At 71.3% G+C, this 57,087-nt stretch carries 51 protein-coding genes and 1 riboswitch (1 of these 52 only partly in view); of the genes, 30 read left to right on the top strand and 21 right to left on the bottom strand.

Features of this window, described 5'->3' with window-relative positions; translation table 11 throughout:
* Positions 1-68 precede the first annotated feature (68 nt).
* Positions 69-1,265 (bottom strand): bifunctional adenosylcobinamide kinase/adenosylcobinamide-phosphate guanylyltransferase, encoded by a 1,197-nt coding sequence (locus QIT00_RS30085; RefSeq protein ID WP_282538597.1) that lies wholly within the window; start codon positions 1,263-1,265, stop codon positions 69-71.
* 92 nt (positions 1,266-1,357) lie between these two features.
* Between QIT00_RS30085 and QIT00_RS30090 the strand changes: the two genes are divergently transcribed.
* Positions 1,358-1,579, top strand: coding sequence for a hypothetical protein (locus QIT00_RS30090; protein ID WP_282538598.1), 222 nt, complete (start codon positions 1,358-1,360; stop codon positions 1,577-1,579).
* 40 nt (positions 1,580-1,619) lie between these two features.
* On the opposite strand, the gene QIT00_RS30095 is transcribed toward QIT00_RS30090, so the two are convergent.
* The 3 genes from QIT00_RS30095 to QIT00_RS30105 form a co-directional block, all read right to left on the bottom strand.
* Positions 1,620-2,207, bottom strand: coding sequence for an RDD family protein (locus QIT00_RS30095; RefSeq protein ID WP_282538599.1), 588 nt, complete (start codon positions 2,205-2,207; stop codon positions 1,620-1,622).
* A gap of 97 nt (positions 2,208-2,304) precedes the next feature.
* Positions 2,305-3,039 carry a class I SAM-dependent methyltransferase gene (locus QIT00_RS30100; RefSeq protein WP_282538650.1) on the bottom strand — a complete coding sequence of 245 codons (735 nt, stop codon included), beginning with the start codon at positions 3,037-3,039 and terminating at the stop codon, positions 2,305-2,307.
* A gap of 53 nt (positions 3,040-3,092) precedes the next feature.
* Positions 3,093-3,689: a DUF3043 domain-containing protein gene (locus QIT00_RS30105; RefSeq protein WP_282538600.1), complete on the bottom strand. Its 597-nt coding sequence runs from the start codon at positions 3,687-3,689 to the stop codon at positions 3,093-3,095.
* Positions 3,690-4,001: 312 nt separating this feature from the next.
* Here QIT00_RS30105 and QIT00_RS30110 point away from each other — a divergent pair, with 312 nt between their 5' ends.
* The 5 genes from QIT00_RS30110 to QIT00_RS30130 all read left to right on the top strand — a co-directional run bounded on the left by QIT00_RS30110 (position 4,002) and on the right by QIT00_RS30130 (position 10,832).
* Positions 4,002-4,799 (top strand): PspA/IM30 family protein, encoded by a 798-nt coding sequence (locus QIT00_RS30110; RefSeq protein WP_282538601.1) that lies wholly within the window; start codon positions 4,002-4,004, stop codon positions 4,797-4,799.
* Between the two features lie 45 nt (positions 4,800-4,844).
* Positions 4,845-5,123: a PspA-associated protein PspAA gene (pspAA, locus tag QIT00_RS30115; protein ID WP_282538602.1), complete on the top strand. Its 279-nt coding sequence runs from the start codon at positions 4,845-4,847 to the stop codon at positions 5,121-5,123.
* Positions 5,124-5,559: 436 nt separating this feature from the next.
* A complete protein-coding gene (locus QIT00_RS30120) occupies positions 5,560-6,807 on the top strand; it encodes a sensor histidine kinase (RefSeq protein ID WP_282538603.1) in 1,248 nt (415 codons plus the stop codon).
* Entirely contained in the window at positions 6,804-7,496 is a 693-nt protein-coding gene (locus QIT00_RS30125) for a response regulator (protein WP_282538604.1), read from the top strand. The genes QIT00_RS30120 and QIT00_RS30125 overlap by 4 nt, the downstream gene beginning before the upstream one ends.
* A gap of 156 nt (positions 7,497-7,652) precedes the next feature.
* Positions 7,653-10,832: an efflux RND transporter permease subunit gene (locus tag QIT00_RS30130; RefSeq protein ID WP_282538605.1), complete on the top strand. Its 3,180-nt coding sequence runs from the start codon at positions 7,653-7,655 to the stop codon at positions 10,830-10,832.
* Between the two features lie 174 nt (positions 10,833-11,006).
* On the opposite strand, the gene QIT00_RS30135 is transcribed toward QIT00_RS30130, so the two are convergent.
* The gene (locus QIT00_RS30135) at positions 11,007-11,879 is read right to left on the bottom strand and encodes a GNAT family N-acetyltransferase (protein ID WP_282538606.1); all 873 of its coding nucleotides are present in this window, start codon (positions 11,877-11,879) and stop codon (positions 11,007-11,009) included.
* Positions 11,880-11,952: 73 nt separating this feature from the next.
* Positions 11,953-13,161, bottom strand: coding sequence for a quinolinate synthase NadA (nadA, locus tag QIT00_RS30140; protein WP_282538607.1), 1,209 nt, complete (start codon positions 13,159-13,161; stop codon positions 11,953-11,955).
* Between the two features lie 275 nt (positions 13,162-13,436).
* Between nadA and QIT00_RS30145 the strand changes: the two genes are divergently transcribed.
* The gene (locus tag QIT00_RS30145) at positions 13,437-13,793 is read left to right on the top strand and encodes a HesB/IscA family protein (protein WP_282538608.1); all 357 of its coding nucleotides are present in this window, start codon (positions 13,437-13,439) and stop codon (positions 13,791-13,793) included.
* Between the two features lie 133 nt (positions 13,794-13,926).
* Here QIT00_RS30145 and QIT00_RS30150 read toward each other — a convergent pair whose 3' ends face one another.
* The gene (locus QIT00_RS30150; protein ID WP_282538609.1) at positions 13,927-15,417 is read right to left on the bottom strand and encodes a hypothetical protein; all 1,491 of its coding nucleotides are present in this window, start codon (positions 15,415-15,417) and stop codon (positions 13,927-13,929) included.
* A 105-nt stretch (positions 15,418-15,522) separates the two neighbouring features.
* On the bottom strand, positions 15,523-15,732 hold the full coding sequence (locus QIT00_RS30155; protein ID WP_282538610.1) for a hypothetical protein: 210 nt from the start codon (positions 15,730-15,732) through the stop codon (positions 15,523-15,525).
* Positions 15,733-15,870: 138 nt separating this feature from the next.
* On the opposite strand from QIT00_RS30155, the gene QIT00_RS30160 reads away from it, so the two are divergent.
* Positions 15,871-16,845 (top strand): carbohydrate kinase family protein, encoded by a 975-nt coding sequence (locus QIT00_RS30160; protein WP_282538611.1) that lies wholly within the window; start codon positions 15,871-15,873, stop codon positions 16,843-16,845.
* A gap of 32 nt (positions 16,846-16,877) precedes the next feature.
* Here QIT00_RS30160 and QIT00_RS30165 read toward each other — a convergent pair whose 3' ends face one another.
* Positions 16,878-18,257 (bottom strand): cysteine desulfurase/sulfurtransferase TusA family protein, encoded by a 1,380-nt coding sequence (locus QIT00_RS30165; RefSeq protein ID WP_282538612.1) that lies wholly within the window; start codon positions 18,255-18,257, stop codon positions 16,878-16,880.
* 353 nt (positions 18,258-18,610) lie between these two features.
* On the opposite strand from QIT00_RS30165, the gene ctaC reads away from it, so the two are divergent.
* The 4 genes from ctaC (at position 18,611) to QIT00_RS30185 (ending at position 23,087) form a co-directional block, all read left to right on the top strand.
* Positions 18,611-19,570 carry an aa3-type cytochrome oxidase subunit II gene (gene ctaC / locus QIT00_RS30170; protein WP_282538613.1) on the top strand — a complete coding sequence of 320 codons (960 nt, stop codon included), beginning with the start codon at positions 18,611-18,613 and terminating at the stop codon, positions 19,568-19,570.
* Positions 19,567-21,306 carry an aa3-type cytochrome oxidase subunit I gene (gene ctaD / locus QIT00_RS30175; protein ID WP_282538614.1) on the top strand — a complete coding sequence of 580 codons (1,740 nt, stop codon included), beginning with the start codon at positions 19,567-19,569 and terminating at the stop codon, positions 21,304-21,306. Before ctaC ends, ctaD begins: the two co-directional genes overlap by 4 nt.
* A complete protein-coding gene (locus QIT00_RS30180; RefSeq protein ID WP_282538615.1) occupies positions 21,303-21,701 on the top strand; it encodes a cytochrome c oxidase subunit 4 in 399 nt (132 codons plus the stop codon). Before ctaD ends, QIT00_RS30180 begins: the two co-directional genes overlap by 4 nt.
* Positions 21,702-21,839: 138 nt before the next feature.
* Positions 21,840-23,087, top strand: a complete 1,248-nt coding sequence (locus tag QIT00_RS30185; protein WP_282538616.1) for a L,D-transpeptidase — start codon at positions 21,840-21,842, stop codon at positions 23,085-23,087.
* An 85-nt stretch (positions 23,088-23,172) separates the two neighbouring features.
* Here QIT00_RS30185 and QIT00_RS30190 read toward each other — a convergent pair whose 3' ends face one another.
* A complete protein-coding gene (locus QIT00_RS30190) occupies positions 23,173-23,574 on the bottom strand; it encodes a DNA-binding transcriptional response regulator (protein WP_282538617.1) in 402 nt (133 codons plus the stop codon).
* A gap of 210 nt (positions 23,575-23,784) precedes the next feature.
* Here QIT00_RS30190 and ctaE point away from each other — a divergent pair, with 210 nt between their 5' ends.
* From ctaE to QIT00_RS30220, 6 genes are all read left to right on the top strand, one after another.
* On the top strand, positions 23,785-24,384 hold the full coding sequence (ctaE, locus tag QIT00_RS30195; RefSeq protein ID WP_282538618.1) for an aa3-type cytochrome oxidase subunit III: 600 nt from the start codon (positions 23,785-23,787) through the stop codon (positions 24,382-24,384).
* An 84-nt stretch (positions 24,385-24,468) separates the two neighbouring features.
* Complete coding sequence (qcrC, locus tag QIT00_RS30200) at positions 24,469-25,278, top strand: cytochrome bc1 complex diheme cytochrome c subunit (RefSeq protein WP_282538619.1); 810 nt, start codon at positions 24,469-24,471, stop codon at positions 25,276-25,278.
* The gene (gene qcrA / locus QIT00_RS30205; protein WP_282538620.1) at positions 25,275-26,333 is read left to right on the top strand and encodes a cytochrome bc1 complex Rieske iron-sulfur subunit; all 1,059 of its coding nucleotides are present in this window, start codon (positions 25,275-25,277) and stop codon (positions 26,331-26,333) included. The genes qcrC and qcrA overlap by 4 nt, the downstream gene beginning before the upstream one ends.
* Positions 26,330-27,955, top strand: coding sequence for a cytochrome bc1 complex cytochrome b subunit (gene qcrB, locus QIT00_RS30210; RefSeq protein WP_282538621.1), 1,626 nt, complete (start codon positions 26,330-26,332; stop codon positions 27,953-27,955). The genes qcrA and qcrB overlap by 4 nt, the downstream gene beginning before the upstream one ends.
* 129 nt (positions 27,956-28,084) lie before the next feature.
* Positions 28,085-29,152: an anthranilate phosphoribosyltransferase gene (gene trpD, locus QIT00_RS30215; RefSeq protein ID WP_282538622.1), complete on the top strand. Its 1,068-nt coding sequence runs from the start codon at positions 28,085-28,087 to the stop codon at positions 29,150-29,152.
* Positions 29,153-29,237: 85 nt separating this feature from the next.
* Positions 29,238-29,355: riboswitch (SAM riboswitch) on the top strand.
* Positions 29,356-29,551: 196 nt separating this feature from the next.
* Complete coding sequence (locus tag QIT00_RS30220; protein WP_282538623.1) at positions 29,552-30,928, top strand: aminotransferase class V-fold PLP-dependent enzyme; 1,377 nt, start codon at positions 29,552-29,554, stop codon at positions 30,926-30,928.
* A gap of 169 nt (positions 30,929-31,097) precedes the next feature.
* Here QIT00_RS30220 and QIT00_RS30225 read toward each other — a convergent pair whose 3' ends face one another.
* The 7 genes from QIT00_RS30225 to QIT00_RS30255 form a co-directional block, all read right to left on the bottom strand.
* Entirely contained in the window at positions 31,098-32,246 is a 1,149-nt protein-coding gene (locus QIT00_RS30225) for a glycerate kinase family protein (RefSeq protein ID WP_282538651.1), read from the bottom strand.
* 32 nt (positions 32,247-32,278) lie between these two features.
* Positions 32,279-33,697 carry an SLC13 family permease gene (locus QIT00_RS30230; RefSeq protein WP_282538624.1) on the bottom strand — a complete coding sequence of 473 codons (1,419 nt, stop codon included), beginning with the start codon at positions 33,695-33,697 and terminating at the stop codon, positions 32,279-32,281.
* An 89-nt stretch (positions 33,698-33,786) separates the two neighbouring features.
* Positions 33,787-34,452: a response regulator transcription factor gene (locus QIT00_RS30235; protein WP_282538625.1), complete on the bottom strand. Its 666-nt coding sequence runs from the start codon at positions 34,450-34,452 to the stop codon at positions 33,787-33,789.
* Positions 34,449-35,906, bottom strand: coding sequence for a sensor histidine kinase (locus tag QIT00_RS30240; protein ID WP_282538626.1), 1,458 nt, complete (start codon positions 35,904-35,906; stop codon positions 34,449-34,451). Before QIT00_RS30240 ends, QIT00_RS30235 begins: the two co-directional genes overlap by 4 nt.
* Positions 35,893-36,240 carry a small secreted hydrophilic protein gene (locus QIT00_RS30245; protein WP_282538627.1) on the bottom strand — a complete coding sequence of 116 codons (348 nt, stop codon included), beginning with the start codon at positions 36,238-36,240 and terminating at the stop codon, positions 35,893-35,895. The genes QIT00_RS30240 and QIT00_RS30245 overlap by 14 nt, the downstream gene beginning before the upstream one ends.
* Positions 36,241-36,340: 100 nt before the next feature.
* Positions 36,341-36,622 (bottom strand): Lrp/AsnC family transcriptional regulator, encoded by a 282-nt coding sequence (locus QIT00_RS30250; protein ID WP_161699606.1) that lies wholly within the window; start codon positions 36,620-36,622, stop codon positions 36,341-36,343.
* Positions 36,619-37,416 carry a rhomboid family intramembrane serine protease gene (locus QIT00_RS30255; protein ID WP_282538628.1) on the bottom strand — a complete coding sequence of 266 codons (798 nt, stop codon included), beginning with the start codon at positions 37,414-37,416 and terminating at the stop codon, positions 36,619-36,621. Before QIT00_RS30255 ends, QIT00_RS30250 begins: the two co-directional genes overlap by 4 nt.
* Before the next feature lie 166 nt (positions 37,417-37,582).
* Here QIT00_RS30255 and QIT00_RS30260 point away from each other — a divergent pair, with 166 nt between their 5' ends.
* From QIT00_RS30260 to QIT00_RS30280, 5 genes are all read left to right on the top strand, one after another.
* Positions 37,583-37,822, top strand: coding sequence for a hypothetical protein (locus QIT00_RS30260; RefSeq protein WP_161699610.1), 240 nt, complete (start codon positions 37,583-37,585; stop codon positions 37,820-37,822).
* A gap of 31 nt (positions 37,823-37,853) precedes the next feature.
* Positions 37,854-39,227 (top strand): NYN domain-containing protein, encoded by a 1,374-nt coding sequence (locus QIT00_RS30265; protein WP_282538629.1) that lies wholly within the window; start codon positions 37,854-37,856, stop codon positions 39,225-39,227.
* Between the two features lie 650 nt (positions 39,228-39,877).
* Positions 39,878-40,903 carry a C40 family peptidase gene (locus tag QIT00_RS30270; RefSeq protein WP_282538630.1) on the top strand — a complete coding sequence of 342 codons (1,026 nt, stop codon included), beginning with the start codon at positions 39,878-39,880 and terminating at the stop codon, positions 40,901-40,903.
* A gap of 449 nt (positions 40,904-41,352) precedes the next feature.
* The gene (locus tag QIT00_RS30275) at positions 41,353-42,378 is read left to right on the top strand and encodes a C40 family peptidase (RefSeq protein ID WP_282538631.1); all 1,026 of its coding nucleotides are present in this window, start codon (positions 41,353-41,355) and stop codon (positions 42,376-42,378) included.
* A gap of 317 nt (positions 42,379-42,695) precedes the next feature.
* The gene (locus tag QIT00_RS30280; protein ID WP_282538632.1) at positions 42,696-43,883 is read left to right on the top strand and encodes a hypothetical protein; all 1,188 of its coding nucleotides are present in this window, start codon (positions 42,696-42,698) and stop codon (positions 43,881-43,883) included.
* Here the strand turns inward: QIT00_RS30280 and QIT00_RS30285 are convergent.
* Positions 43,859-45,127, bottom strand: coding sequence for a glycosyltransferase family 87 protein (locus QIT00_RS30285; RefSeq protein ID WP_282538633.1), 1,269 nt, complete (start codon positions 45,125-45,127; stop codon positions 43,859-43,861). The genes QIT00_RS30280 and QIT00_RS30285 overlap by 25 nt on opposite strands.
* 67 nt (positions 45,128-45,194) lie before the next feature.
* Between QIT00_RS30285 and QIT00_RS30290 the strand changes: the two genes are divergently transcribed.
* On the top strand, positions 45,195-46,346 hold the full coding sequence (locus QIT00_RS30290; RefSeq protein ID WP_282538634.1) for a glycosyltransferase family 4 protein: 1,152 nt from the start codon (positions 45,195-45,197) through the stop codon (positions 46,344-46,346).
* Positions 46,347-46,513: 167 nt separating this feature from the next.
* On the opposite strand, the gene QIT00_RS30295 is transcribed toward QIT00_RS30290, so the two are convergent.
* Positions 46,514-48,322: an AMP-dependent synthetase/ligase gene (locus QIT00_RS30295; RefSeq protein WP_282538635.1), complete on the bottom strand. Its 1,809-nt coding sequence runs from the start codon at positions 48,320-48,322 to the stop codon at positions 46,514-46,516.
* Positions 48,323-48,635: 313 nt separating this feature from the next.
* Between QIT00_RS30295 and QIT00_RS30300 the strand changes: the two genes are divergently transcribed.
* From QIT00_RS30300 to QIT00_RS30325, 6 genes are all read left to right on the top strand, one after another.
* Entirely contained in the window at positions 48,636-49,412 is a 777-nt protein-coding gene (locus QIT00_RS30300) for a metallophosphoesterase family protein (RefSeq protein ID WP_408909888.1), read from the top strand.
* Between the two features lie 94 nt (positions 49,413-49,506).
* Positions 49,507-49,944 (top strand): SRPBCC family protein, encoded by a 438-nt coding sequence (locus tag QIT00_RS30305; protein ID WP_282538636.1) that lies wholly within the window; start codon positions 49,507-49,509, stop codon positions 49,942-49,944.
* A 23-nt stretch (positions 49,945-49,967) separates the two neighbouring features.
* A complete protein-coding gene (locus QIT00_RS30310; RefSeq protein ID WP_282538637.1) occupies positions 49,968-51,113 on the top strand; it encodes an ArsA family ATPase in 1,146 nt (381 codons plus the stop codon).
* Between the two features lie 99 nt (positions 51,114-51,212).
* Positions 51,213-51,647 (top strand): DUF5304 domain-containing protein, encoded by a 435-nt coding sequence (locus QIT00_RS30315; protein ID WP_282538638.1) that lies wholly within the window; start codon positions 51,213-51,215, stop codon positions 51,645-51,647.
* A gap of 77 nt (positions 51,648-51,724) precedes the next feature.
* The gene (locus QIT00_RS30320) at positions 51,725-52,678 is read left to right on the top strand and encodes an ROK family glucokinase (RefSeq protein ID WP_282538639.1); all 954 of its coding nucleotides are present in this window, start codon (positions 51,725-51,727) and stop codon (positions 52,676-52,678) included.
* A gap of 106 nt (positions 52,679-52,784) precedes the next feature.
* Positions 52,785-53,546, top strand: a complete 762-nt coding sequence (locus QIT00_RS30325; protein WP_282538640.1) for an endonuclease/exonuclease/phosphatase family protein — start codon at positions 52,785-52,787, stop codon at positions 53,544-53,546.
* Positions 53,547-53,643: 97 nt separating this feature from the next.
* Here QIT00_RS30325 and QIT00_RS30330 read toward each other — a convergent pair whose 3' ends face one another.
* On the bottom strand, positions 53,644-55,845 hold the full coding sequence (locus QIT00_RS30330; RefSeq protein WP_282538641.1) for a terpene synthase family protein: 2,202 nt from the start codon (positions 55,843-55,845) through the stop codon (positions 53,644-53,646).
* A 136-nt stretch (positions 55,846-55,981) separates the two neighbouring features.
* Positions 55,982-57,087, bottom strand: partial view of a serine/threonine-protein kinase gene (locus tag QIT00_RS30335; protein ID WP_282538642.1) — the 3' portion only. It continues 823 nt past the right edge of the window; the window shows 1,106 of its 1,929 coding nt (coding positions 824-1,929); the start codon falls outside the window, past its right edge; it ends in the stop codon at positions 55,982-55,984.

Here is a 57,087-nt window from a genome sequence, read left to right on the forward strand (position 1 = left end):
GGGGGGGCGGCGGCGCGCGGCCCCCCCCCCCCCCCCCCCCGCCCGCCGCCGCCAGCCGCCGCGCGCCCTCAGCCGCGCAGCGTCACCGCCTGGCCCGCCACCACCAGGAGTACGCACTCGCACTCCGCCGCGAACGCCGCGTTCAGACGGCCGAGTTCGTCGCGGAAGCGGCGGCCCGCCGCGGTCGCGGGCACCACGCCGGAGCCGACCTCGTTGGAGACCGCGACCACCGTCCTGCGCGTCGCCCGCACCGCCTCCGCCAGCTGCGCCACCCGCTCCCGCAGGGCCCGCTCGCCGCCCGCCGCCCACTTGTCGTCGTCCCACGCGCCGACCCGGTCCATCGCGTCGGTCAGCCACAGCGACAGGCAGTCGACGAGCAGCGGCGGCCCGTCCGCGTCGAGCAGCGGCACCAGCTCGCAGGTCTCCTCCGTACGCCAGCTGCCCGGCCGGCGCTCCCGGTGCAGGCCGACCCGCGCCGCCCACTCCGCATCGCCCTCGCGGCTCCCGCCGGTCGCGACGTACACCACCTCGGGGAAGGACTCCAGGCGCCGCTCCGCCTCGACGGACTTGCCGGAACGCGCCCCGCCGAGCACGAGCGTGCGCCGCGGCAGGTCCGGTACGGCGTGGAACTCGCCGACCACCACCGTCGTGCCGTCCGGCACGGCCCGCGCCCCGGCCGCGGCGAGCCGGCGGCGCAGCTCGGCGCCGGGCGGCACGTCGTGGTCGAGGTGCACCGCGAGCACATCCGTCGTGGCGGTCACCGCACCGGCCGCGCGCAGCCGCGCCAGCGCGTCGGGCCGCCCGACGACATCGCCCAGGACCATGTCGTACGGCGCCGGATGGTTCAGGCCCGCGGGCGCGCAGCCCGGCGGCAGGTAGAGCAGCCGCTCCCCACCGGGCCCCGTCACCTCGTACCCGGTGCCCGGAGCGTCCATCGCGAGCGCCCGCACCCGGTGCCCGTCGAGCAGCGCCAGCTCGCGTCCCTCCGGCACCCGCCCCGCGGTGGGCAGTCCCGCCGGGTGTTCGAGCGCCGGGCCCTCCTGGGGGTGCGAGAGCAGCACCTGGCGTACGCCGCTGAGCGAGCGGCCCGCGCGGGCGGCCGCGAACGCCGCTCCCGGCGTGAGGTCGAGCAGCAGCACGCCGTCCACGAGGAGCGCGGTCGCGGCGCGCACATCGTCGCCGAGGGCGCTCGCGCAGGCGGCGCAGGGGCAGTCGGGGCGGGGCAGCCCGTCGGGGGCGCCGGTGCCGAGCAGTGTCAGTTCCACGGGGACGATCCTGCCGCGTTCGAGACGGTCTTGCGCGCCCGGATAGGCTGCAGCCAGCAGTCGGATCTTGGACCAGCACCTGGGAGGCTGACATGGCGGCGTGGACGTGGCGGTTCGAGACGTCCGACGGTACCGAGGTGGAACCGTCGGTCCAGCCCGAGGAGTTCACGACGCAGGGCGACGCGGAGTCCTGGATCGGCGAGGTCTGGAAGGACCTCGCGGACGGCGGCACCGACCAGGTGCGGCTCTTCGAGGACAGCACGGAGATCTACGGGCCGATGAGCCTGCACGCGGAGGAAGCGGCGCAGGAGTAGGCCCGGACCGGGCGCTGACCGTCTGCCCGCGCGGGGGCGGTCAGCGCAGATCCTTGCTGCGCACGTAGCGCAGCCCGCAGTGGTCGTCGTCGTACGGCTCGCCCTCGCCCGATATCAGGCTGAGGGGCAGCTGCATCGGGAGCCAGGTCAGGCCAAGCAGCCAGCGCCGGACGGTCTGCCAGAAGCGCGGCCGTCCGCAGTCCTCGGAGCGCACCACGCGCGTGGTGAAGAGAAACTTGCCCACGCTCGCTCGGAAGATCAGCGCCCCGAACACGTGGTGCACGAAGGAGATCCCGAGGACGAGCCCCACCAGGTACCCCCAGAAGGTCCCGACGCTCTCGCCCTCGGTCAGCAGCTCCGCGAGCTTGAGACCGCCGAAGAGCGCGATCAAGCCGTCGACCAGGGCAGCGAACAACCGCCGGAAGTCCCCGACCTCCTCCGGCACGGACGGCACGGACGGCACGGACCGCGCGGGCGGCTGCTGATACGGCGGCGGGTGTTGCGCGTACGGGGAGGGCTGCTGCGGGTACGCGTACGGCTGCTGCTGCTGCTGCTGCTGTTGCTGCGGTGGTGGCTGGTACGGCTGCTGGTTCGGTTGCTGATACGGATTCGGCTGCTGGTTGATCACGCACGCCATCCTGCCCCACCCCACTGACACACGAACTCCCCTACTGCTCACGGCAGAAGGGGAGTTGGGCGTTCCGGAAAGACGGGTTCGCGGGCGTTCAGCCCCGAACCCCGCACAGATGCGTCAGGGCCGCCACCGACCGGTACGGATCCGTACGTCCAGCGCGTTCCTCCGCCGCGAGCAGCGCCGCGAGTTCCGCTTCCGGCGGCAGCTCGGCGTCGTCGGGGGCCGTGTCCGTGAAGACCCGTACGCCGTACCAGGCGTGCAGCGGAGCGCCGATGCCCGCGAGCGTCGACGTCAGGGCGGCACGGCGGTCCGCGCGCACTTCGAGGCCGATCCGGTTGGTGTACACGGTGGTGTCGAACGCGGTGAGCGCCGCCGGCCAGTCGCCGGACAGGCCGGGCCGCATCGCGAGCGCGTCCGCGTTCCGCACGAGCAGCGAGAGCAGCCCGCCCGGGGCCAGCATCCGGGCCAGACCGGCGAGCATCCCGTCCGGCTCGTCCACGTACATCAGGACGCCGTGGCAGAGCACCACGTCGAAGGAGCCGGGCAGGAAGTGCACCCCGGTGTCACGGCCGTCGCCCTCGATCAGGCGGACCCGCGCGCGGATGCCCTCCGGCTCACCGGCGAGCGCCGCGCGGGCGGCGGCCAGCATCCGGGCGTCCGACTCGATGCCGGTGACCCGGTGCCCGGTACGGGCGAGCCGCAGCGCCTGCGTGCCCTGGCCCAGGCCGACGTCGAGGACGCGCAGCCGCTGCCCGACGGGAAAGCGGGCAGCGATCTGCTCGTCGAGCTGGCGCGCGACCAGCTCCTGTCGTACGACGTTCCGCAGCCCGCCGAGGCCCTTCAGCCAGCCGGCCGCGCCCCCCTCGAAACCGAGTCCGCTCAGGGCCGCTCTCCGCGCTTGACCTGCGGCTTAGGCAGACGCAGTCGGCGCATCTGGAGCGTGCGCATCAGGGCGTACGCGACGGCGCCGCGCTTCGGCTCGTCCGGGAAGCGCTCGCGGATCTGCTTCTTCAGGCGGATCGCTGTGAAGATCGAGTCGACGACGATCAGCAGGATCACGACCAGCCAGAGCAGCAGCGCGATGTTCTGCAGCTGCGGATTCCGCAGCATGCTCAGGACGAGGATGATCACCGCCATCGGCAGGAAGTACTCGGCGATGCAGAACCGCGAGTCGACGAAGTCGCGCGCGAACTTGCGCACCTTGCCCTTGTCGCGCGCCGGCAGATAGCGCTCGTCGCCACTGGCGAGCGCCTCGCGCTGGCGCGCCATGTCCGCACGGCGGGCCTCGCGCTGCCGCTTCGCCGCCTCCTTGCGGTTCGTCGGCGTACTCGCCACGCTGCGGCGCTGCGACTGGGCCTGGCTGCGCTTGGGGGTGGGGCGACCCTTGGGTGCCTGCGGGTCGCGGGGCTGCGTGGAGTCGGCTACCGGCGCCTTGGCGCTCGGGGCCTTCTCATCCTTGGAACGGCTACGGAACACAAAACCCAAGGGTACGGGGTAGCCGGTGCGGACCACAGCCCGGTCGGGAACGATCCGGCAACGGCGGACGTCCTGAAAGACAACGGCAACGGGATGGAACGGGACCTTCCAGAACTTTGCCGCACTGATCATCTCGTCCGGGATCGTCTACTCCCTACGCCGGAGCGGCGGCCTCGTCACTCGTCCTTGGGGAGGAGTCGATCGGCGCTCGAACAGTGCGGTAATGGAGGAAGGGCCCGTAGGCTGGGTTCTGTCGCAGTGCTGGAGCTGGAACGGCCGGTCGGATCTGTCAGAAGGGGGCGCGCGAAGCCCATGAGCGGTGTCATGAAGCGTATGGGGATGATCTTCCGCGCGAAGGCGAACAAGGCCCTTGACCGGGCCGAGGACCCGCGCGAGACCCTCGATTACTCGTACCAGAAGCAGCTGGAGCTGCTGCAGAAGGTGCGCCGCGGCGTCGCGGACGTGGCGACGTCCCGCAAGCGCCTCGAGCTGCAGCTGAACCAGCTCCAGTCGCAGTCGTCCAAGCTGGAGGACCAGGGCCGCAAGGCGCTCGCGCTCGGCCGTGAGGATCTGGCGCGCGAGGCGCTGTCCCGCCGCGCCGCCCTCCAGCAGCAGGTCACGGACCTGGAGACACAGCACCAGACCCTGCAGGGCGAGGAGGAGAAGCTCACGCTCGCCGCCCAGCGCCTGCAGGCCAAGGTCGACGCCTTCCGTACGAAGAAGGAGACGATCAAGGCGACGTACACGGCGGCCCAGGCCCAGACCCGGATCGGGGAGGCCTTCTCCGGCATCTCCGAGGAGATGGGCGACGTCGGCATGGCGATCCAGCGGGCCGAGGACAAGACGGCCCAGCTGCAGGCCCGCGCCGGCGCCATCGACGAGCTGCTCGCCTCCGGCGCCCTCGACGACCAGTCCGGCTCGACGAAGGACGACATCCAGGCCGAGCTCGACCGCCTCTCCGGCGGCACCGACGTGGAGCTGGAGCTGCAGCGCATGAAGGCCGAGCTGGCCGGGGGCACCGGCCCCTCCCAGCAGGCCATCGAGGGCGGCGGCGACGACCAGGCGCAGGCCCGGCCGCAGCAGGACACGCCCCGCTTCGACAAGCAGTAGGCAGCACCAGGCCGCGTACGGAACCCTGACTCTGAGGAGAGCGTCATGATCGTACGGATCATGGGGGAGGGGCAGGTGGAGCTGGCGGACAGCCACTTCGCCGAACTGAACAAGCTGGACGACGAGTTGCTCGCGGAGATGGAGCGCGGCGACAGTCCCGGCTTCCGCACCACCCTGCACGCGCTCCTGGACAAGGTCCGCGAGCTCGGGACCCCACTGCCCGACGACGCCCTGGAACCCTCCGAACTGATCCTTCCGGCGCCGGACGCGACGCTGGAAGAGGTCAGGGAGATGCTCAGCGACGACGGCCTGATCCCGGGCTGAGGCCCGGTCTCCTGCGGTCTGGTCTCGGGCTGGCGCCCGGCCCCTTGCGGTCTGGTCTCGGGCTGGCGCCCGGCCCCTTGCGGTCTGGTCTCGGGCTGGCGCCCGGCCCCTTGCGGTCTGGTTCCGGGCTGGCGCCCGGTTCCCCTGTGGTGTGGTCTCGGGCTGGCGCCCGGTTCCCCTGTGGTGTGGTCTCGGGCTGGCGCCCGGTTCCCCTGTGGTCTGGTCTCGGGCTGGCGCCCGGTTCCCCTGTGGTGTGGTCCCGGGCTGGCGCCCGGCCCCCCGCGGTCTGGTCTCGGGCTGGCGCCCGGTCCCCCTGCGCGGTCTCGGGCTGGCGCCCGGCCCCCCTGCGGTCTGATTCCAGCCCGCCCGCCGTCGTGGCTGGTCGCGCAGTTCCCCGCGCCCCTGTCGGGGCGCGACACCGGTACCGTTGCCCGACGTGAGCACCCTCGTACGCGCCAGGGACTGGCAGAAGGCCCACCCGCTGGCCTTCGACGCCGGCCTCGCCCTGGCCGTACTCGCCTGCATGCTGCTCGGATCGTTCGTGGAACCGCACGGTCCGCGCGGGCCGTACTTCGGGCGGAGCCCCGACGGGCCGAGCATCACCCTGATGCTCGCCGGCTCCGTCGCGCTGATCTTCCGGCGCCGCAGCCCGTGGCTTGTGCTCGCCGCCACGGTCGCCGTGTCCCTCGTCGAGGTGATCACCGGGGAGCCGCGGGCGCCCGTCGCGATGTGTGCCGTGATCGCCCTGTTCACCGTCGCCGCACGCACCGACCGGCCCACCACCTGGCGGGTCGGCCTGCTCACCATGACCCTGCTCACCGGCACCGCGATGCTCACCGGTCCGTTGCCCTGGTACGCGCAGGAAAACCTCGGCGTCTTCGCCTGGACCGGCATGGCCGCGGCCGCCGGGGACGCCGTGCGCAGCCGCCGGGCCTTCGTCGACGCCATCCGCGAGCGGGCCGAACGCGCCGAGCGGACCCGCGAGGAGGAGGCTCGCCGCCGGGTCGCCGAGGAGCGGCTGCGGATCGCCCGCGACCTGCACGACGTGGTCGCCCACCACATCGCCCTCGTCAACGTCCAGGCGGGCGTCGCCGCGCACGTCATGGACAAGCGGCCCGACCAGGCCAAGGAAGCGCTCGGGCACGTACGCGAGGCCAGCCGCTCCGCGCTCGACGAACTCCGCGCCACCGTGGGCCTGTTGCGGCAGACCGGCGACCCCGAGGCGCCCACCGAACCGGCGCCGGGCCTCGCCCGGCTCGGCGACCTCGTCGACGGCTTCCGGAACGCCGGGATCCCCGTCGAAGTGGCCTGCGCCGACGAGCACACCCCGCTGCCCGCCGCCGTGGACCTGGCCGCGTACCGCGTCATCCAGGAAGCCCTGACCAACGTGCACAAGCACGCGGGCGCCGACGCCAAGGCCGAGCTGAGCGTCATCCGGGTCGGCGGCAACGTGGAGATCACCGTCATCGACGACGGGCCCGGCGCGGACGAGCCCGCCGAGAGGAGCGGCGGCCACGGGCTGCTCGGCATGCGCGAACGCGTCTCCGCACTCGGCGGCGCCCTCACGGCAGGACCCCGCTACGGCGGCGGCTTCCGCGTCCATGCGATCCTGCCCGTTGCCGACCGCGCGGCCACCGACCGCCCGGCCACCGACCGCCCGGCCACCACGGGGGAGACCGCATGACCACCATCAGGGTGCTGCTCGCCGACGACCAGGCCCTGTTGCGCAGCGCCTTCAAGGTCCTCGTCGACTCCGAGCCGGACATGCGGGTCGTCGGCGAGGCCTCCGACGGCGCCGAGGCCGTCGCACTCGCCCGCTCCGAACGGGCCGACGTCGTCCTCATGGACATCCGCATGCCCGGTACGGACGGCCTCGCCGCGACCCGCAGGATCAGCGCCGACCCGGATCTCGCCGGGGTCCGCGTCGTCATGCTGACCACCTTCGAGGTCGACGAGTACGTGGTGCAGTCGCTGCGCGCCGGTGCCTCAGGCTTCCTCGGCAAGGGCTCCGAGCCCGACGAGCTGCTCAACGCCATCCGCGTCGCCGCCGCCGGTGAGGCGCTGCTCTCGCCCGCCGCGACCAAGGGCCTGATCGCCAAGTTCCTCGCCCAGGGCGGCGGTTCGGACGACGGCGACGGGACGGGCGGGGCCCACGCGGAACGCCTGCGGGCCCTCACCGGGCGCGAGCGCGAGGTCCTCGTGCAGGTCGCGGGCGGCCTCTCCAACGACGAGATCGCCGAGCGCCTGACCGTCAGCCCGCTCACCGTGAAGACCCATGTGAACCGCGCCATGGCCAAGCTGGGCGCCCGCGACCGGGCGCAACTCGTCGTCATCGCGTACGAATCGGGGCTGGTACGTCCGAGGGTGGACTGAGCCCCGAAGGGTCGTACTGCGCTCGCAGTATGCGCCGGATAAGGAAGGGGACCTGGGAGCGAGGAATACCGCTCCCGGCATGACCGAGGGTTGAAGGGTCGGGCGCAGGCTGCGCCCTCTCCTGCCGCGCAAGCCACAGAAGAGAGACCCTCACCCATGTCCTGGCTGTCAAGATTCAGCCTCGCCCAACGGGCCCTGATCGGGCTGATCTCGATCGTCGCGATCGCCTTCGGCGCGATCGCCGTCCCGCAGCTCAAGCAGCAGCTGCTCCCGTCCATCGAACTCCCGATGGTCTCCGTCATCGCCCCGTACCAGGGCGCGTCCCCCGACGTGGTCGAGAAGCAGGTCGTCGAGCCGCTCGAGTCGTCCATCGAGGCGGTCGACGGCATCACCGGCATCACCGCCACCGCCAGCGAGGGCAACGCCCTGGTCATGGCCCAGTTCGACTACGGCGACAGCGACTCCAAGCAGCTCGTCGCCGACGTCCAGCAGGCCGTGAACCGGGCCCGCGCCCAGCTGCCGCAGGACGTCGACCCGCAGGTCGTCGCGGGCTCCACGGACGACATACCCACCGTCGTCCTGGCCGCGTCCGCCGACGGCACCGACCAGCAGGCGCTCGCCGACCAGTTGGAGCGCAGCGTCGTACCCGTGCTCAAGGACATCGACGGCGTCGGCCAGGTCTCGGTGGACGGCGTGCGCGACCTGCAGGTGGCGGTCACCCCGGACGAGGCGAAGCTGGCGCGGGCGGGCCTCACGCCGGGCGCGCTGGTGCAGGCGCTGCAGCAGGGCGGGGCGTCGGTCCCGGCCGGTTCCTTCGACGAGGCGGGCAAGAACCGCACCGTCCAGGTCGGCGGCGGCTTCACCTCCCTGAAGCAGGTCGAGGACCTGATGGTCGCGCCGGAGGCGGCACCCGGCGCCTCCCAGGGGCAGCCGAAGAAGCCCGTACGCCTCGGCTCCGTCGCCGAGGTCGAGCAGCAGGAGGCCGCGGCCACCTCGCTGACCCGTACGAACGGGGAGCCCAGCCTCGCCGTCGTCGTCACCATGGACCAGGACGGCTCCGCCGTCGACATCTCGGACGAGGTCAAGGCCGAACTCCCGGACCTGCGCGAGGACCTGGGCGCCGACGCCGACCTGACCGTGGTCTCCGACCAGGGCCCGGCGGTCTCGAAGTCGATCTCCAGCCTGACCACCGAGGGTGCGCTCGGCCTGGCCTTCGCGGTCGTCATCATCCTGGTCTTCCTCACGTCGATCCGCTCGACGCTTGTCACCGCGGTCTCCATCCCGCTCTCGGTCGTCCTCGCGCTGATCGTCCTGTGGACGCGCGACCTGTCCCTGAACATGCTCACGCTCGGCGCCCTGACCATCGCGATCGGCCGGGTCGTGGACGACTCGATCGTGGTCCTGGAGAACATCAAGCGGCACCTCGGCTACGGCGAGGAGCGCAAGGAGGCGATCCTCAGCGCGGTCAAGGAGGTCTCCGGCGCGGTCACCTCGTCGACGCTCACCACGGTCGCGGTGTTCCTGCCGATCGGCCTGGTCGGCGGCATGGTGGGCGAGCTGTTCGGCTCGTTCTCGCTGACCGTCACGGCCGCCCTGCTCGCCTCCCTGATCGTCTCCCTGACGGTCGTGCCGGTGCTCTCGTACTGGTTCCTGCGCGCCCCCAAGGGCACCGCGGAGCTCGACCCGGACGAGGCGCGCCGCAAGGCCGAGGAGAAGGAGGCCCGCAGTTGGCTGCAGCGGCTGTACGTGCCCGTGCTCCGCTTCGCCACCCGGCGCCGCTTCACCAGCCTGCTGATCGCGGTCGTGGTCCTGGTCGGCACGTTCGGCATGGCGCCGATGCTGAAGACCAACTTCTTCGACCAGGGAGAGCAGGAAGTCCTCTCCATCAAGCAGGAGTTGAAGCCCGGCACCAGCCTCGCCGCGACCGACGAGGCGGCCGGGAAGGTCGAGAAGGCCCTCGCCGGGATCGACGGCGTCAAGGACTACCAGGTCACCATCGGCTCGTCCGGCTTCATGGCGGCCTTCGGTGGCGGCACCGACAGCAACCAGGCCTCGTACCAGGTGACCCTCACCGAGGACGCCGACTACAAGAAGACCGGCGACGCCATCGAGCGGGAGCTCGGCGCCCTCGACGGCATCGGCGAGACCCGCATCGCGGGCGGCGACCCCATGGCGGGGCAGGACCTCAGCGTGGTCGTCAAGGCCGCCGACGCCGACGTACTGAAGAAGGCGTCCGAGCAGGTCAGGGACGGGGTCGCGGAGCTTGACGACGTCACCGACGTGCAGAGTGACCTGTCGCAGTCGGTGCCGCGGATCTCGGTCAAGGCCAACGAGAAGGCCGCCGCGGCCGGGTTCAACGACACCACGCTCGGCCAGGCCGTCGCCCAGGCCGTGCGCGGCACCCCCAGCGGCAAGGCCGTGCTCGACGACACCGAGCGGGACGTCGTCGTGAAGTCCGAGAGGCCCGCGGAGACCCTCGACGAGCTGCGGAACCTGCGGCTCGGCCGGGTCGAGCTCGGCGACATCGCCACGGTGAAGCTGGTCGACGGCCCGGTCTCGATGACCCGGATCGACGGCGCCCGCGCCGCGACGATAACGGCGCGGCCCACCGGCGACAACACGGGTGCGGTCAGCACCGCGCTCCAGACCAAGCTGAACGACCTTGAGAAGGAGCTGCCGGACGGTGCCACGGTGTCCATCGGCGGAGTCTCCGAGGACCAGGACGAGGCCTTCGCCTCGCTCGGCCTGGCGATGCTCGCGGCGATCGCGATCGTCTTCATGCTGCTCGTGGCGACCTTCAAGTCCCTGGTGCAGCCGCTGATCCTGCTGGTCTCCATCCCGTTCGCGGCCACCGGCGCGATCGGGCTGCTCGTCGCCACCGGCACCCCGATGGGCGTCCCGGCGATGATCGGCATGCTGATGCTGATCGGCATCGTGGTCACCAACGCGATCGTGCTGATCGACCTGATCAACCAGTACCGCGAGAAGGGCTACGGCACCGTCGAAGCGGTCATCGAGGGCGGTCGCCACCGCCTCCGCCCGATCCTGATGACGGCCCTGGCGACGATCTGCGCGCTCGCCCCGATGGCGGCGGGCGTCACCGGACACGGCGGCTTCATCGCCAAGCCGCTCGCGATCGTGGTGATCGGCGGCCTGGTCACGTCGACGCTGCTCACGCTGCTCCTGGTGCCGACGCTCTACGCGATGATCGAACTCCGCAAGGAGCGCCGCGCGAAGAAGAAGGCGGCCAGGCGCGCCAAGAAGGCGGGCGTCCCGGAGCAGCCCGAGGCCGCGCCGGAGTCGAACACGGACGAGCCGGAGCCCGCGAAGGTCTGACGGACGGCCGTACGCACGAGGCGCACGGGTCGTACGCACGGGTCGTACGCACGGGTCGTACGCACGGGTCGTCCGCACGAGGCGCACGGTCGCACGCACGAGGCGGACGGTCCTACGCACGAGGGGGCGCCCCTCTCCGGTCAACTGCCGGAGAGGGGCGCCCCCTTCGCGTACCTACAGGTACTTCCCCGTCGGCACGAACCCCACCGGCGGGCGCATGCCGCGCAGGCACAGGTAGCCGCCCGGTTCTGGCTGCAGCCCGGCCGTCAGGGCGATGTCGACGGCCCAGCGCTGTTCCGCGGTGACGTTGGAGATCTTGACGTTCCGGCCGGCGGGCACGTCCCGCAGCGCCGCCGTGAGCAGCCGCGCGGCGACCGCATCGGTGGTCGCGCAGAGCCCCATGAGCTCGACCTTGTCCGGCAGCGACATGTCGATGAAGCAGTACCCCCGGCCGTCCGCGGCGTCCACCGTCAACAACCGGCAGTCCCGCAGGAGTTCGGCGTGGTCGGGCCCGTGCGCGCCCCCGCGCACCTGTCGGTCGACGGCGTCCAGGAAGTCCGGGTCACCGCCCTCGGACAGGGGCCCGCCCGGCGTGGGCAGACGTGCCGGATCGAGCGCACCCTCAAGGCGTATCGCCGGGTGCAGGGCGAAGCCCGCCGCCCAGTAGGCACGCGCCGCCCGAGGGTCGAGGGAGCCGGAGATGATCCCCCGCGCACATCCCTCGCCGTACGCCAGCGCCCGGTCCAGAAGCGCCCGCCCGACACCCTTGCCCTGCGCCTCGGGCGCCACGACGAGCAGCGAGAGGCCCCACACGGACTCCCGCCGGGACGCGACGACGGCGCCGAGCGCGCCCGACGCGTCGTACGCGATCAGGGACCCGTCCGGATCGTGGCGCACGAAGTGCCGGTGCAGCGCGTCGAGCCGCGCCTGCCGGGCCGGTGCGGGCGGGGGTTCGGGCGGGACGCCCGGGGCGGCGAAGGCGGCGGTGGTGATGCGTTGGACGTCAGCGAGGTCGTCGGCGGTGTCCCGCAGCGGGCGAAGGATCATCCTCCGCACGCTACGGACACCGCCGAGCCGTGGAAACGGGATTTACGGCAGCGCCGAGCCGTGGAAACGGGATTTACGGCAGCGCCAGCATCCGCTCGAGCGCGAGCTTCGCGAAGCTCTCCGTCTCCTTGTCGACCTCGATGCGGTTGACCAGGTTGCCCTCGGCGAGCGACTCAAGAGCCCAGACCAGGTGCGGCAGGTCGATCCGGTTCATGGTCGAGCAGAAGCAGACCGTCTTGTCGAGGAAGACGATCTCCTTGCCCTCGGGCGCGAAGCGGTTGGCGAGCCGGCGGACCAGGTTCAGCTCGGTGCCGATCGCCCACTTCGAACCGGCCGGGGCCGCCTCCAGGGCCTTGATGATGTACTCCGTCGACCCGACGTAGTCCGCCGCGGCCACGACCTCGTTCTTGCACTCGGGGTGCACCAGCACGTTCACACCGGGGATGCGCGCGCGCACGTCCTCGACCGAGTCCAGGCTGAACCGGCCGTGCACCGAGCAGTGGCCGCGCCACAGGATCATCCTGGCGGCCCGCAGCTGCTCGGCGGTCAGGCCGCCGTTCGGCTTGTGCGGGTTGTAGACCACGCAGTCGTCGAGGGACATGCCCATGTCCCGGACGGCCGTGTTCCGGCCCAGGTGCTGGTCGGGCAGGAACAGCACCTTTGTCTGTTCGGGTCCCCCTTGCTCGAACGCCCAGTCCAGGGCGCGCTTCGCGTTGGACGAGGTGCAGATCGTGCCGCCGTGCTTGCCGGTGAAGGCCTTGATGTCGGCGGAGGAGTTCATGTACGAGACCGGCACGACCTGCTCGGCTATGCCCGCCTCGGTCAGCACGTCCCAGCACTCGGCGACCTGCTCGGCGGTCGCCATGTCGGCCATCGAGCAGCCGGCGGCGAGGTCGGGCAGGACCACCTTCTGGTCGTCGGAGGTCAGGATGTCCGCCGACTCGGCCATGAAGTGCACACCGCAGAAGACGATGTACTCGGCCTCCGGCTTGGCGGCGGCGTCCTTGGCCAGCTTGAAGGAGTCACCGGTCACGTCGGCGAACTGGATGACCTCGTCGCGCTGGTAGTGGTGACCGAGCACGAAGACCTTGTCACCGAGCTTCTCCTTGGCGGCGCGGGCCCGCTCCACCAGGTCCGGGTCGGACGGCGAGGGCAGGTCGCCCGGGCACTCGACGCCCCGCTCGCTCTTGGGGTCGGCCTCGCGGCCGAGCAGCAGCAGGGCGAGCGGTGTGGGCTCGACAGCCAGGTCTACGGGGGAGTGGGCGGTGGTCACGACACGCACCCTTTCTTCGTCCGGCGGGCAGAACCCGCCGTCCGGGCCTGCTTCTCGTCAAGATGACGCTATCTATCATAACCGCTTCACGTCAGTTTGACGATGGCCATCGTGTCGATGTGACGCATTCCCGGACCACGCACCGGCGCCTTGCCCGGCGAGGGTGTGCGAGCATGAGGAGACAGGCGGAAACGCGGAAACAGCGTGCCGGGCCCGGAATGAATCCGCGGCCCCGACGGTTGCACCCGTCGGCAAGCAGTCCGAACAACCCGGGAGAGATGTAGATGTCCGTATCGGACGAGACCACCACCGTCAGCGACGGCATCATCCTGTCCGACGCCGCCGCGGCCAAGGTCAAGGCCCTCCTCGACCAGGAAGGCCGTGACGACCTCGCTCTGCGTGTCGCCGTTCAGCCCGGTGGCTGCTCGGGTCTGCGGTACCAGCTGTTCTTCGACGAGCGCTCGCTCGACGGCGACGTCGTGAAGGACTTCGATGGAGTCAAGGTCGTCACCGACCGCATGAGCGCCCCGTACCTCGGCGGTGCCTCCATCGACTTCGTCGACACGATCGAGAAGCAGGGCTTCACCATCGACAACCCCAACGCCACGGGCTCCTGCGCCTGCGGCGACTCCTTCAGCTGAGCCTGCCGGCTCCCCGGAGTCACTGACGTACGTCGGAGTCACTGACGTACGTACGACGAAGGCGGCGCTCCCCGCACCGGGGGCGCCGCCTTCGCACGCTCGTGCCTTGGTCTACTGCCGCTCGTGCCCCGGTCTACTTCCGCTGCACCGCGACCCCGTTCGTGCCGACCACGGTCCGCTCGCCGAGCGGCTTCTCCAACGTCACCTCGGCCGTCCGCTCCTCGGCGATCATCACGCAGACCTCGCCCTTCTTCTGCGGCTTCTCGGCCACGGCGACGCGCACCTCGCTCGCGCTCTCGGTCGCCCGCGCCGTGTACTCACTGCACGCCCCGCCCCAGAACCGCAACGTCAGCTTCCGCCCGTCCACGCTGTACGAGGTCACCGGCACGTTCCTGGACTCCGGGCCGGCGTCCTCGGTCGGCTCGGGCTTCGGCGCGCCAGGCTTCGCCAGGTACTCCGGGTCCACCGCGGGATGCGTCACCGTGAACGCCCGCTCGGCACCCTCCGGCCGCACCTCGAACAGCCAGGACGGTACGAGCACCTGCCGCCCCCGCTCGAAGTGCAGCGCGAGCCCGAACGTCGCCTCCGCCACCTCGACCGGCTCGGGCTTGGCACCCCCCGACTCCGGCAGGCAGGGCTGCTGGGGGCCGTCGGGCGCGGGCTCGCCCGGGGCGATACCGCCGGGGCCGGGCGCGCTCGACGCGGCCCCGCCCTCGGAGTGCGGCACCGGCCGAGCGCAGCCACCGCTTCCGCTTCCCGGCCCGGTGCTCGCGGCGGCCTCGTTCAGCTCCGCGATCGTCTTCTCGGCGCTCAGTACGGGATACGCGGCGCCCTTCACCGGCTTCGCCAACTTCCCGCTGCCGCCGACCACTTGACCGTCGGAGCCGATCTGCACCCCGGTCGACCAGCCGTACGTGGGCAGCCCGTCCACCTTCGGGTCGGCGTTGACGACCCGCACCGCGCCCATCGTCTGCGAGGCGTCGAGCGCGGCACCGCTCTGCCCGACCGCCTTCAGCACGGGAGCCGCGGCACTCCTGGCGGCCTCCTCGCTCACCGGCCCGGGATCCGTCTCCCCGGAGCCCGAACTGCTCTGGGAACCCGAACTGCTCTGGGAGCCCGAACTGCCCTTCGGTGCACAGGTCTTGCCCTTGACGCAGTTGTCCGTACCGCCCGCATGAGCCTGGAAGGTCCAGCTGCCCGGCGCTTCCTTGCCCACCGTCAGCGTCGGCCCGTCCCCGGCCCGGCCCACCTTCCACGTGGTGCCCTCGGCGCGCGGAGTGCCGGACACGTCGAGCGCCTCGGCGAGCCTCGCCACCTGGTCAGCGCCGACCGTGCCGCGCAGCCGGTGCACGGACGCGGACCCCGGGCCCTTCGGCAGCTCACCGTCCGCCCGGTACGTCACGCCGCTAGGCGCGGGCTCCCCGGGTGCGACATCCCGCGCGGCGTCGTCCAGGGTCAGCGGGGGAGGAGTGTCATCGGCCGCGGGCGTGCCGGAACCCCCCGAGGCGTTCGCCGCGACATACGCGCCGCCGCCACCGGCGAGCAGCACCGCCGCCGCCACCGAGGCGGCCACGATCCCGGGCCGCCGCCGACGGGTGCCCTCGTGCGTCTCCTCGCTGCCCACCGCATCGCTCCTTCGTCCACGCCGACTCCCCGAACGGGGGCGACTGTCGGTGGGACGGGCCTCGGGGGCGCACGGTTCCCGCTCGCGCCGGTCAGCTCGCGCCGGTCAGGCCGGCCGGTCGCCGTAGTCGGACATCGCGTCCAGGAGCCGGGCCGACGTCCCCGGCACGACCACGCCGTGGATGCTGGCCGGGGAGACGGGCTGCGGCCTGGCCTCGTGCGCCGCCGTCCAGTGCGGAGCCATCCGGGCGCAGTCACCCCGCAGTTGCTTCAGCGTGAGCTCGGACTGATCCGGCATGGCGGTGTGCTTCGACATATACGCACCGTACGCACGCGGAACCCCGCAGAAAAAGGTCTACTATCGGGTAGTTTTGGCGGTTCAGGGAAGGGGTGTCGACCCGATAGCGTGAACTGTCAATCTCCACCGCAGCCTCTCCCGCAGGAGACATACGCCGTGCGTATCGCAGTCACCGGCTCCATCGCCACCGACCACCTCATGACCTTCCCCGGCCGATTCGCCGACCAACTGGTCGCGGATCAGCTGCACACGGTCTCCCTCTCCTTCCTGGTCGACAACCTCGACGTACGCAGGGGAGGCGTGGGCGCCAACATCTGCTTCGGCATGGGGCAGCTCGGCACCCGCCCGATCCTGGTCGGGGCCGCGGGTTCCGACTTCGAGGAGTACCGCGCCTGGCTCGACCGGCACGGCGTCGACACCGACTCCGTACGCATCTCCGAAGTCCTGCACACCGCCCGCTTCGTGTGCACCACGGACGCCGACCACAACCAGATCGGCTCCTTCTACACCGGAGCCATGAGCGAGGCCCGCCTCATCGAGCTGCACTCCGTCGCCGAGCGCGTCGGGGGCCTCGACCTCGTCCTGATCGGCGCCGACGACCCCGAGGCGATGCTCCGCCACACCGAGGAGTGCCGCACCCGCTCCATCCCGTTCGCCGCGGACTTCTCGCAGCAGATCGCCCGCATGGGCGGCGACGAGATCCGCAACCTCATGGACGGCGCGACGTACCTCTTCTCCAACGAGTACGAGAAGGGCCTCATCGAGTCCAAGACCGGCTGGACCGACGAGGAGATCCTCGCCCGCGTCGGCCACCGCGTGACCACCCTCGGCGCCCGCGGCGTGCGCATCGAGCGCGCCGGCGCGGACCCCGTCGAGGTCGGCGTCCCCGAGGAGGACTCGAAGGTCGACCCGACCGGCGTCGGCGACGCCTTCCGGGCCGGCTTCCTCTCCGGCCTGTCCTGGGGCGTCGGCCTGGAGCGCGCCGCCCAGGTCGGCTGCATGCTCGCCACCCTGGTCATCGAGACCCTCGGCACCCAGGAGTACACCCTGCGCCGCGCCCACTTCATGGACCGCTTCACCAAGGCGTACGGCCACGAGGCCGCCGCCGAGGTCCAGGAGCACCTGGTCTGACCCGGACCCGGTGAGTCGGCCCCGAACGTGACTCAGGAGACCCGGCGGACCGTATAAGCCGTACCGCGGTCCGCCGGCTCCTCGCTCACGAACTCCTGCTCCTGCATATGGCACCAGGCCCGGATGTCGAGCCCGGCCGCGCCGTCGTCCGAGAGCACCGTGACCGTGCCGCCCACCGGCACGTCACCGATGACCTTGCCCAGCTCGATCACCGGGATCGGACACAGCTTTCCGAGCACATCGAGGACGAGCGACTCGCCCGGGACCACGGCAGGTCTCGCCACCGGAGCCCCCAGCTTCTCCCGCACCGCCGCCACCGCCTCCGGCAGCGCCGCCAGGAACCGCTCCACGTCCTCCGCCCCTGTGCCGACCGGCAGCGACACCCGTACGTTGCCCTCGCTCAGCACTCCCATCGCCCGGAGCACATGGCTCGGCGTCAGCGTGGAGCTCGTGCACGAGGAGCCCGACGACACCGAGAAGCCCGCCAGGTCCAGCTCGTGCAGAAGCGCCTCACCGTCGACATACAGACAGGAGAAGGTGACCAGATGCGGCAGCCGCCGCTCCGGATCGCCCACCACCTCCACATCCGGCACAAGCTCCGGCACCCGCGCCCTGATCCGCTCCGTCAACTCCCGCAGCCGCGCGGCCTCCTGAGCCGCCTCGGCGTGCACGGCCCGCAGCGAGGCCGCCGCCGCGACGATCCCCGGCAGATTCTCGAAGCCCGGCGCCCGCCCGGACTCCCGCTCGTCCGAGGGCCCTTGAGCGGCGAACCGCACCCCCTTCCGTACGACAAGGAGCCCGACTCCGGGCGGCCCGCCCCATTTGTGCGCACTCGCCGCAAGGGCCGACCAGTCGCCCCCGACCGGCCCCCACGGCAGCGACTGCGCGGCGTCCACCAGAAGCGGCACCCCGGTCGCCCGGCACGCCTGCGCCACCTCCTCCACCGGCTGCACGGTCCCCACCTCGTGGTTGGCGGACTGCAGACAGGCGAGCGCCGACTCCGGACCGAGGGCCCCGGCGAACTCCGCCGCGTCCACCCGCCCGGCACGCCCCACCGGGACCCGCACCGTCGTACCGCCCTGCTCCTCGTGTGCCGTCGCCGCGTGCAGTACGGAGGAGTGCTCCACGGTCGAGACCACCAGCTGCCGGCCCGCCCGGCGGCGGCCCGCGAGCGCGCCCGCGACGCCCGAGTGCACCGCCCGCGTCCCCGAAGGAGTGAAGACCAGCTCGTCCGGCCGGCACCCGACGGCCTCGGCCACGGCCTCGCGCGCGGCGTCGAGCAGCAGCCGGGCCCGCCGGCCCTCGCGGTAGAGCCGGGCCGGGTCGGCCCAGCCCTCGTCGAGAGCGGCGAGCAACGCCTGTCGGGCGACGGGGTGCAGGGGGGCGGACGATGCTGCGTCGAAGTAGGGCACGTCGTCACGCTACCCGGCTTACGGGGGACTCCAGGAGCCCTGTGGATAACTCCCTCACGTACCGTCGGAAGGGTTCGTTCCGGGGCCTTCGCCGACTGGCTGTCGGTATCTCTGGAGGGGGCGTCAGTTGCCCTTTCACGTGCGGTGTTGGGCCTCGGCAGAGGGGTTCCGGCCACCCCTTCGGGTCGTGCGGCGGCGCGTTGGGCACCCTCCCCGCGCGACCCCAAATAGCGTCCAGTAGGGTTTGGTCCGCATAAACATCCAAACCCCTGCCCGTACAGGGACCGGAGCCCGACCGACAGCATCACCGGCCGAGCCCGGCCGAGCGGGCGAGACTCTCGGGAAGGCGCTACGTGAGTCCCAACGGCTCCGACCGCTCGTCGCGGCGCCCGATGCGGCGGAAGCTGCCGCAGGTGCTGACTGCGGGCCTGGTCCTGGCGACCGCGACCGGTTGCACATACAAGGACTTCCCTCGGCTTGGAATGCCCACGCCCGTCACGGAAGAGGCTCCTCGGATCCTCTCCCTGTGGCAGGGCTCGTGGGCCGCGGCGCTCGCCACCGGCGTGCTCGTGTGGGGCCTGATCCTGTGGAGCGTTGTCTTCCACCGGCGCAGCCGCACCAAGGTCGAGGTTCCTCCGCAGACCCGGTACAACATGCCCATCGAGGCGCTGTACACCGTGGTTCCGCTCATCATCGTTTCGGTGCTCTTCTACTTCACCGCACGCGATGAATCGAAGCTCCTCGCACTCTCCGACAAGCCGAAGCACACCGTGAACGTGGTGGGCTTCCAGTGGAGCTGGGGCTTCAACTACATCGAGAACGTCCCCGGTTCCGACGGCGACGCCAAGGGCGACGAGAACCTCGCGGCGATTCCGGACAAGTTCCAGAAGGACTTCCCGGAGAACGCCGGCGGTGTCTACAACGTCGGTACGCCCGGCACCCGGAACCCGCAGAACGGCAACCCGGGCCCGACCCTGTGGCTGCCGAAGGGCGAGAAGGTCCGCTTCATTCTGACTTCGCGTGACGTCATCCACTCCTTCTGGGTGGTGCCGTTCCTGATGAAGCAGGACGTCATTCCGGGCCACACCAACACCTTCGAGGTGACCCCCAACAAGGAGGGCACCTTCATGGGCAAGTGCGCCGAGCTCTGCGGCGTCGACCACTCCCGGATGCTGTTCAACGTCAAGGTCGTCTCCCCGGAGCGCTACCAGCAGCACCTGAAGGAGCTGGCCGAGAAGGGGCAGACCGGCTACATCCCGTCCGGCATCGAGCAGACGGACCCGGCCAGGAATGCGGAGAAGAACCAACTGTGAGCATCCTCAATGAACCCCAGGGTGCTGCCGCAGCTGATGAAGACTCGTACGAAAACGAGCTCCCGGTTCGGCGCAGGCAGCCCGGCAACGTGGTCGTGAAGTGGCTGACCACCACCGACCACAAGACGATCGGCACGCTTTACCTGGTCACGTCGTTCGCGTTCTTCTGCATCGGCGGTCTGATGGCGCTCTTCATGCGCGCCGAACTGGCCCGTCCCGGCACGCAGATCATGTCGAACGAGCAGTTCAACCAGGCGTTCACGATGCACGGCACGATCATGCTGCTGATGTTCGCGACGCCGCTGTTCGCCGGATTCGCCAACTGGATCATGCCGCTGCAGATCGGCGCGCCCGACGTGGCGTTCCCGCGGCTGAACATGTTCGCGTACTGGCTGTACCTCTTCGGCTCGCTGATCGCGGTGGGCGGATTCCTCACGCCGCAGGGCGCGGCCGACTTCGGCTGGTTCGCCTACTCCCCGCTGTCGGACGCGGTCCGTTCGCCGGGCATCGGTGCCGACATGTGGATCATGGGTCTGGCCTTCTCCGGCTTCGGCACGATCCTCGGTTCGGTCAACTTCATCACCACGATCATCTGCATGCGTGCCCCCGGCATGACGATGTTCCGGATGCCGATCTTCACCTGGAACGTGCTGCTGACCGCCGTCCTGGTCCTGCTGGCCTTCCCGGTCCTGGCGGCCGCGCTGTTCGCCCTGGAGGCGGACCGCAAATTCGGTGCGCATATCTTCGACGCGGCCAATGGCGGCGCCTTGTTGTGGCAACACCTCTTCTGGTTCTTCGGACACCCAGAGGTGTACATCATCGCCCTGCCATTCTTCGGAATCATTTCCGAGGTCATCCCGGTCTTCTCCCGTAAGCCGATGTTCGGTTACATGGGCCTGATCGGTGCGACCATCGCGATCGCCGGTCTTTCCGTGACGGTGTGGGCGCACCACATGTACGTCACCGGTGGCGTGCTCCTACCGTTCTTCTCCTTCATGACGTTCCTCATCGCCGTGCCAACCGGCGTGAAGTTCTTCAACTGGATCGGAACGATGTGGAAGGGGTCCTTGAGTTTCGAGACCCCGATGCTCTGGGCCGTCGGCTTCCTGATCACCTTCACCTTCGGTGGTCTGACCGGCGTCATCCTGGCCTCGCCGCCGATGGACTTCCACGTCTCGGACTCGTACTTCGTGGTCGCGCACTTCCACTACGTCGTCTTCGGAACCGTGGTCTTCGCGATGTTCTCCGGATTCCACTTCTGGTGGCCGAAGATGACCGGCAAGATGCTCGACGAGCGGCTCGGCAAGATCACTTTCTGGACGCTGTTCGTGGGCTTCCACGGCACGTTCCTGGTGCAGCACTGGCTCGGTGCCGAGGGCATGCCGCGGCGTTACGCGGACTACCTCGCGGCCGACGGCTTCACCGCTCTGAACACGCTCTCGACCATTTCCTCGTTCGTGCTCGGCCTGTCGATCCTGCCGTTCTTCTACAACATCTGGAAGACGGCCAAGTACGGCAAGAAGATCGAGGTCGACGACCCCTGGGGCTACGGCCGTTCGCTCGAGTGGGCCACGTCCTGCCCGCCGCCGCGGCACAACTTCCTCACCCTGCCGCGGATCCGCTCCGAATCCCCGGCGTTCGACCTGCACCACCCTGAGATCGCGGCGCTCGAGCAGCTCGGTCACGGCGGCGACGCGGACAAGGCGCTCGCGGGCGGCAAGGAGGCCGGCAAGTGAAGATCCAGGGCAAGATGTTCATCTGGCTGAGCGTCTTCGTCCTCGCCATGGCGATCGTCTATGGCGTGTGGTCGAAGGAGCCGGCCGGTACCACGGCGCTCTTCCTGGCCTTCGGGCTCTGCGTGATGATCGGCTACTACCTGGCCTTCACGGCCCGGCGGGTCGACGCCATGGCGCAGGACAACAAGGAGGCCGATGTCGCGGACGAGGCCGGCGAGGTGGGCTTCTTCAGCCCGCACAGCTGGCAGCCGCTCTCCCTGGCCGTCGGTGGCGCGCTCGCCTTCATGGGCGTCGTGTTCGGCTGGTGGCTGCTGTACTTCTCCGCTCCGCTGATCCTGGTCGGTCTGTGGGGCTGGGTGTACGAGTACTACCGCGGCGAGAACCAGAACCAGTGAGCCGTTAGCACGGAGCACCGCAAGAGGGGCCCGGACACTCCGCAAGGAGCGTCCGGGCCCCTCTTGTGCAGCAACCCACGGCCCCCCGTATGGACCACTCGGCGCGCCGCCGCTGACGAATCTTCATAGCGTGTGGTCATGAGCAACTCACCGCGCATCACCACGGTTATGAGCTGCACAGTGCTGGTCGTCGCGCTCGGCGCGGGAGCGACCGCGTGCGGCAGCTCCGACAGTCATCCGCTCTCGGCGAAGCCCTACGACGCGGCCGGCCAGATCGCCTTCAACGGGCCCGACGGCGGTACGAAGAAGGCGGATCCGGAGAAGCCCCTGGAGGTGACCGCCCAGGGCGAGGAGGGGCGTATCACGGACGTCACGGCCACCGACTCGCTCGGCCGTTACGTCGCGGGCGAACTCTCCGCCGACGGCACCCGCTGGCACAGCACGAGCCCGCTCGCGGCCGGCGTGCACTACACGGTGAAGGTCAGCACGGAGGACAAGGAAGGGGCGCCCGGAAGCAAGCTCCTCAGCTTCGACACGGACACCCCCAAGAAGAAGCTCCTGAAGGTCGAGTTCGGCCCGGAGAAGGGCACGTACGGCGTCGGACAGCCCGTCACCGCGAAGCTCAGCAAGGCCGTCAAGGGCAAGCAGGCCAGGTCGATCGTCGAACGCGCCCTGACCGTCCGCTCGGTGCCCGCGGCCGAGGGCTCCTGGCACTGGGTCGACAGCAAGACGCTGCACTACCGCCCGAAGGAGTACTGGCCCACCAAGGCCACCGTCGAGGTCCGCTCCAACCTGGAGGGCATCAAGGTCAGCGACAGCCTGTGGGGCACCGACACCAAGCCCGTGAAGTTCCAGACGGGCGACCGAGTCGAGGCCGTAGTGGACGCCGGCTCGCACTACATGACGGTCTACCGCAACGGCGAGGAGATCAACTCCGTGCCGGTCACCGCCGGCAGGCCCGGCTACTCCACGCGCAACGGCGTCAAGGTCGTCCTCGGCCAGGAGTACGTGGTCCGCATGACCAGCGCCAGCATCGGCGCCTCGGACTTCTACGACAAGATGGTGTACTACGCGACCCGCGTGACCGACACCGGCGAGTATCTGCACGCCGCGCCCTGGTCCGCCGGCTCGCACGGCTACGCCAACACCAGCCACGGCTGCGTGGGCATGAGCACCGGCAACGCCGCCTGGCTGTTCGAGACTCTGCGCCAGGGCGACATCGTCAAGACGATCAACAGCTACGGCGAGGACATGCCCACCTTCGGCAACGGCCTCGGCGACTGGAACATGGACTGGAAGGACTGGCGCAAGGGCAGCGTGCTCCTCGCCGACACCCGCGAGGGCCAGACCCCGGTCGACGCGGCCCGCCTGCGCCCGCAGGTCTGAACCGCCCGGAATGCCCGACACCCCTGCGCCGTACGGCCGTCGGCGCGTACGAGGCAGGGGTGGCGGTCGGAGCGGGGGAGCGGCCTCAGGCGGTCGCGGTCGGGCGGCGGCGCAGCAGGGCGGCCAGGGAGTCCGCGAACTCGACCGGGTCCACGGGCAGCGTCACCGCCGCCTCCGCACGGCTCCACGTGGCCAGCCAGGCGTCCTGAGGGCGGCCGATGAGCAGCAGCACCGGCGGGGCCTGGAAGACCTCGTCCTTGATCTGCCGGCACACGCCCATGCCGCCCGCGGGCACCGCCTCGCCGTCCAGGACGCAGACGTCCACACCGCCGCCCTGCAGTTCCTTGAGGACCGCGGCCTGTGTCGCGCACTCGATGAACTCGACCCGGGGAACGTCCGCGGCCGGCCTGCGTCCCGTCGCCAACCGCACTTGCTCGCGGGTGTTCGCGTTGTCGCTGTAGACCAGGACCGTGGCGGTCGACTTCATGGTTGCTCCGCTTCGTCGAGGTGCAGGGCCCGGCCGGTCGACTCGGGGCCGATGCGCGGATGCTACTCCGTCCGACACCCTGTCAACACCGGTACGAACAGGCCGCTGATGGGCCATCCGGGCTGGACATGGGCGGGGAACACTCCGAACGGCACCCCCCGGAGTGAGGGCTGGATAAGCGACCGACATAATGTCGGCGTGGCGACAGCAATGACAGTAGACAAGGGGCACGCGCACCCGCCGGTCAATCGACCGAACCTCACCAGCGTCGGAACCATCATCTGGTTGAGTTCCGAGCTGATGTTCTTCGCGGCCCTCTTCGCGATGTACTTCACCCTTCGTTCGGTCACGGGTGCCGAACACTGGAAGGAAATGGCCTCGGCCCTGAACTTCCCCTTCTCGGCGACGAACACCACGATCCTGGTGCTCTCCTCGCTCACCTGCCAGCTCGGCGTCTTCGCCGCCGAGCGCGGTGATGTGAAGAAGCTCCGGTCCTGGTTCATCGTGACCTTCATCATGGGCGCGATCTTCATCGGCGGTCAGGTCTTCGAGTACACCGAGCTGGTCAAGCACGAGGGCCTCTCGCTCTCGTCCGACCCGTACGGCTCGGTGTTCTACCTGACCACCGGCTTCCACGGTCTGCACGTGACGGGCGGTCTGATCGCCTTCCTGCTGGTTCTCGGCAGGACGTACGCGGCCAAGAGGTTCACTCACGAGCAGGCAACCTCCGCCATCGTCGTGTCCTACTACTGGCACTTCGTCGATGTCGTCTGGATCGGCCTCTTCGCCACGATCTACATGATCAAGTAACCGGGCCCGGGTCCGAACGACGGACCCGCCGTCCATCACATTCCAGAAGCATCGACGCAGAAGATCCTGACACCGGGGTAATCCGTGAAAAAGCTCTCCGCACGACGACGCCATCCACTGGCGGCGGTCGTCGTCCTACTCCTCGCGCTGGCGGCCACCGGGGGGCTGTACGCCGCGTTCGCACCCGCGGACAAGGCGCAGGCCGATGAAACCGCCCAGTCCCTCGCCATCGACGAGGGCAAGAAGCTCTACGCCGTCGGCTGCGCCAGCTGCCACGGCACCGGCGGTCAGGGCACTTCCGACGGCCCGAGCCTCGTGGGCGTCGGCGCCGCGGCGGTGGACTTCCAGGTGGGCACCGGCCGTATGCCGGCCCAGCAGCCCGGCGCCCAGGTGCCGAAGAAGAAGAACATCTACAACCAGGCCGAGATCGACCAGCTCGCCGCGTACGTGGCTTCGCTCGGTGCCGGTCCCGCGGTGCCGACCGACAAGCAGTACAACCCCGAGGGTGCCGACATCGGCAAGGGTGGCGAACTGTTCCGCAGCAACTGCGCGCAGTGCCACAACTTCACCGGTGAGGGTGGCGCCCTGACACACGGCAAGTTCGCGCCGAGCCTTGAGGGCGTGTCTCCGAAGCACATCTACGAGGCCATGCAGACCGGCCCGCAGAACATGCCGTCCTTCCCCGACACGACGATGCCGGAGAAGGAGAAGAAGGACATCATCGCGTACATCGACGCGGTCAACGGTGACGAGACCCCCAGCCCGGGCGGACTCAGTCTGGGCGGCCTCGGCCCCGTCAGCGAGGGTCTGTTCGCCTGGATCTTCGGTCTCGGCGTGATGATCGCGGTCGCCGTGTGGGTAGCCGCCCGGACCGCAAAGGCCAAGAAGTCATGAGTAGCCAAGACATTCCAGAAGAGAACCTGCCGAGCGAGCAGGACGCTGCCGGGCACACCCTGCAGAAGACCGCGGACGAGCACCCGTTCGCGGACCCGGGTCTGCCCCCGCACGAGCACCGGGTCCAGGACGTCGACGAGCGGGCCGCCAAGAGCTCCGAGCGTACGGTCGCCCTGCTGTTCACGATCTCGATGCTCGCCACGATCGGCTTCATCGCCTCGTACGTGGCCTTCCCGGTCGAGAAGATCGTCTACATCTGGCCGATCGGGCACATCAGCGCGCTGAACTTCGCGCTGGGTGTCACTCTCGGCATCGCGCTCTTCTGTATCGGCGCGGGCGCGGTCCACTGGGCCCGCACCCTGATGTCCGACGTGGAGATCGTCGACGAGCGGCACGCGATCGAGGCCGAGCCCGAGGTCCGCGCCAAGGTCATGTCCGACTTCGCGGCAGGCGCCGAGGAGTCCGGCTTCGGTCGGCGCAAGCTGATCCGCAACACGATGTTCGGCGCCATGGCCCTCGTACCGCTCTCCGGCGTCATCCTGCTGCGTGACCTGGGGCCGCTGCCCGAGGACAAGCTGCGGCACACGCGCTGGGCACGGGGCAAGATGCTCGTGAACATGAACACGCACGAGCCGCTTCGTCCCGAGGACGTCGCCGTGGGTTCGCTGACCTTCGCCATGCCCGAGGGCATGTCGGAGCACGACCACGACTTCCAGACCGAGATCGCCAAGGCCGCCCTGATGATCGTCCGCATCCAGCCGGAGGACATCAAGGACAAGCGCGAGCTCGAGTGGTCGCACGAGGGCATCGTGGCCTACTCGAAGATCTGCACCCACGTGGGCTGCCCGATCTCCCTGTACGAGCAGCAGACGCACCACGCCCTCTGCCCGTGCCACCAGTCCACCTTCGACCTCTCCGACGGTGCCCGAGTGATCTTCGGCCCGGCCGGTCACGCCCTGCCGCAGCTGCGCATCGGTGTGAACGAGGAGGGCTACCTCGAGGCGCTCGGCGACTTCGAAGAGCCCGTCGGTCCTTCCTTCTGGGAGCGCGGATGAGCACCAACACAGACAGCAAGAGGAAGGCACCGGCCGGCGAGCGCGTAGCCGACTGGGCCGACGGCCGCCTTGGGATCTACTCCCTGGCCAAGGCCAACATGCGGAAGATCTTCCCGGACCACTGGTCCTTCATGCTGGGCGAGATCTGCCTCTACAGCTTCATCATCATCATCCTCACGGGTGTGTACCTGACGCTGTTCTTCCACCCGTCGATGAACGAGGTGGAGTACGCGGGCAGTTACGTCCCGCTGCAGGGTCAGCTGATGTCCGAGGCCTTCAACTCGACGATGCACATCAGCTTCGAGGTCCGCGGCGGTCTGCTGATCCGGCAGATCCACCACTGGGCCGCGCTGATCTTCGTCGCGGCGATGCTCGTGCACATGATGCGCGTCTTCTTCACCGGCGCGTTCCGCAAGCCGCGCGAGGTCAACTGGCTGTTCGGCTTCCTGCTGCTCGTACTCGGCATGTTCACCGGCTTCACCGGCTACTCGCTCCCGGACGACCTGCTGTCCGGTACGGGTGTCCGCTTCATGCAGGGCGCGATCCTGTCCGTCCCGATCGTCGGCACGTACCTGTCGATGTTCCTGTTCGGCGGTGAGTTCCCCGGCGGCGACTTCGTGGCCCGGTTCTACTCGGTGCACATCCTGCTGCTGCCCGGCATCATGATGGGCCTGCTCGTGGCCCACCTGATCCTGGTCTTCTACCACAAGCACACTCAGTTCGCGGGTCCCGGCCGGTCCAACAAGAACGTGGTCGGCATGCCGCTGCTCCCGGTCTACATGGCCAAGGCCGGTGGCTTCTTCTTCCTGGTCTTCGGTGTCATCGCCGTCGTCTCGGCGATCGCCACGATCAACCCGATCTGGGCGATCGGCCCGTACCGGCCGGATCAGGTGTCCACCGGTGCGCAGCCCGACTGGTACATGGGCTTCTCCGAAGGCCTGATCCGTGTGATGCCGGGCTGGGAGATCAACCTCTGGGGTCACACGCTCGTCCTGGGTGTGTTCATCCCGCTGGTGATCTTCCCGCTGGTCCTCGCGGCGATCGCGGTCTACCCGTTCATCGAGTCCTGGGTCACCGGCGACAAGCGCGAGCACCACATCCTGGACCGCCCGCGCAACGCGCCGACCCGTACGGCCTTCGGTGTCGCGTGGCTGACCTGGTACTTCGTCCTGCTCGTCGGTGGTGGAAACGACCTCTGGGCGACCCACTTCCACCTGTCGATCAACTCGATCACCTGGTTCGTCCGGATCGCGTTCTTCGTCGCTCCCGTCCTCGCGTTCGTCATCACCAAGCGGATCTGCCTGGGTCTGCAGCGGCGCGACAAGGAGAAGGTGCTGCACGGGCGCGAGTCCGGCATCATCAAGCGCCTGCCGCACGGCGAGTTCATCGAGGTGCACGAGCCGCTCAACCAGGAGCAGCTGCACACCCTCACCGCGCACGAGCAGTACAAGCCGTTCGAGCTCGGCCCCGAGGTCGACGAGCACGGCGTCAGGCGCAAGCTGTCGCGCGGCGAGAAGCTCCGGGCCAAGCTCTCCAAGGGCTACTACGGGGAGGACAACCAGATCCCCAAGCCCACGGCGGACGAGTACAAGGAGATCACCAGCGGCCACGGCCACCACTGATCCCCGCCAGCTGTAGCTGAACGCCACGGCGAGAGCCCCGTCCATTCAACGGACGGGGCTCTTTGCCGTCCCCGGGCTTGGCTAGGCTGGGCCCACACCCATCACGTACGTACGAGACCAGGAGTAGCCATGAGTAGCGCTACGACCCCCGCTGGAGGCGACCACGCGGCGGGCCGTACCTGGCCCGACGTACTGAACGGACTGCTCGAAGGGCGTGACCAGAGCGCCGACGACACCGCGTGGGCGATGGACCGCATCATGCGCGGTGAGGCGACCGACGCGCAGATCGCCGGGTTCGCGGTGGCGCTGCGGGCCAAGGGCGAGACCGTGGAGGAGATCTCCGGTCTCGTACGCACCATGTACGAGCACGCCAACACCATCGAGGTGCCGGGCCCCAGCGTCGACATCGTCGGTACGGGTGGGGACGGAGCCAAGACCGTCAACATCTCCACGATGTCCGCGATCGTGGTGGCCGGCACCGGCACCAAGGTCGTCAAGCACGGCAACCGGGCGGCCTCCAGCGCGAGCGGTGCCTCGGATGTCCTGGAGAAGCTCGGGGTCAACCTGGAGCTGACGCCGCAGCGCGTCGCCGAGGTGGCAGGCGAGGCGGGCATCACCTTCTGCTTCGCCGTGAAGTTCCACCCCGCGCTGCGCCATGTGGCCGCCGCGCGCAAGGAGTTGGGGATCCGGACGACCTTCAACTTCCTGGGTCCGCTGACCAACCCGGCGCACGTCAAGGCACAGGCCACCGGGGTCGCCGACGCGCGGATGGCGCCCATCGTCGCCGGAGTGCTCGCCCAGCGCGGCTCCAGCGCCCTGGTGTTCCGCGGGGACGACGGCCTGGACGAGCTCACCACCACCGCCACCTCGCGGGTGTGGATCGTGCGGGACGGGAGCGTGCGCGAGGAGGCCTTCGACCCTCGGGACGTCGGGATCGACCTGGTGCCCGTGGAGGCGCTGCGGGGCGCGGACGCGTCGTACAACGCCGATGTGGCGCGGCGGCTGCTGAGCGGCGAGACCGGGCCCGTACGGGACGCCGTGCTGCTCAACGCCGCGGCGGCGCTCGTGGCGCTTGAGCCGGACGAGGCGCCGCTGGTCGAGCAGATCAGGGCCGCGATGGCCAAGGCGGCCGAGTCCGTCGACTCCGGGGGCGCGAAGCAGGCACTCGACCGCTGGGTGGCCGCCAGCAACTCCTGAACCACCGAGCGGTGTGACGCGAGGCGCAGTCCGGATTCTGGACTGCGCCTTGCGCGTGCTCGATCTTCTGGCAAGATGCTCGTCAGGTCATGAGTGACAGCGATCGAGGCCCCGGCCCGCTGTCCGGCAACCCTCCGTCCGTGGCGGGGTGCCCCGGGTGAAGACCAGGCCGCAGGCAGCGAGGTCTGCGGCAAGCGCGGACCCCTGCACACCCTGGGGTCCTGGTCCTCAAGGGAGCAGTCTCGTGAGCAAGCGAATGCGATAGGGCGCCAAGCCCCTTCCCGCGTAATCACTTTTTCTTTCCTCACTCCCGCGTCGTCGACGCGTCCTCGTACACCTGTGTGTGCTCGGACCTGCGTCCGGCGCGGTGAATTCGCCTGCCTCTTACGGGAGTTCGCCATGTCTGTCGCCACCTCTGCCGCCGCCGACCAGTCCCTCTGTTCCCCGCTGCCCGTCCTCGGCCGGGACGTCACCGTCCCGCTGGTGACCGGCGGCGAAGTGACCTACGCGGCCCTCGACTACGCCGCCAGCGCGCCCGCCCTGCAGCGCGTCTGGGACGACGTGGCCGCGTACGCCCCGTACTACGGCAGCGTGCACCGCGGCGCCGGGTACCTCTCGCAGCTCTCCACCGACCTGTTCGAGAACGCGCGCCGCACCGTCGAGGAGTTCCTCGACTGCCGCGAGGACGACCAGTTGGTCTTCACCCGGTCCACCACCGACTCCCTGAACCTGCTCGCCGCCGCGCTGCCCGCCGACTGCCAGGTCTTCGTCTTCGAGACCGAGCACCACGCGTCGTTGCTTCCGTGGCGCGACGCGCGGGTCACGTACCTCAACGCGCCCCGTACGCCCGGTGAGGCCGTCAGCACCCTGGAGCGGGCGCTCGCCGACCGCGACCCGTACGGTCCGGCACTGGTGTGCGTCACCGGCGCCTCCAACGTGACTGGTGAGCTGTGGCCGGTGAAGGAGCTCGCCGCCGCCGCGCACGCGCACGGTGCCCGGATCGTGCTCGACGCCGCCCAGCTCGCGCCGCACCACCCGCTCTCCGTACGGGAGTTGGACGTCGACTGGGTCGCGTTCTCCGGGCACAAGCTGTACGCGCCGTTCGGCTCCGGTGTGCTCGCCGGGCGGGCCGACTGGCTGCAGGAGGCCGAGCCGTACCTCGCGGGCGGCGGCGCGTCGAAGGCCGTGGCCCGGCGTACGGACGGTGGCGTGGACGTGGAGTGGCACACCACCGCCGCGCGGCACGAGGCCGGTTCGCCGAACGTGATCGGCGCGTACTCCATCGCCTCCGCCTGCAAGGCGCTCACCGAGGCCGGGTTCGACTCGCTGGTGGCGCGCGAGCAGCAGCTGATCGGGCTGGTACGGGACGGGTTCGCCGAGGTGCCCGAGGTGAAGGTCCTCTCGCTGTTCGGCGACGACGCGCCGCGGGTGGGTGTGCTCTCGTTCGTCGTGGAGGGGTGGAACAGCTCGCACTTCGCGGCCGCGCTCTCCGCCGAGTACGGGATCGGCGTACGGGACGGCCTGTTCTGCGCCCACCCGCTGGTGCGGACCCTGCTCGGCAGCGACCCGCAGGAGCAGGGCGAGTGCGGTGCGCCGGAGGGCGCGCCCGGCGAGAAGTCGCTGAACGCGATCCGCGTGAGCTTCGGCGCGGGCACGCCGGACGAGCACGTGGAGCGGTTCGTGCGGGCCGTGCGGGAGCTGGTGCGGGTGGGGGCGCGGTGGGCGTACCGGACCGAGGGTGGGCGGTGCGTGCCGGACACGGGTTCGGCGTCCTAGGTTCCGTTGTCCGGCTCGTACCGTCGGCTCGGTTGCCGTGCCGGGGCTGCGCCCCAGGGCCCCCGTTTCGGGGGCTGCGCCCCCGGGCCCCGCATCGGGTTGTTCGTTCGGCGTTCCCGCCGTTGGGGCTGGGCGCGCAGTTCCCCGCGCCCCTTTCGGGGCACGCCCCTCACGCCACGAGCCGGGCTCCCAACAGCACCATCCTGAGCGCCCGTTCCGTCGCGTCCGTGAGGAACTCCGCGCCCCTGCCCAGCGCCTCCGGCAGGGACACCGGGGCCGGGAGGATCGAGCTGTACGCGTCCACGCCCGCCGCCCGGACCTGGTGGGCGCCCTCGCCGATCGTGCCCGCGAGGGCCAGGACCGGGCGGCCGGACTGCTTGGCGCGGCGGGCCACCTCGGCCGGGACCTTGCCGCGCGGGGTCTGGTGGTCGAGGGCGCCCTCGGCGGTGACGACCAGGTCGGCGCGGGCCAGCCGGGCGTCCAGGTCCAGGTGGTCGAGGAGGACGTCGAAGCGGGGGAGCAGGTGGGCGCCGAGTGCGGCCAGGCCCGCGCCGAGGCCGCCGGACGCGCCGGTGCCGGGCCCCTCGCGCAGGTCGGTCGCGGCGAGGTCGCGTTCCAGTACGTAGGCCCAGCGCTCCAGGGCCGCCGACAGCTCCTCCACCTGTGCGGGGCTCGCGCCCTTCTGCGGGCCGAAGACGCGGGCGACGCCGCGCTCCCCGCACAGCACGTTGAACGGGTTGCAGGCGACCTGGAGTTCGACGTCCTTCAGACGCGGGTCGAGTCCGGTCGGGTCGATGCGGTCGAGGCGGCTCAACTCGTTGCCCCCGCGCGGTAGTTCGTACCCCCGGGCGGTGAGCAGTCGGGCGCCGAGGGCTTGCAGGGCGCCGGCGCCGCCGTCCGACGTGCCGGAGTCGCCGCAGCCGACCAGGATGCGTCGTACGCCCGTGTCCAGGGCGGCGCGGATCAGCTCGCCGACGCCGTACGTGGTCGTGGCGCCCGGGTCGCGGAGGCTGCGCGGGACGAGGGAGAGACCCGCGACCGCGGCCATCTCGACCACCGCCGTGTCCCCGCCGAGCAGCGCGAAGTGCGTGCCGATCCGCTCGCCGACGGGGCCGGTGGCCGGTAGGGCGACGAGACGGCCGCCGGTGGCCGAGGCGAGCGCGGCCGCGGTGCCCTCACCGCCGTCGACCAGCGGGATCAGGTCGACCTCGGCGTGCGGGACGACGCGGCGCACCCCCGCGGCGATGGCCTCGGCGGCGGCCTGGGCGGACAGGGACTCCTTGAAGCCGCTGGGGGCTACGGCGATTCGGGTCAGCATCATCGTCCAACTCCTCGAAGAGTTCGGCAGGTTCAGGGGTCCAGGACCGGCACGCCGAGCAGCGGCCAGACGGAGAGCGCGAAGAGCAGGACGAGCGCTGCGGTCGCCGGGGCCAGGACGGCGGAGAGGCGCAGCAGGTCGCGCGGGGTGTACGTGGGTGTGTCCGGCAGCTCGGAGAAGAGCGTCACGGGCTTCGCCGAGGCGGGCAGCGTGTGGCAGAAGCCCGCGGCTGCCGTGGAGGCGAGCGCGGCGGCCACCGGGTTGACGCCCGCCCCGATCGCCGCCGCCACGACCAGCGGGACCAGGACCGACGAGCGGGCCGAGCGGGACTGCAGGATCAGGTGGGCGGCCGTGCTGAGCAGGATGACCACGGCGAGGAACAGCCACGGCGGCACCGCCACCGGCAGGCCCGAGACCAGCCACTTCGCCGCGCCCGAGTCGGCCAGGGCCACGCCCATCGCCATCGTCGCGGCCATGAAGAGCAGCAGCGCCCAGGGCACGGTCTTCAGGGCGTCCTTGAGGCGTACGGTGCCGAGCGCGGGGGAGGCCGCGACGACCGCGCCGATCAACGCGACCACTGCGGGCGGGACTTGGTGCAGCGGCTCGCTGCACCACAGCGTCACGACCGTGCCGAGCAGCAGCGCGCAGCGCGCCTCGGCGGAGGAGAGCGGGCCGGTGACCGGCTGCTCGCTGTGCTCCTGTATCTGGTCGGCGGTGATCCGGACCGGCCCGCGCCGGTCCGCCCGCCGGGTGGTCGTCAACAGGACGATCTCCGCCGCCAGATGGGACGAGGCGACGGCGAGCGGCAGGCCGAGCAGCAGCCACTGGGTGAAGCCGATCCGGTCACCGGTCGCCTCCCACAGGACCGACACGGTGATCAGGTGGGCGCCCGCGCCGATCAGTGTCGCGACCGCCGAGAGCAGGATCACGGTCGGGAAGAGCAGCGCCAGCATCACGACGAGCCGCTTGCGGTCGGAGAGGACCTTGGCGAGCGCCAGGAACACCGGCAGGGCGAGCGCGGCGCGTCCCGAGGTGGCCGGCACCGCGAAGGCGGTCACCACGAGCGCGGCGGTCGTCAGATGCGTCAACTGCCGCACGCTGCGCGCCCCGCTGACCAGAAACGCCGCCGCCCGCCCCGCGAGCCCCGTGCGCGCCACGGCCGCGGCGAGCACGAACGCGCAGATCAGCAGCCACACCGTCGCGTCGCCGAGCGTGCCGAAGAGGGTGTCGCTGCTGATCACCCCGGTCGCGGTGAGCGCAAGACCGGCGCCGAGCGCGATGTAGGTGTCGTCGATCGGGGTACCGATCCACGCGCACGTCGCCAGCGCGAACACGGCGAGGGTCAGGCGGGCGTCACCGTCGAGGCCGGGGAAGTTGGTGGGGACGAGCAGCAGCCCGCAGAGGGTCAGCGCCACGCAGAGGGTTGCCGCTTGCCGGAGGTTCACTGTCACGCTGCTCAGTCTTCGCGGCGGGCGTGAGCCTCCAATGAGCCGTGAATGAAGGAAACTTCACCGACCGCGCGGCGGCGCCTGAGAGCAGGTCACGGCCCCGGCAGCCGGTACCCCATCCCGCGTACGGTCTCCACCCGCTCGGCGCCGAGCTTCTTGCGCAGCGCGCGGACGTACACGTCCACGATGTTGGAGCCCGGGTCGAAGTCGTAACCCCAGACGTGGGACAGGATCTGTTCGCGGGCCAGGACCTGGCCGGGGTGGCGCAGGAACAGTTCGAGCAGCACGAACTCGCGGGCCGTGAGGTCCACCGTCCGTGACCCCGAACGGGCCCTGCGGGTCCGCAGATCCAGGCTCAGCTCCCCGCTGCGCAGCACCGTCACCTCGGGCGCGCGGGCCGCGGTGCGCAGGCGGAGCCGGACCCGGGCGAGCAGCTCCTCGAAGCGGAACGGCTTGGTCATCCAGTCGTCGGCGCCGCCTTCGAGACCGGCCACCGTGTCCCGTACGGAGTCGCGCGCGGTCAGCACGAGGACGGGGACCGTGACGCGGGCCTCGCGCAGCTGCCGCAGGACCGTGAAGCCGTCCCGGCCCGGCAGTCCGATGTCCAGGACGATCAGGTCGAAGCCGCCGGTCAGGGCGTAGTCGTAGGCCGCGTCGCCGTCGCCGACCACGGTGGTGGTGAAGCCGTTGGCGCGCAGGCCCTTCTCGATGAACGAGGCGATGCGGTCCTCGTCCTCGACGATCAGAATCCGGTTCACCGGTCTTCCTCCAGCGGCAGATCGAGTACGAAAGTGGCGCCCGCGTCCATGCCGCTCGGGGGGTCGAGCCGCACCCCGCCCCGGTGGCCCTCGGCGATGGCCCGCACGATGGACAGGCCGAGCCCGGCCCCGGTCGTACGGGCGCCGCGCCGGGCCGTGCCCCGCCGGAACCGGTCGAAGATCACCTCGGCGTCCTGGGGCTGCACGCCGGGTCCGGAGTCGGCGACGTACAGCTCGACGCGCCGGCCGCCGAGCCGCGAGCCGATGCGGATGGTCTGGCCCGCGGTGGTGTGCTGGACCGCGTTCTGGGCCAGCTGGACCATCGCCTGCGTGATCCGCTGGGCGTCCAACCCGGCCTCGCCGTCGGCCACTTCGGGCAGCTGCCAGTCGCGCTCGCCGAGGGTGCGGGCCTTGACGAAGACATCGGCGGTGAGCTCCGCGAGCTGTACCGGCGCGGGGGTCACGAAGTCCGGCCGCTCGGCCTTGGCGAGCAGCAGCAGGTCTTCGACGATCCGGCTCATCCGGTCGAGCTCGTCGGTGACCAGGCGGACGGTCTCCTCGCGCTCGGCTGCGCTCTCGGTGGCACCGCCCATCAGCTCCAGATGGCCGCGGACGATGGTGATCGGGGTGCGCAGCTCGTGCCCGGCGTCGTCGACGAACTCGCGCTGCGCGGCGAACGCCCGCTCCAGGCGGTCCAGCATCGCGTTGAACGTCTCGGCGAGCGCCGCCACGTCGTCGCGGCCCTGCACCGGGATGCGCTGGGTCAGATCCTGCTCGGTCAGCTGGGCGGCGGCGGCGCGGACCGTGCGTACCGGCTTGAGGATGCGGCCCGCGACGGCCCAGCCGATGCCCGTCGTCATCAGCAGGGCGACCCCCGAGATCGCGAGCATCAGGCGGAACACCTCGTCCACGCGGGCGAGTTCGTTCCCCGGGTGGAAGGCGACCACGAACGCGGCCTCGGGTTCGCCGCCGTGCCGGGCGACGCTCACCTTCGCCCAGCGGATCTCGCCCTCGGGACGGTGCAGGGTGCCGGTCGCCTCGTCGGTCTCGAAGATCGCGCGGCGGGCGGCGCCGTCCTTGTGCAGTGGACGCTCCACCGGGATCTCGCGCTGCTGCACGCGCTGGGCGGGGGAGAGGCCCTCGCGGGCGACCAGGCCGAGCAGCTCCTCGTCGTTGTCGGCGTACTGCCGTTCCAGGAAGACGTGGATCAGCCGGTCCGGGTCGGTGAACGGGCGGCCCGTCTCCGGGTCGAAGCCCTGCTCCTCGAAGTTGGTGAACTCGCTGGTCTCCTGGGCGAGCAGCCGCGCGATGCGGTGGTCGACGTCGCGGACCAGGACGGAGCGGGTGGTCATGGCGACGGCGGCGAGTGCCACGGCCATCACGACGAGCAGCCAGAGCAGGATCCTGACGCGCGCCGATATCCACCTCGCGGGCCCGGGTTCAGCCGTCGTCACGGTCTCCCGCACCACGCTCGGACTTGCCGTTCTTGCCGTTCTTGTCGGCGGAGTCGGCGGGGTCGTCGTCGGCGTCGTCCGCGCCGTCATCGTCGTCGTCCGTCGGGCCGTCGCTCACCGGCGGCCGGGAGACCACCTCGTCGCTGGGCGTCGGCTCCGGCTTCGGGGAGCCGGTACCCGAGCCGGACGGGGTCGGCGAACCGCTCTCCAGCTCCAGCTTGGGCGGCGCCTTGGGCGGCTCGGGGCTGTCGGTGAGGGCGTAGCTGGTCGCCGCGATGCCGAGCGGGATCGCGACGACCGCGGCGAGGGCCGCCATGCGGTGGGAGAAGGCCATGCGTCGAGCGTGCGGTACGGGGGGCGGCGCCAGGATGAGCCGAAGATGAAAGGGCCTTCATCCGGCGCCGCTCATGACGTACGTGGTCGTTACGGGTCGGCTAGGAGTCGAGCCCGATGGCGAAGGCCGCCTCGAGGTCGTGCTGGGAGTACGTACGGAACGCCACATGCGTGTCCGTGCCCTCCACGCCGGGGATCTTGCTGATCCGGCCCGGGATCACGTCCGCCAGGTCGTCGTGGCGCGCGACCCGCACCATGGCGATCAGGTCGTACGTACCGGTCACGGAGAAGACCTCGCTGACGCTGTCCAGCGCGGCGATCGACTCGGCGATCTCCGGGATCCGGTCCACGCTGGTCTTGATGAGCACGATCGCGGTGATCACGGCTGACTGTCTCCCTCGGTGGCCGTCGCAGTGGCTTTCACTCTAGCCGTACGGGGATAACGCACCCACGCGTAGACGAAGCCGAGCGAGAACCCCACCAGGTGCGCCAGATACGCGACCCCCGGGCCGCCCGTGTCGCGCTGGGCCGCCACCCACTGCAGGGCCACCCAGAACGGCAGCACGATCCAGGCGGGAAAGCGCAGCGGCAGGAAGAACAGGAAGGGGAAGAGGCTGGTCACCCGGGCCTTCGGGAACAGCCGCAGAAACGCGCCGAGCACCGCCGAGATCGCCCCGGAGGCGCCGACGAGGGTCGCCTGCGAGTCCGCGTTCGCCATCGCGTACGCACAGAGCGCGAGGGCGCCGCAGCCCAGATAGAAGAGGGCGAACTGGAGGTGGCCCATCCGCTCCTCGACCATCACCCCGAACACGCACAGGAACAGCACGTTGCCGAGCAGATGCAGCCAGCTGCCGTGCACGAACAGCGCGGTGAGCGGGGTCAGCGCGGCCCGCGGCGCACCCGTCAACAGCTCGGCCGGGATCACCCCCCAGCGGTGGAAGTAGCCGCGCTGCGCGGCGAGCAGCTCCTCGCCGGTGCCGTACGCGGCGTTCAGACCGGAGGCTGGGGAGAGCACGAACACCGCGCAATAGAGCGCGACCAGGGTGTACGTGACGAGGGGGCCGTTGCCGAGGAGCAACTGCTTGAGCGCCTGGGCGGCGGGGCTGGGCTCGCGCCTGCTCTTCTCCGCCTTGTTCTTCCCGGCCGGTCCGCCGGCCGCTCCCCGTTCCGCGCTCATGGGACAGATCCTGACGTAACGGGGCCGCACGGGGCAGACCGCCTCGCCGTACCGGCCCGTGGACGCGGCGTACCCGGGCCCTCCGGCAGGCCGTAGGGTTGAAACGGAGTGTTTCCCACCGAGCACGCCCGAGCGAGCACGACCCGAGGAAAGGCGCACGAGCGCGATGACGGTTCCCCTGCCGACCGACACCACCCGCTGGCGCTGCACGCTGTGCGGCAACCTCACGCGTTTCGACGTCACGCGGTCGTCGAAGGTGGTGGAGTACGTCCACCTCGACCTGGCCGGTGAGCCGAAGGTGGAGGAACGCGAGGTGGTCAGTGAGACCATCGAGTCCGTGCGCTGCCGCTGGTGCAACGCGGTGGACCAGATCGAGTTGGTGGACAGGCCGGGCGCGGAATCCTGAGGGGTCCCGCCCACAGCAAGTGGGGTGACGGATGGTGGAGGCAGGTGAGCGGGGCGCCGATGCGGACGAGACCGCCGGCGCGGCCGACGGCCCCGCCGAGACGCTCGACCGTCCGCTGCCCGAGGGCGTGCGCCGCCGCGTCATCGCGATCGCCGCGGAGGGCTTCGGCGGCCTGACCGTCGGCGAACTCCCCGCCCAGCTGCGGCAGTACGCACGCTTCACCCCCACCCGGCGCCTGAAGTTCGCGGGCAACGCGATGGCCGCGGCCCTGGAGAGCGAGACCCTCTTCCGGCAGCGCATCGGCGAACGCCTCCGCGAGGCACAGCCCGAACTCGCCGCCGCGCTCGACGCCGGCACCCCGCCGCCCGCCGCCGACCCGCTGGACGTCGCGGCCGCCGCGTACGTCCTGCGGCCCGTCGGCTGGGTCAAGTCGGTCACCGCCGCCGGTGAGGAGGCGCAGCGCGCCGACGCCGAGCGGGTGGGCGAGGAGACCCGCTCGGAGCTGGAGCGGCTGCGCCGCGAACTGGCCGAGGCGCGGGACAAGTCCCGCTCCGAGACGGAACGGCTGCGCGCCGAACTCGACACCGCCAAGCGCGAGGCCGAGTCGCTGCACCGCAAGCTGCGCGCGGCACTCAGTGACGTCAAGCGCGGCGAGGCGGCCCTGCGCAAGGCCGCCGCCGAGACCGAGGCGCTGCGCGCCGAGACGCACACCCAGCTCTCCGCCGCCGACAGCGAGGCCCGCCGCCTCAAGGCCCGGCTCGGCGAGGCCGAGTCCGCCCTCGAAGCGAGCCGCAAGGCCAGCCGCGAGGGCCGGTCCGTGGAGGACATGCGGGTCCGGCTGCTGCTCGACACCCTCCTGGAGTCCACGCAGGGCCTGCGCCGCGAACTCGCCCTGCCGCCCGTGTCCGTACGGCCCGCGGAGACCGTCGACGCGGTCGAGCCCGGCCGGATGACGCCCAAGGACATCGCGGCCCGCGCCCTGTCCGAGAACGACCCGGCGATCCTGGACCAGCTGCTCGCGCTGCCCCAGGCCCACCTGGTCGTGGACGGGTACAACGTCACCAAGACCGGCTATCCCACGATGCCGTTGGAGAAGCAGCGGCTGCGGCTGCTCGGTTCGCTCTCCACGCTGGCCGCGCAGACCGGCGCCGAGGTCACCTGCGTCTTCGACGGCGCGGAGCTGGCGGCCCCGGTGCTGCTCGCACCGCCGCGCGGGGTGCGGGTCCTCTTCTCGAAGCCGGGGGTCACGGCGGACGAGCTGATCCGCCAACTCGTCCGCGCGGAGCCGCCGGGGCGGCCGGTCACGGTCGTGTCCACGGACCGTGAGGTGGCGGACGGGATCGCCCGCGCGGGGGCGCGGCCGGTGGCGTCGGCGGTGCTGCTGAAGCGGTTGTCTCGGGGGTAGGGCCTCGCGCCGTCGACTCGGTGGCTGTCGATCGCCCTGCGGGCTCGTCCTCAAACTCCCCCAGCCTTCGGCCGGGAGGTGCCCCCAGACGGGCTTCCTTTGCCGTCGTTCGCCTTGCGCGCCGTCGTGGCTTGTCGCGCAGTTCCCCGCGCCCCTGAAAGAACGGGGCTCGGCCAAATTCAGCCCCTCCGGCGTTTGAGATGGGGGTCCCCCCTGCTCGAGCGAAGCCGAGAGCTTGGGGGAGGGGGTCCGGGGGCTGGCCCCCGAAGCGCCGCAGGCTTTCGGGAAGGGGCGGGGAGGGGAAAAGCACGGGCGCTTGGCATATGGCGTTCACCTTCTGGACGAACCCGCGGCGCACCGATCACGCCCCGCTCGCGGCATTCGAGGAAGTAGGCAACTCCTGCCCCGTATGCCCGATTTGGCGAACCGTCGACGTCACGCCGTGTCAAGTACGCATCACAGCATGTGCGTTGAGAGTAAAGAATCGCCTCCGAGGGCGAGATTTTCCCCGGCAGGATTTGAAGGATCACGATGGGGTCACTTAGTGTCTGGGCTCGAACCTCCGCTCGGTTGATCACTCATCAGGAGTGTCGGTGGGGGTCCCGCCCACCGCGATCGGTAGGCGGCTGGAGGAAGAAGGAGCCGCCCCCGTGGCGTCCCACCGTCGACCGAAGCAGCCGAGCCGCACGCGCGTGACCGTGCTCACCGCAACCGCCGCAGCTGCCGTCGCGCTCACTTCGCAGGCCGCGCACGCCGACCCCAAGCCGAGCAAGAAGGAAGTCAAGGCGAAGGTCGACAAGCTCTACGAAGAGGCCGAGAAGGCGACCGAGAAGTACAACGGCGCCAAGGAGCAGCAGGACAAGCTCGAGGACCAGATCGACGACCTGCAGGACAAGGTCGCCCGCGGTCAGGACGAGCTCAACGAGCTGCGTTCCGGCATAGGTTCGCTGGCCAGCGCGCAGTACCGCTCGGGTGGCATCGACCCCTCCGTGCAGCTCTTCCTCTCGTCCGACCCGGACTCGTACCTCGACAAGGCCTCCTCGCTCGACCAGCTGACGAGCAAGCAGGCCGACGCCCTCCAGCGGATCCAGTCGAAGCAGCGGACCCTCGCGCAGCAGCGCTCCGAGGCCTCCGACAAGCTCAAGGACCTTGAGGACACCCGCAAGGAACTGGGCGAGAAGAAGAAGGAAGTCCAGAGCAAGCTCGGCGAGGCCCAGAAGCTCCTCAACACCCTCTCCGCCGAGGAGCGCGCGGCGATGGCCGCCGAGGAGGAGCGCGCCAGCCGCGACGCCGGCGACCGCGCCGACCTGGGCGACGAAGCGCCGGTCTCGGGCCGTGGCGCCGCCGCCCTCCAGGCGGCCAAGACCAAGATCGGCACGCCGTACGTCTACGGCGCCACCGGGCCCAGCTCCTTCGATTGCTCGGGCCTGACCCAGTGGTCGTTCTCGCAGGCCGGGGTCTCCATCCCGCGTATCTCGCAGGACCAGGCCAACGCCGGCACGCGCCTCGGCCAGAGCGAGCTGAAGCCGGGCGACCTGGTCATCTTCTACAGCGACCTGCACCACGTCGGCTTCTACGCGGGCAACGGCCAGATCCTGCACGCCCCGAAGCCCGGGGCCAGCGTGCGGTACGAGTCGATCAACAACATGCCGTTCCAGTTCGGCGTCCGTATCTGAGGCCGCAAGGCCGCAAGGCCGCAAGGCCGCAAGGCCGTACGGCACGTCCCAACACGCCCTCCGAACGGGCGAATTCACCGATCGTGTGCCGACCCGGCGCCCCGCCGTCCACCTGCGTGGACAGTGGGGCTTCGGCGTTCCCGGGCCCGTGTGGAGGCGCCGGTGGGTGCGCGTAGCGGTGATAGCTTCCCGGCTGTTCGTCGGCGAGAGCCGTCGGACCTACCGCCGGACGGGCGGGAAGTGACGCCTGTGGAGGCCTCTTCGGCCGGGACCGAGTCCCGGGCCCGGCCGTGAAGCAGGAACCCGCCGGGAGCCGCTCCGCGCCGCGGAACAGCAGACCGGAACGTGGCCCCGGCCGCGGCGGACGTCCGCACCGCCGCTGTTCCCTTGGCAGTTCCGCCGCCCGCGAGGCGGTGGACGCAGCGGCGAGGGAAGGAGAGACGTACCCCGTGGCGTCCCATCGCCGTCCTTCGCAGCTCGGTCTCGGCCGGGACCGCAGCACCCGAGCGGCCCTGCTGTCCGCCGCCGCGGCCACCGCGGCCGCAGCCCTCACCGCACCGTCCGCCACCGCCGACCCGCAGGCGACCCCGGCCGCCACCAAGGCACAGGTCGACCGGCTCTTCGAGGAGGCGGAGCGGGCGACCCAGGCCTACGACAAGGCGGACGAGCGGGCCGACCGGCTGCGCCGCGAGATCGCCCACGCCAAGGACAGCGTCGCCCGCGGCCAGGAGCGCATCAACACCATGCGGGGCGCGCTCGGTTCGCTGGCCGGCGCGCAGTACCGCTCGGGCGGCATCGACCCGACGCTGGCCCTGATGCTCTCCGAGGACCCCGAGGGCTACCTCGCCAAGTCCTCGACCCTGAACCGGATCAACGCCCGCCAGTCCGCCGAGCTCGACAAGTTGCGTACCGCCCAGCGCGAACTCGCCCAGGAACGCGAGGAGGCCACCGGCAAGCTGGCCGATCTGGAGGCGTCGAGGAAGGCCGTCGCTCGGCACAAGCGCCAGGTCGAGGCCAAGCTCGCCAAGGCCCAGCGGCTGCTCAACTCCCTCTCGCCCGCCGACCGCGCGGCCTTCGCCGAGGGCTCCGGCGCCGCCGGGATCCCCGCGCTCACCGGCACTCCGTCCTCGGACCGGGCCGCGGCCGCCGTCGCCGCGATCCGCCAGGCCATCGGCCGCCCGTACGTCTGGGGCGCCAACGGGCCCAGCGGCTTCGACTGTTCGGGCCTGACGCAGTGGGCGTACGGGCAGGCGGGAGTCGGACTGCCGCGCACGTCGCAGGCCCAGCGAGGCTCGGGCCGCCAGGTCTCCCTCGCGGAGGCCCGGCCGGGCGACCTTGTGACGTACCGGGACGACGCGAGCCATATCGGGATGTACATGGGTGGGGGGCAGGTGGTGCATGCTCCGTACCCGGGGGCGGCTGTGCGGTATGACCCCGTCGGGATGATGCCGGTCTCGGGCGTCACGCGGGTCTGAACCCGCGCCCCCTCCGGACGATCGCCCACTGGCCGTGGGCCGGGCTTCGCTTCGCGGCGTGCGGTTCGGTGGTGGGTGTTTGCGCAGTTCCCCGCGCCCCTGGGGAAGCGCCCACTGGCCGTGGGGTGGCTGTTTTCGTTTGCGGCTCACGGTTCGGTGGTGGGTGTTTGCGCAGTTCCCCGCGCCCCTGGGGAAGCGCCCACTCGCCGCGGGGCTGCTGCTTTCGATCGCGGCTCACTGTCCGGCCGTGGTTGCTCGCGCAGTTCCCCGCGCCCCTATGGGGCGCCCGGCGTTCAGGGCCTCGTACGATCGACCGGATGGCGGGTCGGGTGTGGTGTGGGCGGGTGGTGGGGGCGGCTCTGGTCGGGCTGCTCCTCGGCACGTCCTGCTCCGCGCCGGATTCGCGGGGCTCCGACGCCGGTGCCGTCGAGGGGCTGCTGCAGCGGCGCGCGGAGGCTGTGCTCGACCGGGACGAGCAGGCGTACGAGGCGACCGGCGGGTCCGGCGACGAGTTCGACCACCTCGCGCAGGTCCCGCTCAGCTCCTGGGAATACCGGCTCACCCGGCTCGACCGCACCCGCACCGGCGCCACCGCCACGGCCGCCCTCGACTACCGCATCGCCGGGCACGACCGCGCCCCGGTCACCGTCCAGCGCACCCTCGACCTGAGCCGCCGCGACGGCCGCTGGTACGTCGAGGCGGAGCGGCCGGGGCCGGACGGCGGGGAGCAGCTGTGGGAGCAGGGCGAGGTCACGGCGGTGCGCGGCGAGCGCAGCCTGGTCCTCGGCGTGGGTCAGGGCGAGGCCCGGCTGCGCCGGTACGCGGCGTTCGCCGACCGCGCGGTGCCCGCCGTGCGGGGCGCGTGGGGGCGGGGCTGGCCGGGACGCGTCGTGGTCCTGGTGCCGGACTCGACGAAGGACATGGCGGCGCTCCTCGGCGCCTCCGCCTCGGCGTACCAGGGCATAGCGGCCGTCACCACGGGCGAGGCGGGCGGCGGCGGGACGGCCCCCGCGGACCGGGTGATCGTCAATCCCGAGTCGTACGACCTGCTCGGGGACTTCGGCAAGCAGGTCGTGCTCACCCACGAGACCACCCATGTGGCGACGCGCGCGGCCACCTCGGAGGCGACCCCGCTGTGGCTGTCGGAGGGCTTCGCGGACTGGGTCGGGTACCGGGGGACGGGCCGCACCCCCGAGAGGGCGGCGCCCGAACTGCACCGCGAGGTGCGCGCCGGACGGGTGCCGGAGCGGCTGCCGGACGACGCGGCGTTCGGCTTCGAGGGCGACGCGGGCCGCCTCGCGCGGGCGTACGAGAGCGGCTGGCTGGCCTGCCGCATGATCGCCGAGCAGCACGGCGAGAGCGCACTCGTCGACTTCTACCGGAAGGTCGGCGCCCACACGCAGCGCGAGGGCGCGGTCGCGGACGCGCTGCGCGACGTGCTCGGCCTCGGCCCGGAGGAGTTCACCCGGAAGTGGCGGGACTACCTGCGGCGCGAGCTCGGCTGAACGGTCCCGTCGTCCCGGGAGTCGGTCAACCGGCCGGTGCGTACGGGCTGTTGGGGTACGCGGCGGGTTCCGGTGCGGGCCGGTTCGGTCACCGTCTGACGCCACAGGGTCCGGCACGCGGTCACGGTCGCGGCGACCAGGAGGCCGTTGCGGACCAGGAGCAGCGTGAGGCCGAGCACGTCGCCGGCCACCACGTGCGAGAACCAGATCGGGAACTCCAGGAACGTGACGCCCGTGGCGGCGAGGGTGAGCAGCGCGGGCGTCCGCATTCGGCCCGCGCGGTAGGAGAGGCAGACGGCCGCGAGCCCCACGAGCCACAGCAGGTACTGCGGGCTGATCACCCGGCTCGTCGTCGTGAACAGCAGCACCGCCGCGAACGCCGCGTCGCCCGGCGTGCTCGGCGCCCAGGAGCGCGCCCGCAGCCGCCACAGCAGCAGCCAGCCGAAACCGAGGACCGTCAGCACCTGCGCGGCGCCGCTCACCAGGGGAACGTACGGACCGATGAACTCCACCGAGCCGTAGTTGAGCTGCGGTCGGCCCGGCCAGCCGAAGGCGCGCGCGACGTGCAGGACCAGGGCGCCGACCGACTCGACCTCGGTGCCCCGGTCGCGCTGGAAGTCCAGGAAAGCGAGCGCGCCCGGCATCGCGGCGGTGAAGGCGAGCAGCAGCCCGAGGGCGGTCAGCGCCGCGGCCGTCCACGCGCGGCGCGTGCCTGGCCCGCGCGGGATGCCGAGGAGCAGCAGCGCGGGCCAGACCTTCAGGAGCGCCCCGAAGGCGGCGAGAACGGCGAGCACGCGCGCGTGCCGCACCCCCGCGAGCAGCGCCAGGACGGCGACGGCGGTGACCATCAGGTCGTAGCGCGCGTACGCCGTCGGCCCCAGCAGCGGTACGCCCGCGGTCCACGCCCAGGCCCCCGCCGCACGGCGGCCGGGGCGGGCGCCCGCGCGCCGGAGCAGGGCGAGCACCGCCGCGTCGCAGCCGCAGCACAGCGCGAAGAACGCCGTCGGGTAGTCGAGGAAGGGCAGCAGGCCGGGGGAGAGCACGGCGAGCGCGGCGGCGGGCGGGTACTGCCAGGTGACGTCGTCCAGCGGGAAGGTGCCGGTGCGCAGGATCTCGTACCAGCCGCGGTAGATGACCTCCACGTCGCTGGTGACGTCCGGGCCCGGCACCGTGAGCACCTTCAGGACGCAGAGCAGGAGCAGGGCCCGGGTGGCGAGCCAGAGGGTGAGGAGCCGCAGGTGCACGGGGGCATGGTGCCGGGAGGGGCTCGGCCGGGGCGTGAGGCGCGGCCGTTCGGTACTGTCGGCGGCGATGCGCCAGACACCGAAGACTCTGCTCGTGACCAACGACTTCCCGCCCCGCCCCGGCGGCATCCAGGCCTTCCTGCACAACATGGCGCTGCGCCTGGACCCGGACCGGCTCGTCGTCTACGCCTCCACGTGGAAGCGCGGCCGCGAGGGCACCGAGGCCACCGCCGCGTTCGACGCCGAGCAGCCCTTCACGGTCGTACGCGACCGCACGACGATGCTGCTCCCCACCCCGCGCGTGACCCGCCGCGCGGTCGGCCTGCTCAAGGAGCACGGCTGTACGTCGGTGTGGTTCGGGGCGGCGGCGCCGCTCGGCCTGATGGCGCCCGCGCTGCGCAGGGCCGGTGCCGAGCGCCTGGTCGCCACGACGCACGGGCACGAGGCGGGCTGGGCTCAACTCCCCGTGGCGCGCGGGCTGTTGGGGCGGATCGGGGAGTCCACGGACACGATCACGTACCTCGGCGAGTACACCCGCTCGCGGATCGCCCGCGCGCTCAGCCCCGCTGCCGCGGCCCGTATGGCGCAGCTCCCGCCGGGCGTCGACGAGAAGACCTTCCACCCGGGCTCCGGCGGCGACGAGATCCGGGCACGGCTCGGCCTCAGCGAGCGCCCGGTGGTCGTGTGCGTCTCCCGGCTCGTGCCGCGCAAGGGGCAGGACACCCTGATCCGCGCCCTGCCCGCGATCCTCGCGAAGGTGCCGGACGCGGTGCTCCTCATCGTCGGGGGCGGCCCGTACGAGAACGAGCTGCGCAAGCTCGCCGCGGAGACCGGGGTGGCCGACTCGGTGCGGTTCACGGGTGCGGTGCCCTGGGAGGAACTGCCCGCGCACTACGGCGCCGGTGACGTCTTCGCCATGCCCTGCCGCACGCGCCGGGGCGGCCTGGACGTGGAGGGCCTCGGCATCGTCTACCTGGAGGCGTCGGCGACGGGCCTGCCGGTGGTGGCGGGCGACTCGGGCGGGGCGCCGGACGCCGTGCTCGACGGCGAGACGGGCTGGGTCGTACGTGGAGGTTCCCCGTCTGAGGCTGCTGAGCGGATCACCGTCCTTCTCCAGGACCCGGAACTGCGCGCGCAGATGGGGAAGCGGGGGCGGGATTGGGTGGAGGAGAGGTGGCGCTGGGACTTGCTCGCGGAGCGGTTGAGGGCGTTGCTGTAGCGCCTACTGGGGTGCCCCCTGGCGTTTGCTGCGCGGCTTTCGGCCGCCGTGGCTGAGCGCGCAGTTCCCCGCGCCCCTGAAAAGGGGCGCGGGGAACTGCGCGAGCAACCACAGCCGGGCCGCAGCCGCGAACGAACCAGCAGCCCCACGGCGAGTGGGCGCCCACTTCAGCTCGTGTAAAGCGCCTCGATCTCGTCCGCGTAATCCTTCGCCACAACGTTCCGCTTGAGCTTCAGGGACGGAGTCAAGTGCCCGGACTCCTCCGTGAACTGCGCCCCCAGGACCCGGAACTTCCGTACCGACTCCGCCTTGGACACCGCCGCGTTCCCGTCCTCCACCGCCTGCTGGATGGCGGCGAGCAGCTCCGTGTCGTCCCGCAGATCCGCCGCCGTCTTCGCGGACTTGCCGTGGTCCTCGGCCCAGCGAACGATGAACTCCTCGTCCAGGGTGACCAGCGCGCCCACGAACGGCCGCCCGTCGCCGACCACCATGCACTCGGCGACAAGGGCGTGCGCCCGGATCCGGTCCTCGATCACCGCGGGGGCGACGTTCTTGCCGCCCGCCGTGACGATGATCTCCTTCTTGCGGCCGGTGATCGCGAGATAGCCGTCCTCGTCGAGGGTGCCGATGTCACCGGTGTGGAACCAGCCGTCGGACAGGGCCTCTTCGGTCGCGCCGGGGTTGTTCCAGTACTCCTTGAACAGGTGCTCGCCGTGCAGCAGCACCTCCCCGTCGTCCGCGATCCGCACCACGGAACCAGGCAGCGGCTGGCCGACCGTGCCGATCTTCTGCCGGTCGTGCGGGTTGAACGTGGTGGCCGCGCAGGACTCGGTGAGGCCGTAGCCCTCCAGGACCGTGAAGCCGATGCCGCGGAAGAAGTGGCCGAGGCGCTCGCCGAGCGGGGCGCCGCCGGAGATCGCGGCCTCGCCGCGCCCGCCGAGCACGGCGCGCAGCTTGCTGTAGACCAGCTTGTCGAACGTCTTGTACTTGAGCCGGAGGCCGAGCGACGGGCCCGGCGGGGTGTCGAGCGCGCGGCTGTACGCGATGGCCGTGTCCGCGGCCTTGTCGAAGATCTTGCCCTTGCCGTCCGCCTGCGCCTTGGCCCGCGCCGAGTTGTAGACCTTCTCGAAGACCCGCGGCACACCGAGGATCAACGTCGGCCGGAACGAGGCCAGTTCGTCCGTGAGGTTCTTGATATCCGGTACGTGACCGAGCTTGATGGGCGCCATCATCGGCGCAACCTGCACAAGCCGCCCGAAGACGTGCGCGAGCGGCAGGAAGAGCAGCACCGAGCACTCGCCCGTACGGAACAGGGGGCGCAGCCGCTCCACGATGTTGCCGCACTCCGCGAAGAACGAACGGTGCGTCAGGACGCAGCCCTTGGGGCGGCCCGTGGTGCCCGAGGTGTAGACGATCGTGGCCGGGTCGTCGGCCTTCGCGAGCGAACCGCGCTCCTCGACGGTCCCGTCGGCGACGTCCGCGCCCGCGCGGCCCAGCTCGGCGATCGCGCCGGTCTCCGGGGAGTCCGTCTCGATCTGCCAGACGTGCGCGAGGCCAGGCAGCCGGTCGCGCACCGACTCGACGGCCTTCGCGTGCACGTCCAGCTCCACCAGGCAGGCAACCGCGCCGGAGTCGCCGAGGATCCACTGGACCTGCTCGGGCGAGCTGGTCTCGTACACGGGGACCGTCACCGCGCCCGCGCTCCAGATCGCGAAGTCCAGGAGCGTCCACTCGTAGCGCGTACGGGACATCAGGCCGACGCGGTCGCCGGGGCCGACGCCGGACGCGATCAGGCCCTTGGCGGCGGCGTGCACCTCGGAGAGGAAGTCCTTGGCCGAGACATCGGTCCACGTGCCGTTCACCTTGCGGCCGATGACGGCAACATCGGGGTGCTGCGCGGCATTGCGGCGGACGATGTCGGTCAGATTGCCGTCCGCGGGGACCTCGTACAGGGCCGGAAGGCTGAACTCGCGCAAGACTGCTGCTCCTCATAGGGCGCCGGCGCCACGACGGTGTGCGATGCGACGGTGCGGTCCAAGATCGGGCAGGTGCTCGATGGCTGAAACATGCAGGTGGGGTGCATCGAGCACGACTGGACTGCCCGGACGTTACCCATCGGTACTGCACTTTCGATAGGGGGGTCGGGCCAGATGTTCGCTGCGTCACACGTCGCGCCACGCCTCGTGGTGTTCCTTCGCGCACAGTAATCCACGCTTTGGGCGACTCGGAAGTAACCGCAGGTCCGGCGGCCTCTACCGACTCCGGACGGCTCGTCCTAGGGTGATCGGCATGCCAGGTATGCGGGTACATGTGGTGAGCGACGTGCACGGCAACGCGGAGGCACTCGCCCGCGCGGGAGACGGCGCCGACGCGCTCGTCTGCCTCGGCGACCTGATCCTGTTCCTCGACTACGCCGACCACTCGCGCGGCATCTTCCCCGACCTCTTCGGCACGCGGAACGCGTCCCGCCTGGTCGAGCTGCGCACCGCCCGCCGCTTCGACGAGGCCCGCGAACTGGGCGCGCGCCTGTGGTCCGGCCTCGACGTGGACCGCGCCACGGCCGTCGAGAACGCGGTCCGCAAGCAGTACGCCGAGCTGTTCGCCGCCTTCCCCACCCCGACGTACGCCACCTACGGCAACGTCGACATGCCGGCCCTCTGGAGCGAGTACGCGGGCCCGGGCGTCACCGTCCTCGACGGCCAGCGGGCCGAGATCGGCGGCCGCGTCTTCGGCTTCGTCGGCGGCGGCCTCGAATCCCCCATGAAGACCCCCTTCGAGATCAGCGACGAGGAGTACGCGGCCAAGGTCGAGGCCGTCGGCGAGGTCGACGTCCTGTGCACCCACATCCCGCCCGAGGTCCCCGATCTCGTGTACGACACCGTGGCCCGCCGCTTCGAGCGCGGCAGCCGCGCCCTCCTCGACGCCATCCACCGCACCCGCCCCCGCTACGCCCTTTTCGGCCACGTCCACCAGCCCCTCGTACGCCGCATGCGGATCGGCGCCACGGAGTGCGTGAACGTCGGGCACTTCGCGGGCACCGGAACGCCCTGGGCCCTGGAGTGGTGAGTGATCCGAGCGCGGTAGCCTTCACGCGGGCGGCGCGCACGGGGTACGCCGCAGATCACACCCTCGACGGAACCGCACCGGAGGAGCCACCGCGATGGCGGAACACACCAGCTCGAGCATCGAGATCGAGGCGGCGCCCGCCGACGTCATGGGGGTGATCGCCGACTTCGCCCGCTACCCGGACTGGACCGGTGAGGTCAAGCAGGCCGAGGTGCTCGCCTCCGACGCACAGGGCCGCGCCGAGCAGGTCCGACTCGTCATGGACGCCGGCGCGATCAAGGACGACCAGGTCCTCGGATACACCTGGACCGGCGACAACGAGGTCAGCTGGACCCTCGTCAAGTCCCAGATGCTGCGCGCCCTGGACGGCTCCTACGCCCTGGCCCCCAAGGGCAAGGGCACCGAGGTCACGTACAAGCTGACCGTGGACGTCAAGATCCCCATGCTCGGGATGATCAAGCGCAAGGCCGAGAAGGTCATCATCGACCGGGCGCTCGCGGGGCTGAAGAAGAGGGTCGAGTCGGGCGCCTGAGCACCACCGGACAGGCCTGATCCATGGACACCCTCCTCGTCACCGGACCCGGCGGCAGCGGCCGGACCACCGTCGCCGCGGCCACGGCGCTCGCCGCCGCGCGCGCGGGCCGGCGCACCCTGCTCCTGACCGCCGACCGGCACGACACCCTGCCCGCCGTCCTCCCCGCCCCCGAGCCGGCCGGGCTCTCGGTGCGGTACGTGGACAGCGGCGCCCACTTCCGGCGCGAACTCCTCGCGCTCCAGGACCGCGCGGCCACCGCCCTCGACCTGTTCGGCGCCCAGCGCCTGGACGAGGAGGAGCTCACCGAACTCCCGGGCGCCGGGGAGCTGGCACTCCTCCGGGCGGTCAGGGAAGCCGCCGCGGAGCCGTACGACCTGGTCGTCGTCGACCTGCCGCCCGCCCCGCAGGCCCTCGCCCTGCTCGCGCTCCCCGCCCAGCTGCGCCGCTATCTGCGCCGGGTGCTGCCGCCCGAACGGCAGGCCGCCCGCGCCCTGCGTCCGATGCTCGCCCAGCTCGCGGGCGTCCCGATGCCCGCCCAGTGGCTGTACGAGACGGCCGCGCACTGGGACGAGCACCTCGCCGCCGTCCAGTCGGTCATCGAGGCCGACACCACCGCCGTACGCCTGGTCGCCGAGCCCGGTCCCGCCGGGGCCGACGCCGTGCACACCGCCGGCACCGGGCTCGCCCTGCACGGACTGCGCACCGAACTCCTCGTCGCCAACCGGGTGTTGCCGCAGGCCTCCGCCGACCCGTGGCTCGCCTCCGCCGCCGCGCAGCAGGACAAGACGCTGGCCGAGTGGCGGGACGCGTACGCGCTGCACACCGCCGCCCACCTCGGCCGGGACCCGCACGGCAGCGACGACCTCGCCGCGCTTGCCCTGCCCGCCCCGGACATGACCCCGCGGCCCGTGCGCTGGCCCGTGGAGGACCGGCTCGCCGACGACGGCGTCCTTGTCTGGCGGATCGCGCTGCCCGGCGCCGTCCGCGAGGAGCTCGACCTGGTGCGGCGCGGCGACGAACTCGTCGTCACCGCCGGTCCGTTCCGCCGCATGGTGCCGCTGCCGTCCGCGCTGCGCCGCTGCACCGTCTCGGGCGCGGGGCTCAGGGACGGGGAACTGAGCATCCGCTTCACGCCCGACCCGGGGCTCTGGCCCCGAGAGCGGTGAACCGCGTACCGCCGTTCGGGTAACGTCGACAGTAAGCAGTCACCGTACGCAGCCACCGTACGCAGCCACGTACCGCCCGAGCCGCCGCAGGAGCCTCCCATGAGCGACACCGAGCGCACCGGACCCGAAGCCGACGCCTGGGAGAAGGCCTGCGCCGAGGACCTCGCCGCCGAGCAGGCCCGCCGCCGCGCGCAGTACGGCTCGGCGGAGCCCGGCTCCGCCGCCGAGGAACTGCGCAAGCTGATGGACGCCGTCGCCGACAAGCTCTCCGCGTTCCAGGCCCCGATCGCGGGCACCGCCGCGCAGGGCGCCGTGCAGCACTTCATGGAGCAGGCCAAGGCCGCCGTCGAGCCGGTCATCGAGCGCAACCCCGAGGTCTTCGACCACCTCGCCAACGCGGGCTCCGAGCTGCTCGCCGCGTACCGCAGCGCCGTCTTCGGCCACGAGCGCCGCTGGACCGCGGGCCCGGACGAGGCGGGGCCCGGCGAAAAGCCCGAGTCGGGCAGCGGCGGGGAGCACATCGACCTGGACTGAGTCCGGCCGACGTGGACCGAGTCCGGCCTCGGGTACGGTTGCCCCTAGCGGGGCTCGAACCGAAAACTGAGGGACACATGGGACTCACCATCGGCGTCGACATCGGCGGTACGAAGATCGCGGCCGGTGTGGTCGACGAAGAGGGCACTATCCTCTCCACCCACAAGGTGCCGACCCCCAACACGCCTGACGGGATCGTCGACGCGATCGTCTCAGCCGTCGAGGGCGCCCGAGCCGGCCACGAGATCGTCGGAGTCGGCATCGGCGCGGCCGGATACGTCAACCGGCAGCGCTCCACGGTGTACTTCGCGCCCAACATCGACTGGCGCCAGGAACCGCTCAAGGAGAAGGTCGCGGCCCGCGTGGGCCTCCCGGTCGTCGTGGAGAACGACGCCAACGCGGCCGCCTGGGGCGAGTACCGGTTCGGCGGCGGCAAGGGCCACCGCAACGTCATCTGCATCACGCTCGGCACCGGCCTCGGCGGCGGCATCATCCTCGGCAACAAGCTGCGCCGCGGACACTTCGGCGTGGCCGCCGAGTTCGGCCACATCCGGATGGTCCCGGACGGACTGCTCTGCGGCTGCGGCTCGCAGGGCTGCTGGGAGCAGTACGCGTCCGGCCGCGCCCTCGTGCGGTACGCACAGCAGCGCGCCAACGCCACCCCGGAGAACGCCGAGATCCTCCTCGGGTACGGCGACGGCACCCCCGAGGGCATCGAGGGCAAGCACATCTCCATGGCCGCGCGCCAGGGCGACCCGGTCGCCGTGGACTCGTACCGCGAACTGGCCCGCTGGGCCGGGGCCGGTCTCGCCGACCTGGCGTCGCTCTTCGACCCGTCCGCGTTCATCATCGGCGGCGGGCTCTCGGACGAGGGCGAGCTGGTCCTCGACCCGATCCGCAAGTCGTACAAGCGCTGGCTCGTCGGCAGCAACTGGCGGCCCGTGGCCGAGGTCATCGCCGCCCAGCTGGGCAACAAGGCGGGCCTGGTGGGCGCCGCCGACCTGGCACGGCAGCCGGACCCGGTGATGTGACACCGCCTCGCGCGCCTGCGGGCCCAAGCGCCTGCGGGCCCAAGCGCCCGTGACGCCCGCCGCCTCCTCCACGGAAGCGGCGGGCGTCTCGCGTACCGTGATCTTCATGACCGCCCATCCCGACGCCCTTCCCAACTCCCTTACAGAGCCGGACGGTTCGGCCGTCATCCGCGTCCTCAGCTACAACATCCGCTCGATGCGCGACGACACCGACGCGCTCGCCCGCGTCATCGCCGCCTGCGACCCCGACCTCGTCCTCATCCAGGAGGCGCCGCGGTTCTTCCGCTGGCGCAAGAAGCTGGCCCGTCTTGCCGCCGCGTCCGACCTGGTGATCCTCTCCGGCGGCGGCACCGCGGCCGGGCCCGCGCTGCTCTGCTCGTTGCGCGCCACCGTCGAGCGCACCGAGGACATCCTCCTGCCGCTCACGCCCGGACTGCACCGGCGCGGCTTCGCCACCGCCGTCGTCCGCTTCGGCGGCGCCCGGCTCGGCGTCCTCAGCTGCCATCTGAGCCTGCAGACCGACGAGCGGTACGAGCAGGGCGGCATGCTTCTCGACCGGCTTGCCGGGATGGGCACCGAGCACGCCGTCGCGGGCGGCGACCTCAACGACCGGCCCACCGGCCGCACCTTCCGGCGCCTGGCCACCGCACTCCAGGACTGCTGGGCGGTGAAGCCCTGGGGCGGCGAGTACACCTCCATCCCGACCGACCCGCACCAACGCATCGACGCGATCTTCGCCACGCCGGGCATCGAGGTCCTGGGCTGCGGGGTGCCCTCCGGGCACGCGGGTGTGACGGATGCGGATCTACTGGCGGCTACGGACCACTTGCCGGTGCTGGCGGCGCTGCGGGTGCCGGCGGTTCATTAGGGGCGCGGGGAACTGCGCGACCAGCCACGACGGCGCGAAAACCGAACGACGAAGCCGACGGCAGTCTTTCGGGAAGGGGCGGGGCGGGGAGAAAGAACTAGCCCGCCAGCAACTCCGTGATCCTGGCGGACGACGTGCCGAGCCCCGTGGGCCCGCCCAGCCGCCACGGCGCGGCCCCCGTTCCCGCCCGCAGGTCGTCCGCCCCGTACCGCCGACACCCCCGGTGCCAATGCAGAATCCCCGCCATCCAGTCCTGCAACTCCCGCACATAGTCGTCGAGAACCGCCCGCGTCCCGGAATCGAGCCCCAAGTCCTCGCAGAGCACGGGCAGTTCATGCGAGACGACGTGCTGGAACTGGCGCAGCCGGGAGTTCATCAGGGCGTCCACCAGGGCCACGCCCGTGGCGTAGTCGACGTCGAAGAAGTTCTGCACGACCAGGACGCCGTTGTGCACCTCGCCCTCGTACTCGATCTCCTTCTGGTACGAGAAGAGGTCGTTCAGGAGCGTCGCGTAGTCGACGGCGGAGTTCTCCAGGGAGCGGATCGTGCCGCTGCGGTACACCTCCTCCGGCACCGTCTCGCCGTGCCTGATCCGGCTCAGGCGCATCGTCATGTCCGCGCCGAACGTCAGGCGCCGCATCTCGATGTAGTCCACCGGGTCCGGGATGCGGTGCTGCGCCTGGTTGGCCAGCTCCCACACCCAGCTCGCCGTCATGTCCTCGACGGTCCCCCGGAACACCACGCGGTCCCGCTGTGACATCGGCCCCGCCGTGCGCGCCCACAGGTCGGCGAGGCCGCGCTCCAGGGCGTCCCGCGGCTCGGGCCCGCCGCTCCCGTCCAGGGGCATGAACAGCGAGAGCCGCTCGGTGGCCGCGCGGGCGCCCGCCAGGTCACGGCCGCGGCCGTACAGCGCCGGGTACAGGTCGTCGCCGTACGTGCCCCACGTCAGCCAGTTCGACGAGAGGTCCAGCTCCTGCGGGGTGGCGTCCGGGTCGAGTCCGGCCGAGCAGAGCGGGAAGTCGTAGCCGGCGAGGCGGTGTTCGTCCCAGATGTCGGAGAGCGGCCGGCCCGGCTGCGGCTGCAGCATGCCCATCCGGCGCCCCCACTCCACACAGCGCGGCCGCGCCGGGTCCAGATGCGGGCTCAGCGAGACCGGGTACGGAAGCTGGAACTCCGGCAGCAGGGAAGGCCCGACGCGTTGACCCGGCCGGTGGCTGTGGCTGCGCAGCCGGGCGCGCTCGGCCCGCCGCGTGAACCTGATCCCGGTGCCGGGCACGGAGAAGCCGCCCGGCTCGCTCCCGGCCGCCTGCTCGTTCATGTACCGGCTGGAGCGCAGATGCCACTCGTGCCCGCCGGACTGCCAGTCCTGCAGCCCCTTCGCGTACGCGGCGACCGCGGCCGTCCGCGCCGGGTCGAGGCCCTGCTCCGCGCACAGGCCCGGCACCTCGGTGAGTGCCGTGTTCTCGAACTGGTGCAGCCGGGACGTCAGCAGGTCGTTGACCGCGTCCGCCGCCTCCTGCGTCGTACAGCCGAGGAACCTCTCCATCACCAGGACGCCGTTGCTGTTCTCGCCCTCGTCCTCGACCTCGCGCTGGTACGAGAACAGGTCGTTGCGCAGGTGCACCGCGTCCGAGAACGCGTCCCGCAGCACCCGCAGCGGCCTCGACCCGGCCACGGAATCCGGGAGTTCGGCCCGCGCCGCGTACTCCACGAGCCCCGCCGACCAGGGGGCGCCGCCCACCTTGCGGCGCATCTCGATGTACTCGACGGGGTTGGCGATCCGCCCCTCGTTGATGTTGGACAGCTCCCAGAGGGATTCGTTCAGGAGGTTCTCGGTGGCCTCCGCGAAGCGGGACCGCCAGCCCCCGGACATGCTCGGCACCGTGCGCGCCCACAGGTCGGCGAGGCCCGCCTCGACCGGGTTCCGCGGCTCGGGGAAGCCCTCGGCGAGGTCCATCGGCATGAACGCGGGCAGCCGGTCCAGATACGCCTTGGCGCCCTCGCGGACCTGGGGCCGCCGCTTGAACAGTTCGAGGAAGTGGTCGTCGAAGAAGAAGACCCACACGTACCAGTCCGTGACGAGCGCCAGCTCCTCGGCGCCGCAGTCCGGGTGGGTGTACGCGCACAGGAGCGCGTAGTCGTGTGCGTCCAGGTCGCGCTCCTCCCAGACCCCGGACCCCTCCAGCATCCTCATCCGCCGCGCCCACCCCTTGGTGTGCGAACGGGCCGCCTCCACCTGCGGGTTGAGCCGCGCCGGATACGGGACGTAGAAGTCGGGAAGGGTGAAGGGCTGTGCCATGCGCCTGCCAGGCCTTTCGCGGTACGGGGAGTCATCTTCCGGCGACCGTCGGTGATCGCATCTGGCGTTCCCTACCCGTGCCCCGTACGGCCCATCCCGGCGGGCGAATAGTCGTACTAACAGGGGGAGTTGGAGGTCAGGAGCGGGTGTAGTTCCAGGCGTTGTTGTCGCTGGTGTTGGTCTTGCTCTTGAACCACTTGATCCCGGAGGGAGACGCGGAGTCGATGTACGAGGGCTTCTCCTCGAAGCAGCTGAAGCCGGTGGAGCGGGACGCGTCGATCTTCGCGGTGCCGAGACTGAGCCTGCTGCCGCCGTTCTCCACGGAGATCAGCGGGGCCACCGCCACGCACGTGCCGCCGCCGTTGCCCTCGGCGCCGCCGTTCCGGAAGAAGCTGACGGCCTGCCTGCCGTCGGAGGCCTGCTCGATCTCGATCCGGCTGGGGATGCCGTAGGTCGCCGGAGGCTTCCAGCTGCCGATGAAGTACGACGGCACCCCACCGGCGGCCTCCTCTCCGCCGCCGCTGCCTCCGCTCCCGCCTCCGCCGTCGCCCGAGTCGGCGCCGCCACCGCGGGCGGGCGCGTCGGCCTCGGTGTCCGGGGCGCCCCCGGAGCCGTCGCTGCCGGACCCGGCGGCCGCGCCGCCGTCCTTCCCCTTCTCCTCCTCCTTGCTCTGCCCCTTCTCGTCGTCCTTCGCCTTGTCGGCCTCCTCGGACTTCGTGGGGCCGGGCGAGGTCGGGGTGGAGTCGGGGTCCTTCGGGGCCGTCCTGCCCGGGTCGGGCGAGGCCTGGTCGCTCTCCGCGTCGCGGTCGATGAGGTAGACGGTGCTTCCAGTCGCCAGTACGGCGAGAACGGCGGCCAGGACGAGCCCTGCTCGGCGCTTCTGGGGCGGGGCCTTTGTTGTCGCTGCCCGTGCGGGTGCCGGTGCCGGTGCCGGTGCCGGTGCGGGTGCCGTGGGCTCTGGGCGGGGGGTTTTCGCTGCGGGTTCCGGTTCCGGCTCCGGTTTCGGCTCCGGTTCGGCTTCCGGTTCCCGTTCCGCTTCAGCCTTGGGCTCAGCTTCCGCCCCGGGCGCCGCCTCCAGCTCCTCCGTCACGACCGGCGACCCCGACGCCGGGGTGGGAGCCTCCACGTCGAGAAGCCGGGCCGACTGGTGGGCCAGCTGAGCCACCACGTCCCCCGGAAGCCAGGCGCCGCGCCGGGACGAGGGGCGCGGACGGGACGGATCGGCCAACAGCTCCGCCACGT

This window comes from Streptomyces luteolus, from assembly GCF_029968015.1.
GTDB classification, from domain to species: Bacteria; Actinomycetota; Actinomycetes; order Streptomycetales; family Streptomycetaceae; genus Streptomyces; species Streptomyces luteolus.

Excerpts from the sequence above, each read along its gene's own strand:
- QIT00_RS30090 (WP_282538598.1), top strand. The coding sequence starts at position 1,358 with ATGGCGGCGTGGACGTGGCGGTTCGAGACGTCCGACGGTACCGAGGTG.
- QIT00_RS30110 (WP_282538601.1), top strand. The coding sequence starts at position 4,002 with ATGAGCGGTGTCATGAAGCGTATGGGGATGATCTTCCGCGCGAAGGCG.
- pspAA (WP_282538602.1), top strand. The coding sequence starts at position 4,845 with ATGATCGTACGGATCATGGGGGAGGGGCAGGTGGAGCTGGCGGACAGC.
- QIT00_RS30125 (WP_282538604.1), top strand. The coding sequence starts at position 6,804 with ATGACCACCATCAGGGTGCTGCTCGCCGACGACCAGGCCCTGTTGCGC.
- QIT00_RS30130 (WP_282538605.1), top strand. The coding sequence starts at position 7,653 with ATGTCCTGGCTGTCAAGATTCAGCCTCGCCCAACGGGCCCTGATCGGG.
- QIT00_RS30135 (WP_282538606.1), bottom strand. The coding sequence starts at position 11,879 with ATGATCCTTCGCCCGCTGCGGGACACCGCCGACGACCTCGCTGACGTC.
- QIT00_RS30145 (WP_282538608.1), top strand. The coding sequence starts at position 13,437 with ATGTCCGTATCGGACGAGACCACCACCGTCAGCGACGGCATCATCCTG.
- QIT00_RS30155 (WP_282538610.1), bottom strand. The coding sequence starts at position 15,732 with ATGTCGAAGCACACCGCCATGCCGGATCAGTCCGAGCTCACGCTGAAG.
- QIT00_RS30185 (WP_282538616.1), top strand. The coding sequence starts at position 21,840 with ATGAGCAACTCACCGCGCATCACCACGGTTATGAGCTGCACAGTGCTG.
- QIT00_RS30190 (WP_282538617.1), bottom strand. The coding sequence starts at position 23,574 with ATGAAGTCGACCGCCACGGTCCTGGTCTACAGCGACAACGCGAACACC.
- ctaE (WP_282538618.1), top strand. The coding sequence starts at position 23,785 with ATGACAGTAGACAAGGGGCACGCGCACCCGCCGGTCAATCGACCGAAC.
- qcrA (WP_282538620.1), top strand. The coding sequence starts at position 25,275 with ATGAGTAGCCAAGACATTCCAGAAGAGAACCTGCCGAGCGAGCAGGAC.
- qcrB (WP_282538621.1), top strand. The coding sequence starts at position 26,330 with ATGAGCACCAACACAGACAGCAAGAGGAAGGCACCGGCCGGCGAGCGC.
- trpD (WP_282538622.1), top strand. The coding sequence starts at position 28,085 with ATGAGTAGCGCTACGACCCCCGCTGGAGGCGACCACGCGGCGGGCCGT.
- QIT00_RS30220 (WP_282538623.1), top strand. The coding sequence starts at position 29,552 with ATGTCTGTCGCCACCTCTGCCGCCGCCGACCAGTCCCTCTGTTCCCCG.
- QIT00_RS30225 (WP_282538651.1), bottom strand. The coding sequence starts at position 32,246 with ATGCTGACCCGAATCGCCGTAGCCCCCAGCGGCTTCAAGGAGTCCCTG.
- QIT00_RS30245 (WP_282538627.1), bottom strand. The coding sequence starts at position 36,240 with ATGGCCTTCTCCCACCGCATGGCGGCCCTCGCCGCGGTCGTCGCGATC.
- QIT00_RS30255 (WP_282538628.1), bottom strand. The coding sequence starts at position 37,416 with ATGAGCGCGGAACGGGGAGCGGCCGGCGGACCGGCCGGGAAGAACAAG.
- QIT00_RS30260 (WP_161699610.1), top strand. The coding sequence starts at position 37,583 with ATGACGGTTCCCCTGCCGACCGACACCACCCGCTGGCGCTGCACGCTG.
- QIT00_RS30265 (WP_282538629.1), top strand. The coding sequence starts at position 37,854 with ATGGTGGAGGCAGGTGAGCGGGGCGCCGATGCGGACGAGACCGCCGGC.
- QIT00_RS30280 (WP_282538632.1), top strand. The coding sequence starts at position 42,696 with ATGGCGGGTCGGGTGTGGTGTGGGCGGGTGGTGGGGGCGGCTCTGGTC.
- QIT00_RS30290 (WP_282538634.1), top strand. The coding sequence starts at position 45,195 with ATGCGCCAGACACCGAAGACTCTGCTCGTGACCAACGACTTCCCGCCC.
- QIT00_RS30300 (WP_408909888.1), top strand. The coding sequence starts at position 48,636 with ATGCCAGGTATGCGGGTACATGTGGTGAGCGACGTGCACGGCAACGCG.
- QIT00_RS30305 (WP_282538636.1), top strand. The coding sequence starts at position 49,507 with ATGGCGGAACACACCAGCTCGAGCATCGAGATCGAGGCGGCGCCCGCC.
- QIT00_RS30310 (WP_282538637.1), top strand. The coding sequence starts at position 49,968 with ATGGACACCCTCCTCGTCACCGGACCCGGCGGCAGCGGCCGGACCACC.
- QIT00_RS30315 (WP_282538638.1), top strand. The coding sequence starts at position 51,213 with ATGAGCGACACCGAGCGCACCGGACCCGAAGCCGACGCCTGGGAGAAG.
- QIT00_RS30320 (WP_282538639.1), top strand. The coding sequence starts at position 51,725 with ATGGGACTCACCATCGGCGTCGACATCGGCGGTACGAAGATCGCGGCC.
- QIT00_RS30325 (WP_282538640.1), top strand. The coding sequence starts at position 52,785 with ATGACCGCCCATCCCGACGCCCTTCCCAACTCCCTTACAGAGCCGGAC.
- QIT00_RS30330 (WP_282538641.1), bottom strand. The coding sequence starts at position 55,845 with ATGGCACAGCCCTTCACCCTTCCCGACTTCTACGTCCCGTATCCGGCG.